General features: G+C 71.7%; 50 protein-coding genes and 2 pseudogenes. 18 read left to right on the top strand and 34 right to left on the bottom strand.

Translation table 11 applies throughout. From position 1 onward, the window contains the following. The 3 genes and pseudogenes from ACTWPW_RS25035 to ACTWPW_RS25045 form a co-directional block, all read left to right on the top strand. Window positions 1–737: beta-galactosidase small subunit (locus ACTWPW_RS25035; RefSeq protein ID WP_443170052.1), on the top strand; the 737-nt coding region annotated here is incomplete at its 5' end. Between the two features lie 270 nt (window positions 738–1,007). Then, window positions 1,008–1,085 (top strand): annotated as a pseudogene (locus ACTWPW_RS25040) (hypothetical protein); the annotation flags it as partial. 87 nt (window positions 1,086–1,172) lie between these two features. Further along, window positions 1,173–1,328: pseudogene (locus ACTWPW_RS25045) on the top strand (DapH/DapD/GlmU-related protein); the annotation flags it as partial. Window positions 1,329–2,455: 1,127 nt separating this feature from the next. Here ACTWPW_RS25045 and ACTWPW_RS25050 read toward each other — a convergent pair. Then, window positions 2,456–3,007 carry an alpha-L-rhamnosidase N-terminal domain-containing protein gene (locus tag ACTWPW_RS25050; protein WP_443170053.1) on the bottom strand — a complete coding sequence of 184 codons (552 nt, stop codon included), beginning with the start codon at window positions 3,005–3,007 and terminating at the stop codon, window positions 2,456–2,458. A gap of 65 nt (window positions 3,008–3,072) precedes the next feature. Here ACTWPW_RS25050 and ACTWPW_RS25055 point away from each other — a divergent pair, with 65 nt between their 5' ends. Continuing rightward, window positions 3,073–3,459, top strand: coding sequence for a hypothetical protein (locus tag ACTWPW_RS25055; protein ID WP_443170119.1), 387 nt, complete (start codon window positions 3,073–3,075; stop codon window positions 3,457–3,459). A gap of 22 nt (window positions 3,460–3,481) precedes the next feature. Here ACTWPW_RS25055 and ACTWPW_RS25060 read toward each other — a convergent pair whose 3' ends face one another. The 3 genes from ACTWPW_RS25060 to ACTWPW_RS25070 form a co-directional block, all read right to left on the bottom strand. Continuing rightward, the gene (locus ACTWPW_RS25060; RefSeq protein WP_443170054.1) at window positions 3,482–3,838 is read right to left on the bottom strand and encodes a VOC family protein; all 357 of its coding nucleotides are present in this window, start codon (window positions 3,836–3,838) and stop codon (window positions 3,482–3,484) included. A 17-nt stretch (window positions 3,839–3,855) separates the two neighbouring features. Further along, window positions 3,856–4,335, bottom strand: coding sequence for a hypothetical protein (locus ACTWPW_RS25065; RefSeq protein ID WP_443170055.1), 480 nt, complete (start codon window positions 4,333–4,335; stop codon window positions 3,856–3,858). Window positions 4,336–5,280: 945 nt separating this feature from the next. After that, complete coding sequence (locus tag ACTWPW_RS25070) at window positions 5,281–5,550, bottom strand: GntR family transcriptional regulator (RefSeq protein ID WP_443170056.1); 270 nt, start codon at window positions 5,548–5,550, stop codon at window positions 5,281–5,283. Between the two features lie 298 nt (window positions 5,551–5,848). Between ACTWPW_RS25070 and ACTWPW_RS25075 the strand changes: the two genes are divergently transcribed. Beyond that, window positions 5,849–6,007: a hypothetical protein gene (locus tag ACTWPW_RS25075; RefSeq protein WP_375111615.1), complete on the top strand. Its 159-nt coding sequence runs from the start codon at window positions 5,849–5,851 to the stop codon at window positions 6,005–6,007. Window positions 6,008–6,100: 93 nt separating this feature from the next. Continuing rightward, a complete protein-coding gene (locus ACTWPW_RS25080) occupies window positions 6,101–6,970 on the top strand; it encodes a hypothetical protein (protein ID WP_375111614.1) in 870 nt (289 codons plus the stop codon). 4 nt (window positions 6,971–6,974) lie between these two features. Here the strand turns inward: ACTWPW_RS25080 and ACTWPW_RS25085 are convergent, their stop codons facing one another. From ACTWPW_RS25085 to ACTWPW_RS25115, 7 genes are all read right to left on the bottom strand, one after another. Next, window positions 6,975–7,547 (bottom strand): hypothetical protein, encoded by a 573-nt coding sequence (locus ACTWPW_RS25085; protein WP_443170057.1) that lies wholly within the window; start codon window positions 7,545–7,547, stop codon window positions 6,975–6,977. A gap of 289 nt (window positions 7,548–7,836) precedes the next feature. Beyond that, window positions 7,837–9,606 carry a right-handed parallel beta-helix repeat-containing protein gene (locus ACTWPW_RS25090; RefSeq protein ID WP_443170058.1) on the bottom strand — a complete coding sequence of 590 codons (1,770 nt, stop codon included), beginning with the start codon at window positions 9,604–9,606 and terminating at the stop codon, window positions 7,837–7,839. 41 nt (window positions 9,607–9,647) lie between these two features. Next, on the bottom strand, window positions 9,648–10,415 hold the full coding sequence (locus ACTWPW_RS25095) for a hypothetical protein (protein ID WP_364122373.1): 768 nt from the start codon (window positions 10,413–10,415) through the stop codon (window positions 9,648–9,650). A gap of 84 nt (window positions 10,416–10,499) precedes the next feature. Further along, window positions 10,500–12,407 carry a hypothetical protein gene (locus ACTWPW_RS25100; RefSeq protein ID WP_443170059.1) on the bottom strand — a complete coding sequence of 636 codons (1,908 nt, stop codon included), beginning with the start codon at window positions 12,405–12,407 and terminating at the stop codon, window positions 10,500–10,502. A gap of 2 nt (window positions 12,408–12,409) precedes the next feature. Next, the gene (locus ACTWPW_RS25105; RefSeq protein WP_443170060.1) at window positions 12,410–13,219 is read right to left on the bottom strand and encodes a carbohydrate ABC transporter permease; all 810 of its coding nucleotides are present in this window, start codon (window positions 13,217–13,219) and stop codon (window positions 12,410–12,412) included. After that, window positions 13,216–14,148 (bottom strand): carbohydrate ABC transporter permease, encoded by a 933-nt coding sequence (locus tag ACTWPW_RS25110; RefSeq protein ID WP_443170061.1) that lies wholly within the window; start codon window positions 14,146–14,148, stop codon window positions 13,216–13,218. The genes ACTWPW_RS25105 and ACTWPW_RS25110 overlap by 4 nt, the downstream gene beginning before the upstream one ends. Continuing rightward, window positions 14,145–15,416, bottom strand: a complete 1,272-nt coding sequence (locus ACTWPW_RS25115) for an ABC transporter substrate-binding protein (protein WP_443170062.1) — start codon at window positions 15,414–15,416, stop codon at window positions 14,145–14,147. The genes ACTWPW_RS25110 and ACTWPW_RS25115 overlap by 4 nt, the downstream gene beginning before the upstream one ends. Before the next feature lie 161 nt (window positions 15,417–15,577). Between ACTWPW_RS25115 and ACTWPW_RS25120 the strand changes: the two genes are divergently transcribed. After that, the gene (locus tag ACTWPW_RS25120) at window positions 15,578–16,702 is read left to right on the top strand and encodes an FCD domain-containing protein (protein WP_443170063.1); all 1,125 of its coding nucleotides are present in this window, start codon (window positions 15,578–15,580) and stop codon (window positions 16,700–16,702) included. 223 nt (window positions 16,703–16,925) lie between these two features. On the opposite strand, the gene ACTWPW_RS25125 is transcribed toward ACTWPW_RS25120, so the two are convergent. Continuing rightward, window positions 16,926–19,340 carry a glycoside hydrolase family 95 protein gene (locus tag ACTWPW_RS25125; protein ID WP_443170064.1) on the bottom strand — a complete coding sequence of 805 codons (2,415 nt, stop codon included), beginning with the start codon at window positions 19,338–19,340 and terminating at the stop codon, window positions 16,926–16,928. A 52-nt stretch (window positions 19,341–19,392) separates the two neighbouring features. On the opposite strand from ACTWPW_RS25125, the gene ACTWPW_RS25130 reads away from it, so the two are divergent. Beyond that, window positions 19,393–20,232: an amidohydrolase family protein gene (locus ACTWPW_RS25130; RefSeq protein WP_443170065.1), complete on the top strand. Its 840-nt coding sequence runs from the start codon at window positions 19,393–19,395 to the stop codon at window positions 20,230–20,232. Here ACTWPW_RS25130 and ACTWPW_RS25135 read toward each other — a convergent pair. The 6 genes from ACTWPW_RS25135 to ACTWPW_RS25160 all read right to left on the bottom strand — a co-directional run bounded on the left by ACTWPW_RS25135 (window position 20,229) and on the right by ACTWPW_RS25160 (window position 25,705). Then, window positions 20,229–21,179: an aldose 1-epimerase family protein gene (locus ACTWPW_RS25135; RefSeq protein ID WP_443170120.1), complete on the bottom strand. Its 951-nt coding sequence runs from the start codon at window positions 21,177–21,179 to the stop codon at window positions 20,229–20,231. The two genes, ACTWPW_RS25130 and ACTWPW_RS25135, sit on opposite strands and share 4 nt — an antisense overlap. A gap of 96 nt (window positions 21,180–21,275) precedes the next feature. After that, window positions 21,276–21,980, bottom strand: coding sequence for an SDR family NAD(P)-dependent oxidoreductase (locus tag ACTWPW_RS25140; RefSeq protein ID WP_375111601.1), 705 nt, complete (start codon window positions 21,978–21,980; stop codon window positions 21,276–21,278). Continuing rightward, window positions 21,977–23,011 carry a hypothetical protein gene (locus ACTWPW_RS25145; RefSeq protein ID WP_443170066.1) on the bottom strand — a complete coding sequence of 345 codons (1,035 nt, stop codon included), beginning with the start codon at window positions 23,009–23,011 and terminating at the stop codon, window positions 21,977–21,979. Before ACTWPW_RS25145 ends, ACTWPW_RS25140 begins: the two co-directional genes overlap by 4 nt. Beyond that, a complete protein-coding gene (locus ACTWPW_RS25150) occupies window positions 22,999–24,189 on the bottom strand; it encodes a CaiB/BaiF CoA transferase family protein (protein WP_375111599.1) in 1,191 nt (396 codons plus the stop codon). Before ACTWPW_RS25150 ends, ACTWPW_RS25145 begins: the two co-directional genes overlap by 13 nt. A gap of 1 nt (window position 24,190) precedes the next feature. Further along, a complete protein-coding gene (locus tag ACTWPW_RS25155) occupies window positions 24,191–24,955 on the bottom strand; it encodes an enoyl-CoA hydratase/isomerase family protein (RefSeq protein ID WP_375111598.1) in 765 nt (254 codons plus the stop codon). A gap of 33 nt (window positions 24,956–24,988) precedes the next feature. After that, window positions 24,989–25,705: a FadR/GntR family transcriptional regulator gene (locus tag ACTWPW_RS25160; protein WP_375111597.1), complete on the bottom strand. Its 717-nt coding sequence runs from the start codon at window positions 25,703–25,705 to the stop codon at window positions 24,989–24,991. 122 nt (window positions 25,706–25,827) lie between these two features. Here ACTWPW_RS25160 and ACTWPW_RS25165 point away from each other — a divergent pair, with 122 nt between their 5' ends. The 5 genes from ACTWPW_RS25165 to ACTWPW_RS25185 all read left to right on the top strand — a co-directional run bounded on the left by ACTWPW_RS25165 (window position 25,828) and on the right by ACTWPW_RS25185 (window position 32,760). Next, window positions 25,828–26,808, top strand: coding sequence for a phosphotransferase family protein (locus ACTWPW_RS25165; protein ID WP_443170067.1), 981 nt, complete (start codon window positions 25,828–25,830; stop codon window positions 26,806–26,808). 355 nt (window positions 26,809–27,163) lie between these two features. Next, the gene (locus ACTWPW_RS25170; RefSeq protein ID WP_375111595.1) at window positions 27,164–28,141 is read left to right on the top strand and encodes an ABC transporter permease; all 978 of its coding nucleotides are present in this window, start codon (window positions 27,164–27,166) and stop codon (window positions 28,139–28,141) included. Between the two features lies 1 nt (window position 28,142). Next, window positions 28,143–28,982, top strand: coding sequence for an ABC transporter permease (locus ACTWPW_RS25175; RefSeq protein WP_364136263.1), 840 nt, complete (start codon window positions 28,143–28,145; stop codon window positions 28,980–28,982). Continuing rightward, a complete protein-coding gene (locus tag ACTWPW_RS25180) occupies window positions 28,979–31,048 on the top strand; it encodes an ABC transporter ATP-binding protein (RefSeq protein WP_443170068.1) in 2,070 nt (689 codons plus the stop codon). Before ACTWPW_RS25175 ends, ACTWPW_RS25180 begins: the two co-directional genes overlap by 4 nt. After that, on the top strand, window positions 31,045–32,760 hold the full coding sequence (locus tag ACTWPW_RS25185; protein ID WP_375111593.1) for an ABC transporter family substrate-binding protein: 1,716 nt from the start codon (window positions 31,045–31,047) through the stop codon (window positions 32,758–32,760). The genes ACTWPW_RS25180 and ACTWPW_RS25185 overlap by 4 nt, the downstream gene beginning before the upstream one ends. Window positions 32,761–32,807: 47 nt before the next feature. Here ACTWPW_RS25185 and ACTWPW_RS25190 read toward each other — a convergent pair whose 3' ends face one another. Next, window positions 32,808–33,647 carry an NAD(P)H-binding protein gene (locus tag ACTWPW_RS25190; RefSeq protein WP_443170069.1) on the bottom strand — a complete coding sequence of 280 codons (840 nt, stop codon included), beginning with the start codon at window positions 33,645–33,647 and terminating at the stop codon, window positions 32,808–32,810. Further along, window positions 33,644–34,669 carry a saccharopine dehydrogenase NADP-binding domain-containing protein gene (locus ACTWPW_RS25195; protein ID WP_443170070.1) on the bottom strand — a complete coding sequence of 342 codons (1,026 nt, stop codon included), beginning with the start codon at window positions 34,667–34,669 and terminating at the stop codon, window positions 33,644–33,646. The genes ACTWPW_RS25190 and ACTWPW_RS25195 overlap by 4 nt, the downstream gene beginning before the upstream one ends. Before the next feature lie 84 nt (window positions 34,670–34,753). Here ACTWPW_RS25195 and ACTWPW_RS25200 point away from each other — a divergent pair, with 84 nt between their 5' ends. Beyond that, entirely contained in the window at window positions 34,754–35,344 is a 591-nt protein-coding gene (locus tag ACTWPW_RS25200) for a TetR/AcrR family transcriptional regulator (protein ID WP_375111590.1), read from the top strand. A 7-nt stretch (window positions 35,345–35,351) separates the two neighbouring features. Here ACTWPW_RS25200 and ACTWPW_RS25205 read toward each other — a convergent pair whose 3' ends face one another. From ACTWPW_RS25205 to ACTWPW_RS25220, 4 genes are all read right to left on the bottom strand, one after another. Then, complete coding sequence (locus ACTWPW_RS25205) at window positions 35,352–36,734, bottom strand: glycosyltransferase family 2 protein (protein ID WP_443170071.1); 1,383 nt, start codon at window positions 36,732–36,734, stop codon at window positions 35,352–35,354. An 11-nt stretch (window positions 36,735–36,745) separates the two neighbouring features. Next, window positions 36,746–36,907: a hypothetical protein gene (locus ACTWPW_RS25210; RefSeq protein ID WP_443170072.1), complete on the bottom strand. Its 162-nt coding sequence runs from the start codon at window positions 36,905–36,907 to the stop codon at window positions 36,746–36,748. A 118-nt stretch (window positions 36,908–37,025) separates the two neighbouring features. Then, complete coding sequence (locus ACTWPW_RS25215; protein WP_443170073.1) at window positions 37,026–39,482, bottom strand: polysaccharide lyase 8 family protein; 2,457 nt, start codon at window positions 39,480–39,482, stop codon at window positions 37,026–37,028. A 116-nt stretch (window positions 39,483–39,598) separates the two neighbouring features. Further along, a complete protein-coding gene (locus ACTWPW_RS25220; protein WP_375111586.1) occupies window positions 39,599–40,549 on the bottom strand; it encodes a pectate lyase family protein in 951 nt (316 codons plus the stop codon). A gap of 250 nt (window positions 40,550–40,799) precedes the next feature. Between ACTWPW_RS25220 and ACTWPW_RS25225 the strand changes: the two genes are divergently transcribed. Beyond that, window positions 40,800–43,241, top strand: coding sequence for a glycoside hydrolase family 3 N-terminal domain-containing protein (locus ACTWPW_RS25225; protein ID WP_443170074.1), 2,442 nt, complete (start codon window positions 40,800–40,802; stop codon window positions 43,239–43,241). Window positions 43,242–43,431: 190 nt separating this feature from the next. Here the strand turns inward: ACTWPW_RS25225 and ACTWPW_RS25230 are convergent, their stop codons facing one another. From ACTWPW_RS25230 to ACTWPW_RS25240, 3 genes are all read right to left on the bottom strand, one after another. Next, window positions 43,432–43,953: a snapalysin family zinc-dependent metalloprotease gene (locus tag ACTWPW_RS25230; protein ID WP_364123638.1), complete on the bottom strand. Its 522-nt coding sequence runs from the start codon at window positions 43,951–43,953 to the stop codon at window positions 43,432–43,434. A gap of 96 nt (window positions 43,954–44,049) precedes the next feature. Beyond that, a complete protein-coding gene (locus tag ACTWPW_RS25235; protein ID WP_443170075.1) occupies window positions 44,050–45,270 on the bottom strand; it encodes a hypothetical protein in 1,221 nt (406 codons plus the stop codon). A 208-nt stretch (window positions 45,271–45,478) separates the two neighbouring features. Then, window positions 45,479–45,844 (bottom strand): hypothetical protein, encoded by a 366-nt coding sequence (locus ACTWPW_RS25240; protein WP_375111583.1) that lies wholly within the window; start codon window positions 45,842–45,844, stop codon window positions 45,479–45,481. A gap of 114 nt (window positions 45,845–45,958) precedes the next feature. Here ACTWPW_RS25240 and ACTWPW_RS25245 point away from each other — a divergent pair, with 114 nt between their 5' ends. Further along, a complete protein-coding gene (locus ACTWPW_RS25245) occupies window positions 45,959–46,492 on the top strand; it encodes a hypothetical protein (RefSeq protein ID WP_375111582.1) in 534 nt (177 codons plus the stop codon). Between the two features lie 59 nt (window positions 46,493–46,551). Continuing rightward, window positions 46,552–47,103, top strand: coding sequence for a hypothetical protein (locus ACTWPW_RS25250; RefSeq protein ID WP_443170076.1), 552 nt, complete (start codon window positions 46,552–46,554; stop codon window positions 47,101–47,103). A gap of 119 nt (window positions 47,104–47,222) precedes the next feature. Here the strand turns inward: ACTWPW_RS25250 and ACTWPW_RS25255 are convergent, their stop codons facing one another. The 5 genes from ACTWPW_RS25255 to ACTWPW_RS25275 all read right to left on the bottom strand — a co-directional run bounded on the left by ACTWPW_RS25255 (window position 47,223) and on the right by ACTWPW_RS25275 (window position 52,711). After that, window positions 47,223–47,909, bottom strand: coding sequence for a TetR/AcrR family transcriptional regulator (locus ACTWPW_RS25255; protein ID WP_375111580.1), 687 nt, complete (start codon window positions 47,907–47,909; stop codon window positions 47,223–47,225). A 9-nt stretch (window positions 47,910–47,918) separates the two neighbouring features. Beyond that, entirely contained in the window at window positions 47,919–50,450 is a 2,532-nt protein-coding gene (locus ACTWPW_RS25260) for a hypothetical protein (RefSeq protein ID WP_443170077.1), read from the bottom strand. A gap of 132 nt (window positions 50,451–50,582) precedes the next feature. Beyond that, window positions 50,583–51,221, bottom strand: coding sequence for an HNH endonuclease family protein (locus ACTWPW_RS25265; RefSeq protein WP_443170078.1), 639 nt, complete (start codon window positions 51,219–51,221; stop codon window positions 50,583–50,585). A 290-nt stretch (window positions 51,222–51,511) separates the two neighbouring features. Next, window positions 51,512–52,099, bottom strand: coding sequence for a dihydrofolate reductase family protein (locus ACTWPW_RS25270; RefSeq protein ID WP_443170079.1), 588 nt, complete (start codon window positions 52,097–52,099; stop codon window positions 51,512–51,514). Between the two features lie 3 nt (window positions 52,100–52,102). Then, complete coding sequence (locus ACTWPW_RS25275; RefSeq protein WP_443170080.1) at window positions 52,103–52,711, bottom strand: dihydrofolate reductase family protein; 609 nt, start codon at window positions 52,709–52,711, stop codon at window positions 52,103–52,105. A 208-nt stretch (window positions 52,712–52,919) separates the two neighbouring features. Between ACTWPW_RS25275 and ACTWPW_RS25280 the strand changes: the two genes are divergently transcribed. Further along, entirely contained in the window at window positions 52,920–53,942 is a 1,023-nt protein-coding gene (locus ACTWPW_RS25280; protein ID WP_443170081.1) for an RNA polymerase subunit sigma-70, read from the top strand. 12 nt (window positions 53,943–53,954) lie between these two features. On the opposite strand, the gene ACTWPW_RS25285 is transcribed toward ACTWPW_RS25280, so the two are convergent. After that, window positions 53,955–54,926, bottom strand: coding sequence for an NBR1-Ig-like domain-containing protein (locus tag ACTWPW_RS25285; protein ID WP_443170082.1), 972 nt, complete (start codon window positions 54,924–54,926; stop codon window positions 53,955–53,957). 227 nt (window positions 54,927–55,153) lie between these two features. After that, window positions 55,154–55,537, bottom strand: coding sequence for a hypothetical protein (locus tag ACTWPW_RS25290; protein ID WP_375111573.1), 384 nt, complete (start codon window positions 55,535–55,537; stop codon window positions 55,154–55,156). Between the last annotated feature and the right edge of the window lie 69 nt (window positions 55,538–55,606).

The following is a 55,606-nucleotide window of genomic DNA, read 5'->3' on the forward strand; positions in this document are numbered from 1 at the left end:
CCCCCACCGAGAACGACCGCGGCCAGGGCCCCAGGAACGCCCTGGCAGCCGACTGGGAGGCGGTCGGCCTCGACCGGTTCCTGCACCGCGGCGGCGGCATCGAGCGACCCGACGACGGCACGATCGTCGTCCGCGGCCGGAGCGGTCCCGCCACCCGTACCCTCGGCTTCCGCACCACCTGCACCTACCGCTGGCAGGACGGCGCGCTCCACCTCCGGATCGAGGCCGATCCCGTGGGCGACTGGCACGACACCGCCTACGGGCACCTCACCGTGAGCCCGCCCCGCGTGGGAGCCCGGTTCGCCCTGCCCGGCGGCTACACCGACGTGATGTGGTTCGGCCGGGGCCCGGGCGAGTCGTACGCCGACAGCCGGGCCGCCGCCCGGGTCGGCCGCTACGCCCGTTCGATCGACGCCCTCCAGACCCCGTACGTCGTCCCCCAGGAGAACGGCAACCACGTCGAGACCCGCTGGCTGGAGCTGTCGGGCCCCGGCCTGCCGATCCTGCGCGTGGACGGCGAGCCGTACCTGGACTTCACCGCCCGCCGCTGGACGAGCGAGGCGCTGACGGCCGCCCGCCGCCCGCACGACCTGACCGACTCCGGCCGCGTCTGGCTGAACCTCGACCACGGCCAGCAGGGCATCGGCAGCGCCTCCTGCGGCCCGGCGCTGCCCGGGCGGTACCGGCTTGCGGTCCGGCCCTACACCTGGTCGATGACGCTGTCCGTGGTGGATTGAGCCGTTCTCGATGGATCGAGCCGAGAGGATGCTGACGGCATGACAGAACCGTCCAAGTTCGACTTCTGCCCGTGGCTGTTCTGGGACCACGCGAGCGAGGAGGAGCGCCGCGCCCAGGAGAGTCACCTGGGCGGGCTGCGGGTGAAGGCCGGACTCGACACCGCGGGGAAGGCGTTCGTCTCCCCGCTGGCCGCCGTGCACACCGATCGCCTGCGGATGGGCGACTTCTGCTACATCGCGGCGCACGCGTACGTCACCGACGACATCACGATGGGCGACGACTGCACGATCAACCCGTACGCGGTGGTGCGGGGGGACGTGGTGCTCGGGACGGCGGTGCGGATCGGCGCGCACACGTCGCTGCTCGGCTTCAACCACGGGACCGCGCCGGACCGGCCGGTCTTCCGCCAGCCGATCACCTCGAAGGGCATCCGCGTCGGCGACGACGTGTGGATCGGTTCGAACGTCGTCGTGCTCGACGGCGTGACGATCGGCGACCACGCCGTCATCGGCGCGGGCTCGGTCGTCACCAAGGACGTGCCCGCGTGGGCCATGGTGGCGGGCAACCCGGCCCGCCCGATCCGCGACCGCCGCGGCGCGCGGCCCGCCGCGGGGGAGGACCTGGAGGGGCGGCTCACCGCGTTCGCCGACCGCGCCAGGGAGCAGGCCGAGGACGTGCTCGCCCGCTGCTGGACCGGCGAGCGGTACGTGGACCGCCCCGGCGCCGAGCCGACCGTGCGGGCGTGGTGCGACGCCGTGGAGATCGCCGACCTGCTGCTCGGCGGCCCGCCGCCGGCCCCGGCCCGCGAGGAGGTCGTCGCCTTCCTGCGCGACCGCCAGGACCCGGCCACCGGCCTGGTCCCGGAGATCGGCGCCCCGAGCTCACCGGAGGCGGCGGCCGCCGGGCGGGAGCAGGCGGATGCCGGGGGGAAGCAGGCGGACGACGCGTGGGAGCAGGCGGACGACGCGCGGGGGCGGGCGGACGGCGGGCGGCCCGAGCTGGAGGGCGTCGCCGCGTACCACATCCTGTCCGTCGGGTACGCGCTCGACCTGCTCGGCACCCGCTTCCGCCACCCGATCCGCGCGGTGTCCGACCTGGCGCCGAAGGACCTGATCAGCACCCTGGACGGCCTCGACTGGGCACGCCAGGCGTGGACGGCGGGGTCGTGGGTGGACGCGTTCGGCACGGGCCTCTACCGCAACCTCGCCGGCTTCGGCCTCGGCGGCGAGAACCTGGAGACCCTGTACGGCTGGCTGCTGACCCGGTGCCGCCAGGCCCACGGCATGTGGGGCGAGCCGGACGGGGACGCCGGCTGGCTCCAGGTGGTCAACGGCTTCTACCGGCTGACGAGGGGCACGTTCGCGCAGTTCGGGCTGCCGCTGCCGTACCCGGAGCGGGCTGTGGACACTGTGCTCGCCCAGGCCCGCGACCCCCGCTACTTCGGCCCGGACACCGGCAACGCCTGCAACGTCCTCGACGTCATCCACCCCCTGTGGCTGGCGGGCCGGCAGACCCGGCACCGCAGGGCGGAGGGCGAGGCATGGGCCAGGGAGAACCTGGCTCGCGCGCTGGGCGGCTGGCACGACGGCGCGGGCCTCAGCTTCGCCCTGACCCGGGGGAGCGGGGCGGCGCGCACGCCTGGCCTGCAGGGTACGGAGATGTGGCTGGCCATCATCTGGCTGCTGGCCGACTACCTGGGCATCTCCGACACCCTCGGCTACCGCCCCCGGGGCGTCCACCGCCCGGAGCCGGCGATCCACCACCCGGCCTGAGCGTCATCGATTGCACGCCGCGGTGAACGAATGCCGCCCGGACCCGGCCCGGCACACCACGGCCGACCCGCCGGTCCGGGCGATCCCGGCCACCGGTCCCCCGGACTCGCGGACCGACGCGGGGTCCATCGTTCGGCACATGGACGGTGGCCAGGGCGCCCGGCGGGGGGCTCGGCGGCGGACTGCACGATGACGGCGTGCCCGGTGTCCGCCACCCGCCCCGGGGCCCAGGAGGAGTCGTCGAAGCCGGGCAGGTCCCAGCCGAGGCTGCCCGACCACAGCCGTCGCCAGCACCGCCCCCACGCACAGCGGCCCGCCCCGACCAGGTCGATGACGTCGTAGACCTGGTAGGGGACGCGCTGCCGGTAGTCGGTCCACCCGGGGGTCAGCTCGCCGTTGCCCACGCGGTGGCCGTTGACGCGCAGCTCGTACAGGCCGCGGGGCCGGGCGGTCCCCTCGGGGCTGATGCCGATCACGTCGTCGCCGCGCCAGCGCACCCGGTACTCGCGGCCCGCCGCGACCTCGGTGCTCGTCGTCCTGGCAGCCGGGCGACCGGATCACCCTGGGCCTCGCCGTCCGCCCCCGCCTCACCACCGCCGAGCCGCGCCTCGACGTGGCCCGGGGCCCGGTGGCGGTCGAGCGCGGCCCCCTGGTCTACTGCCTGGAGCAGACCGACCCCCCCGGGGTACATCGTGGACGACCTGTGCGTGGCCTCCCCCGACCTGCGCGACGGCCCTCGGGTTCCCGGCCTGCCCGCCGAGGTGGTCCCGGTCCTGGCGCGGGGCCGGGCCCACGAGCACCGGCCGGACGACGACGGTTTCCCTACCGCACCGCGACCGGACCCCGGGAGCCGGAGCACGCGGGCCCGGTCGAGCTCACGTTCGTCCCGTACTACGCCTGGGCCAACCGTGGCGCGGGTCCGATGACGGTCTGGGCCCCGATGCACTGACTCCGGCCACCGCCGGCCGGGGTCAGGTCAGGCACAGGCAGAAGGGATGCCCCGCCGGGTCGAGGAACACCCGGAAGGTCGTACCGGGCTGGTGCTCGTGCTTGACCGCCCCGAGTTCGAGCACCGCCGCCTCTGCGACGTCGAGATCGTCGACGACGATGTCGTAGTGCATCTGCTGGGGCACGCCCTGGGTCGGCCACGTGGGCGCGACATAACCCTCCACCTGCTGGAAGCAGATGCAGTCGCCGTCATCCGACCGCAGCTCCACCCAGTCCGGGGCCGCCTTGACCTTCCAGCCCAGCACCGCGGCGTAGAAGGCGGCAAGGGCCCCTGGATCCGGACAATCTATGACGATGCCTGGGAAACGACCGATAGCCATGTCAGGCAACATATTCGCTATTCCGGATGATTTGCTGCCGGATTGTGGCCCGGTCCGGCGCCTTCCACCGTGACCCGCGCGACCGACAACCCCGCCACGTCGCCGGCCACGTCCGCCCGCAGCACCCGCGCGAACGAGCTGTCCCTGATCGTGATGTCCCGCAGCGGTTGCTCGGAATACCCCCGCAGCAGGTACGCGCTCCGCGTCCGGTCGCTGCGCACCCCGGCCACGTGGATGTTGCGCACCGGCGGGGGATCGTCGCCGGTGTGCCCGTCCCCGTGGTACAGGTCGATCGAGACGGCCTCCTTGGTCAGCTCGCTGATCTCCACGTCCTCGACGAAGACGTTCTCCACGAAGCCGCCGCGCACCGAGTTCGTCTTGATGTAGAGCCCGAAATAGCGGCCCAGCCCGCCCCAGCGGTAGCGGCGCATGAACACGTTCCCGAACCCGCCGGTCGTGTCCGTGCCGACGGCGACGGACCCGTACCGGTACCGCATGTCGCAGTCCTGGAACAGCACGTCCTCGCACGGCACCCCGATCCGCCGCCCGACCGACCAGCAGGTCGCGGAGCTTCTCCGAGGCGGTGGGATGGGCTGATTCGGCGAGGCCGCGACGCGCCCAGTGTTCGGCGTCGGAGGCGCACCCCGCTCCCGTGCAGCGCCGTCACGATCGTCACGAACTGGGTGGTGCTCCGCAGATCCTCCGCGAGCACGGCGACGTAGGAGTCGACGTCGTCACTGAGCTCGGCGAGTTGTTCGCGTAGGTCCCGGATGCCCCAAGTGGCCGTCCACGAATCGGGGTCGGTCGCGGAGCGGCGCTCGTCGACCAGGCGGGCGCACTCGGCCAGCCCGTCCGGGCCGAGTGCCGGGGCGAGGTCGCGAAGCCGTATCGCCGGCCAGCCGGGGCCGTCGAGCTTCATGTCCACGAGCCAGGCAGCCAGACGTGGCGCGGGCGGCGGGGCGGCCGTGCAGGTGCTCGCATACAAACTCATGAGCTCGGACAGGTCGTCGCCGACGATCCCGGAGGAGTCGTCCATACTCGTGAGCGCGTCGGTGACGCGTTCGACGGCGCGACGGAGATGGTCGCGTACGGCATCCGCGTGGCCGTCCTGCAGTGCGCGCCGGCCATAGTCGAGCACGTCCCGGATGTGGCGGGAGTATTCCCTGAGTCCGCGATAAGGGTGGGCCCGCCGGTCTCGCCGCAGCCCGTTGACGAGATCCCGCATGCCCTCGGTGCTGGACTCGCTGAGGTGCGCGACGAGGTCGGCCAAGCCTGCTTCGCCGTGTTCGGTCAACAACCTGGCCAGGTCGGAGGCCAGCTCCGGGTATTGCCGGCGCAGCGCGCGCCCGCGTTCGCCACTCACGGTGCAAGGCTAAGCGCTGTCCACGGCGACGGCGGACCGTACGATCGCGGGCCTGCAACTCCTCCGGTCTGTCTGGTTGTCACGTCGATGGAGTGGCGCCGTGGGCGACGAAGGTGCCGCGGCCGTGGACGACGATGAGCAGGTCGCGTTCGGCCAGTTCCTTGATGGCGCGGCGGATGGTGACCCGGGACACGCCGTACTGGCTCGCTATCTCGAGCTCGGCCGGCATCTTGGCGCCGGGGAGGAGCCTGCCGGAGGCGATCTCGGCTTCGACGTCCTCGGCGACCTGTTGCCACACCAGCTTCGGTCCATCATGGTCGATTCGGTCGCTTTTATCCTGCAGAGCCATGAGCCAGACCCTACGGGACCCATGACTTGCTGTAACGAACGGCTACCTCCCAAGACGCTTCCTGAAGTCTTAAGAGGTCTTAGGATGTCTTCTTGTAGCGAGACAACCACAAACGTTGTGGTGGAGCGCTTCCTTTCCGCAGCGTGATCGAACGATGACCTGGGAGGTTCGCATGGACATGGAGGGATTTCACGGCCCGCATCCGAAGCCGCCGAAGGAGGGATGCGTCGCGATCGACTGGTCGGAGCCGGCGCCCAGAGACTGCGCCATCAGGGTGCGGAGTCATACGTGCGAGTGCATGACCGAGGTGTACGCGCTGTGCACGGCGGACGGCAAGGGCTGCATTCGCCGGACGGAGAAGGTGGGCGGCGGTGATCGGATCAGTGAGAGCCCGTGGGCGGGGGCGGCGGAGGCGAAGCAGCTGTGGAACGACCTTCTTGAAGGGGATGCACGGTAGCCGAGCACGTTCGAGGAAACATCCGTCACACAACGTGACGTACGTGTAACAATGAGCGTCATGCCGTCCCCCCGACATGACGCTCTCGTTCAGATGTTCGCCGACTGCCCTCAATTGGCGGTGGACATTCTGCGTGACCAGCTGGGTGTGGAACTGCCCGACACTCCGCTGATCCGGCAGGAGGAACGCACGTTCAACACCCGTCCTTCCGACGACATCGAGGCCGATCTGGTCCTCACCCTGGGGCCACCGCAGAGCCCCGCGCACGCCGTCATCGTGGAGATCCAGCAGGGCACCTCCAAGGATCCCCGGCAGCTTGCCCGTTATGCCGCAGCGGTCTGGCTACTCCTCGATTGCAACGTCACCGTCCTGGTCGTCTGTCCCGACCGTGCGGCCGCCACCTATTACGCGCAGCCGATCGAGACGGGGGTGGACGGCTTTCGGCTGCGGGCCCGGGTGCTGGGGCCGGACGGTGTTCCTGCCATCACCGACCCGCAGGAGGCGGTCGCCCACATGGGGCTCGCGGTCATGTCTGTCATGGTGCACGGCCGCGAGCGCAAGGTGGTCGAATCGTTCGCGGCAGCGCTGCGCGACGCCCCTGATGAACACGCTACGAAGTACTATGAATACGCCTACAGCATGGCGGCGCCCGAGATCCGGTGTCTCCTGGAGGAGATCATGACGTCCACAGCCTGGCCGGTCTACAGTCCCTTCGCCCGTGAACACTATGGCCGTGGCCTCAAAGAAGGCGAGGCCAGAGGGGAAGCGAGAGGGGAAGCCAGAGGCGAGGCCAGGGGAGAGGCCAAGGTGGTTCTGCTTGTGCTGGCCACGCGTGGACTCGACGTGCCGGATGACATCCGCGACCGCATCGCCGGCTGCACCGACCTCGCTCAGCTTGAAGCCTGGGCCACTCGTGCGGTTACCGCGCGGACTGTTCAGGATCTGTTCGAAGAGCATCCTTAGCGGCTCAGGTCTGCACCTCGGCCTCCGCGTACGGCACCAGTCGTACCGGGCCGAGGAGGCCGTACGGTTGGCGTGACAGCACTCCGGCGAGGTCGATGACGGGGTGGATCTGGTCCACCGGGGCGAGGGGGCGCCCGTTGACGCGGACCCGGCAAGTGTCCGTGATCCCGCCCAGCTCCAGGTAGGCCGACGTGTCGGTCAGGTCGACGGTTGTGGTGTACGTCCCTACGCCTGACGCGTCGGCCAGTTCGGGGATCGCCGACCAGCGGACCAGGGGGTCGAGGGTCAGGGAGTGGGCGATCTTCGAGACCGGGCGCCAGTCCTCCACCGTGAGGTGCCATGAGGTCAGGGGGATGGGGGAGGGGACCGGGCCGATGGCGCTGGTGATCGAGCGGCCGTCGGAGAGAGTCGTGGTGCAGGCGGCGGCGTGCGTGGCGCGGATCGTCAGGTGGCGGCCGTCGAATCTCACCGCGTCCGCGTCTGTGGTCACCACGTGCGGGCGTGTGCCGGTTCTGTCGCCGAACAGGCTGGGGCGGCCGATGGCGATGATCCGGGCCTGGGCCGGTTGCAGGGTCACGCGTAGGCGGATTCGGCCGTGCTCGTTGGGGGCCGGGCGAACCAGTCGCCCGTGGGACCGGCCGCGGTGGCGGGGGAGGGGGCGAGGGCGAGTGTGACGGTGGTGGCGGTGCCGAGCGTGAGGAAGCCGAGGCGGGTCAGCGATAGGGGGCGAGGGCGGGGGGAAGGGGGGCCGTGGTGCGTCGGGTCGTTTACGGGCGCTCCAGGAAGCCCGTCCTGCGGGGGTGGCCGGATGGACGGGGCGCCGGGCCGGCCGGCCCGGCGCCCCGGTCAGTGGCCGGGTCGTCAGCTCACTTGCTCGGGATCGGGTACGGGAACGCGTCCGTCACGCCGATCTTGTCGTACTCCATCTTCGAGGCGTCGAAGCCCGCGGCCCAGTTCGCGTTGGTGACCTGGTTGCACTGGTAGCTCTGGTACTTGTCGTCGCTGACCTTGCCCACCTCGATGTTGTCGAAGGTGAAGCCGCAGCCGCCGGCGTCCATGTGCACGCCCCGGGTGCCGCTGTCCGGCATGGCGCCGGCCGGGTCGTTGATGACGTCCGTGATCACCATCTGCTTGACGTGGTTGTCCATGGGGTGCGGCTCGACGTTGCTGACGCCGTAGGTGTAGAAGGCCCCCATGTCACCGCTGTCCAGGCCGGTCTCCTCCAGCTTGATGTAGGAGAAGGAGTTGTTGCGGGCGTAGTTGTCCGCCGGCTTGATCTCGGGCCGGACCTCCAGGCTGATGCCGTACCTGGCGCTGTGCCTGACGTTGATGTTGCTGACCGTGTTGTTGCCCGTGCTCATCAGCTCGATGCCGGACGCGTCGCCGGGCACGAGCTCGCCGACGTGGTGGATGTAGTTGTTCGTGATCGTGTGGTGCCCGGAGATGTCGCCCTCGCCGGGATAGCCGCCCTCGACCTTGATGCCGTCGGCGCCGATGTTCTCCAGCAGGCTGTCCGAGACCTTGACCCGCTCGTTGGCGAAGAGCAGGTAGATGCCCATGTAGCCGCTGTCGGACAGGTTGAGCCCGGTCAGGTCGATGTCGCGGGTGTTCGTCAGCGTGATCATGCCGAACCGGTTGCGCGGCATCTCGATCTGCCGGTCGTAGACGGGGTACTTGTGCTCGTAGCCCGAGTCGCCCTCGCTGATCCAGCCGGCCCGATACCAGTCCACGAAGTCGCTGTACTGCAGGGCCAGGCCGTCGAAGGCCAGGTTCTGCACGCGCTGGTCGGGGGTGCTGCCCTTGAGCGAGAGGATCGTCCTCACCGTGGGGGCCACGACCTGGTCGATGGACCCGCGCGGCCAGTAGTAGACCTCGCTGTTGGCGAAGTCGAAGTAGTACTCACCGGGCTGGTCGAGGAAGCGCAGCGTGTTCTGCAGGAAGTAGCGCGAGCCGCTGCGGCTGTTGACGAACGCGTACCTGGCCCAGTGGTTGAGCGTGAAGAAGTTCTTGCGGAAGTCGGCGCCGCCCAGCGGCACGGTGTCGGTGAACCAGCTCCACGAGCCGCCCGACCACACCACGATCTGCGAGTTCCGGTCGAAGTCGGCGTCCCACTCCTTGGGCACGTCCTCCGGCTTGAAGTACAGCCACTGGCGCACCGCCTCCTTCTCCGGCTCGCCGAGCACCGAGAACAGGTACGGCGACCACAGGTCGTCGCTGGTCCGGTTCGGGTGGCGGGCGGTGGTGGCGCGCTTGCCGTCCTCGAACAGCGTGTAGAAGGTACGATCCATCTTGGTCTTGTAGATGTTGTCCTTGTACTTCTGCCATCCCGTCACCGGCTTGGCACCCAGCAGGCGGGCCTTGCCCGGGCCGTCCGCGCTGCGATAGGTGATCCTGTGGCCGTTCTGACCGGAGTCGGCCTCGGTGAACTCGATGGTCTTGTCCACCACGTAGTCGCCGGCCTTGACGTTGACGACGATGTCGCAGTTCTGGTGGTTCTTCTTGGCCCTGAGCGCGTCGCGGGCCTGCTCGATGGTCTTCCACGGGCTCCTGGCGCTGCCGTCGCCGCGGTCGGTGCCCGCGGTGGAGACGTAGTAGTCGCAGTTGGGCCGGGCCGCCGACGGCGTGGGGGTCGTCAAGCCGCCTACCAGTAAGACGACCGCGCCTACGGACCTGAGGATCACTGGCTCTCCTTAATGTCCCGCCACCGTTCGAAGTCGGCGCGGGTCTCGGGGGTGAGTGGGTAGTAGTCGGAAAGCGCCCCGCCCTCCTCGATGCGGGCGCGGCTGTAGCGCTCCCACTGCTCGTGGTCGGCGGCGGCGTCGAGCACCGTGCCGGCCCGGCGCAGCGGCACCACCACGGCGCCGTCGTCGTCGGCCACGCACAGGTCGCCGGGCAGCGCGAGCGCGCCGCCGACGGCCACCGGCACGTCGTACGCCCACGGGAAGAGCTCCGCCTGCGAGGCGTAGTGCGGGGTGGCGCCCGTGCACCAGATCGGCACCCCGAGCCCGCTCACCCGGGGCAGGTCCCTGATCCGGCCGTCCACGACGATGGCGGCGCCGCCCTTGCGCTTGAAGTAGCGCACCAGCATGTCGCCGAAGCAGCCGGTGTACGCGCTGCCGTACGCCTGCACGACGAGCACGTCGCCGGGCCGGATGTCCTCCAGCACGTGCCACAGGGCCGTGTGCCGCTCGACGTACTCCTGGCCGAGCCCGGAGGCGATGTCCTCGCGCTGCGGCATGAACTGCAGCGTGCGGACCCGGCCGGCGACCTTCTGCCCCGCCGCGATGGGACGCGGCCCCTCGACGAAGGTCCGCCGGATGCCCTGCGCGTGCAACTTGGCGCAGGCGGTGGCCGAGCTGATCCGGGACAGTCCCTCCACGAGGGCGGGATCGGGTTCGGCGGGCAGCTTCCCGCGAACGGGCAGATCCCAGATGGCGTCGTCCATGTAACTCCTCAGTAGTGCCGGCGCGGGTCGGTGGTGCTCGCGCGGGTCAGTGGTCCTGGTGCGGGTCGGTGGTGCTCGCGCGGGTCAGTAGTGCTGGTGCGACGGCGTGTGGACGCGCGCGGTCGTGTGCAGGTCGAGCCGGATGCGGCGGCCGGGGGGCAGCTCCACGAGCAGGCGCGGGCCGTCCACCGTCACCTCCTGCTCGGTCTCGGTGACGGAGGGCGCGGTGTAGGCGCGCGGGTCGCCGGGGTAGCCGTCGTCCGCGTGGGCGGTGACGGTCGCGCGGTCGATGCGGTGCTCGCCGAACTGGCCGGCCTGCACGATCACCCTGCGGGTCCGGCTGAGGCTCAGGTTGACCAGCTCCACGGCGGTGCCGTCGGGGCGTACGGAGCCGACCAGCGCGGCCACGTCCTCGGGCAGCCCCGGGCGGTGGCGGTCGGCGTCGAAGTAGGCCAGCCGGGCCGGCAGCAGCCCGCCGTTGTAGAGCACCTGCGGGGTGCCGGTGACGAGCTGCAGCAGCGCCTCGGTGACCACGGGGTTGAGCCGTTGCCAGTGGTGCACGTGGACGGTGGCCAGGTCCGCCTCGTCCGTCTCGATGAGCGCCATGCGGCGCTGCACCTGGCCGAGCGCGGTGGTGAGCATCCGCTCGGGGAAGGCGGGGTTGGCGCCGCGCAGGTATTCCAGCCAGGGCGCCTCGTGTCCGGCCTCCTCCTTGTTGCGGAACGGCCGCACCGTCGTCCAGTCGTAGCCCGAGCCCCGGCGTACCCGGTCGAGCCGGTCGGCGTCCCCCTGCGCGAGGGTCATGTGCCAGAGCCAGACCGGCAGGCCGAGCTGCGGGGGCTGGAAGTCGAACCAGCCGTGGTCGTCGTGCCGGTTGGGCACCAGCATCGTGGGCTTGCCGGCCTCGTCGCCCAGCTCCGCCAGCCAGCGGTCGCTGATGCTCATGTCCGTCTCGGTCACGGCGGCCCGGGTCGCGCGGCCGTACACGATCTCCAGGGGGTCGCGGCCGATGGCGAGCGCGTCGTCGTCGCCGGTCAGCAGGTGGGCGTTGACCGCCGCGATCGCGGCGGCGGCACCGACGCTGTAGAGGCCGTGCGGCCACTGCCAGCCGTAGTTGCCGCCGTACCAGCGGCCGCCGTGCAGCTCACCGACCACGCCGGACGGGCCCACGTTGTCGGGCAGGATCCCGCCGTTGGCCTCGGCCCTGCCCTGCCAGGCGCCGATGTAGCGCAGCGCCCAGTCGCGGTAGCGGTCGTCGCCGTCGTACAGCCAGGCGTTGACGGCCAGGCTGGTCGCGGCCAGGTTGACGGCCACGTCGCCGCGGCCGATGCGCTCGCTCATCGCCGCGCCCATCCGCGCGGCGTTGCTCGGGTCGGCCAGGTCCCGCCACTCCGTGATGCCCGGCAGGTCGCGCAGCGGCAGGCCGAACGGCCGCATGCTGACCAGGTCGGCGTGGTAGGAGGCCCACTCCCGCTGCAGGCCGTAGCGGGGGCCGCCGGCGCCGTTGTGCGGGGCGCGGATGATGTCGTGCTCGGGGTCGTAGTTGGCCGAGCCGGGCAGGTACAGGTCGGCGAAGCGGCGGGCCCGCTCGCGGAAGCGCTCGTCGCGCGGGTCGGCCGCGCAGATGCCGTAGAACAGCAGCATCGACTCGCCCTGGTGGAACCAGTCGTAGCCGCGCTCGTACTCGTCGACCAGGTAACCCAGCTCGGTGAGCTGCGCGGTGACGCCCTCCCAGTGGTGCTTGGCGGCGTCGAGCAGGTCGTCGGCGCCGCCGAGCTGGTAGAGCGTCGGCCAGTTGAAGAACGCCTCGTAGAAGTCGTCCGCCCCGTCGCGGTCCGCGGCCGGGCCGTGGTAGACGAGCCGCCCGTCGGGGCCGCAGTAGCGCGCGGCGAAGGCCCGCCACGCCTCGTCGAGGGCGTCGAACAGCCTGCGCTCCAGCACCGCCCAGGCCGGCGGCACACCGAGCGGCACCGTCGCTCTGATCTCGCGCATGATCACCCTTTCGTGGCTCCTGCCGTGAGGCCGCTGATGATGTGCCGTTGCATGAAGACGAAGAAGACGAGCAGGGGTGCGATGGCCAGCAGCAGCGTCGGGAAGACGACCGTGTAGTCGGTGGAGTACTGGCTGACCGCCGCGTAGACGCCGGTGGTGACGGTGTAGAGGCCGCTGCCGGGGCCCAGGATGATCTGCGGGTTCACGAAGTCGTTCCACACCGAGAAGGTGTTGAGGATGACCATCGTGGCGACCGCGGGCCGCATCAGCGGGAAGACGATCTGCCAGAACGTACGCAGCCGGCCCGCCCCGTCCACCGCCGCCGCCTGGTCGAGCACGGCCGGGATGGTGGCGATGTAGCCCGCGTACAGGAAGATCGAGAACGGGAGCGTGAGCGTGGTCTCGAACAGCACGAACCCGCGGATGGTGCCCATCAGGCCCAGGGTCTTGAGCACGTACACGACGGGGATGACCAGCACCTGGCCGGGGATGAACGTGCCGGCCAGGAAGAAGAGCATGAGCAGGCGGAAGCGGCGCTTGGGGCTGCGCGCGATCACGTACGCGGCCGGGGCGGCCAGCCCCACCGACAGCACGTTGACCGCCACCACGAACAGCAGCGTGATCGCGTACCCCTTGACCACGTTGAACTGCGGGTTCGTCAGCGCCCTGCCCAGGGGTTCGAGGGTCAGGCCGCCGAGGCCGAACGGGTTGGCCAGGATGTCCTGCTGGCCCTTGAACGCGTTGACGGTCAGCACGTACAGGGGGATGAGCATGAAGGCGACGGTCGCCCAGAGGAAGGTCTTTCTCGTCATTGGTGCACCGCCAGCTCGCCGCGCCTGCGCAGCCTCGTCACCACGAACGCCAGCGCCGCCGTCACCAGCATCAGGATCACCGACTGCGCGGAGCCGAAGCCGAGGCGGGCGTCGTGGAAGGAGTTCCACAGGATGAGGTAGGCGACGGTCTGCGTCTGCCCGGCCGGGCCGCCCGCCGTCAGCGAGACCACCAGGTCGTACGTCTTCAGCAGCGTCACCAGCGACAGCACGATGTTCACGGTCACGGACGGGCCCAGCGCGGGCAGCGTCACGTTCCTGAACACCTGCAGGCGCGTGGCCCCGTCGATCCGCGCCGCCTCGACGAGCGAGTGCGGCACCGCCTGGAGGCCCGCGAGGTAGAGGACCACGTTGACGCCGAACCCGGCCCACACCAGGACGGCGATCATGGTGACCGTGGCCCAGGTCGGGTCCGACAGGAACGGGATCACCTCGCCGCCCCAGGTGGTGACCAGATTGTTGACCGCGCCGGTGGTGCCGAGGATGGCCGACCAGAGGAAGCCGACCACCAGGGCGCTGAGCACGTGCGGGTAGAACAGCACGATCCGGAAGAACGTGTTCGCCTTCGAGGCGCCGTTGACCAGGAGGGCGAAGCCGAGGCCGAGGAGGTTCAGCCCGGCCGTGCCGGCCGCCGCGACCAGCAGGGTGACCAGCGAGGCGCGCCGCAGCTCGGGGTCGCTCAGCAGGTCGGCGTAGTTGGCGGCGCCGACGAAGGCGGGGTCGGCGCTGAAGCCGTCCCAGTCGGTCAGGCTCAGGTAGAGGGCCAGGACGACCGGGACGATCAGCATCACGACGTAGAGGATCGTGGCCGGGGCGACCATGAGGGTGTTGGCCAGCCCGTCGAACCCGCGCCTTCTGGGGGGCGCCGGCCGCGCCGTCGCGACGGTGGGTGCTTCCCGGGTGAGGGTCATGAGCGTCCGGCCAGCCAGCGGTCCACGCCCTCGGCCACTTCCTTGGGCGACTTGCCCACGTACAGGCCCTGGACCTCGGTGTTCCAGGCGGCGTTGAAGCCCTTGGGGAGGGTGGCGTCGCCGTACCCCTCGCCCTGGGGGACGCCTTGGGGAGCCTTGTCCAGGATCTCCTGCACCTGCTTCTCCAGCGGGGTGAACTCGCGCTCCACGCCGGTGCGGAAGTTGCCGTCCTGGGCCAGCTGGCTCTTGACCGCCGCCGGGTCGGTGACCAGCCACTGGACGAGCTTGAGCGCCGCGTCCTTCTGCGGGGTGGACTTGAGGATCATGTACGGGGCCGCGAGCGTGGCGCCCTGCGGGCCCGGGTACGTCTGGCCCTTGTCGACCGGGGCGGGGAAGACGCCGACCTCGAAGTCCTTCTCGGCCTTGGCCTCGGTGGCGGTGAACCAGCTGCCCATGACGTACATGGCCGACTTGCCCGACAGGAACGCGGTCTCGGCGTCGGCGTACTTCATGCCGAGGGCGTTCTTGTCGACGTACCCCTTGTCGATCCAGGTGCGGTAGCGCTCCAGGTACGGCAGCAGCGACTCGCCCGCCTTGAGCTTGCCCGCCTTGATGTCCTGCTGCCAGGCCGGGTGGGTCTGCGCCCGGCTCGGGTTGGACAGCTGCAGCAGTTGCAGGCCGGTGAGGAAGTCGCCGCCCGTCTGCAGCGGCAGGTAGCCGGCGTCCTTGAGCTTGCCCATGGCCGCGTCGAACTCGTCGAACGTGGTCGGCGGCGTCTTGATCCCGGCCTTGTCGAAGGCCGCCCTGTTGTAGAAGACCAGCGACTGCGCCTGGATGCCGACCCCGACCGAGTAGACCTTGCCGCCGAGCTTGGCCTGCTCGGCCAGCGGCGTGTCCTTCGTCCACGGCTGGTCGGTCAGGTCGAGCATCTGCTTGGCCAGCGTCTCGTCCGCCATCAGCGTCTCGACCACGTCGGGCGCGTTGCCGGCGGCGAGCTGCTGCGGCAGCGTGTCGGCCACGCCCTTGCCGGTCGGCGCCTCGATCTTGACGTCGATGCCGGGGTTGGCCTGCTCGAACGGCTTGACCAGGCCGTCCCAGTACGCCTGGGTGAGGTTCGGGCTGATGTTGACCAGCATCCGGACGGTGACCGGGCCGCCCTCGCTCTGCTGTGCCTGGGAGTCGCCGGCGAAGCCGCCCCCGCCGCAGCCGGTGAGCAGGAACAGGAAGCCGGCGGCGGACAGGGCGAGGGATGGACGGGGGGAACGCATCGCACCTCCAAGGGGGCGAGATCTGCGACGCCTTTTAATGGGTCGTTACTCGATTAGCGATTATTTAATACGTTGGTCACATGGGCCCGTCAAGGGGAAATGCGACGCTACAAATACGTGTACAGCGGGTTGCTGAGTCATAAATACGTTAAGGTGGGCGCGTGGCAGGACGTGAAGCCGACAACCGGCTGGTAATGGGCGCCGAGGAGCTGTCGACCCTGCGGGAGTGGGCCTCCCGGGAGTCCGGGGGAGGGCTGGCGCTGCGCAGCCGCATCGTGCTGGCGTGCGCCGACGGGCTGCCCCGCAAGGAGGTCGCCACGCGGCTGGCGGTGAGCCCGGCGACCGTGGCGAAATGGCGGGCCCGCTTCGTGGAGCGCGGCCTCGACGGCCTCTCGGACGCGCCCCGGCCGGGGCGGCCGCGCAGCGCGGAGCGGGAGGAGGCCGAGCGGGTGATCGCCGCCGCGGCCGGGGGCGCCGCCGTGCCCTCCACCCGGACCATGGCCGCCCAGCTCGGGCTGTCGCAGTCCACGGTGGCGCGCATCTGGCAGGAGCAGCAGATCGCGCCCCCCGCCGCCCGGCTGCTGCCCAGGGAGCTGCTGTCGGACCGGGTCTACGCGCTGCTGCGCGGCTGGATCGTCTCGGGCGAGCTGGTGGCGGGGCAGCGGCTGGTGGAGGCCGAGATCGCGCGCCGGGTCGGCACCAGCCAGGCTCCTGCGCGGGAGGCGATCAAGCGGTTGGCGCACGAGGGGCTGGTCATCTCCTATCCCAACCGGGGCAGCTACGTCGCGGAGATCTCCGACGAGCAGGCCCGGGAGGTTCGCGACATCAGGGTGTTGCTGGAGGAGTATGCTGCAAGGGGCGCCGCCGCCCGCATCCAGCCCGACACGTTGCGGCAGCTCTCGGCCGACGTGCTGGCCATGCGGAAGGCGGCCGGTGACGGCGACATCGGCGCCTTCCGCGACGCGGACCTGGCCTTCCACCGGCGGGTGTGCGCGGCCTGCGGCAACTCCTTCCTGCTGCGGCTGTGGCGGACGATCGAGTCGAACCTGTGGAGCCTGCACGTGGTGGGCAACCCGCTGTACGACGGGGACTGGTCGGCGATGGCGGGTCACCACGAGGACCTGGTGGCGGCCCTGGCCTCCGGCGACCCCGACGAGGCCGCCCGCCTCTTCGCCGCCCACGCCCGGGGAGAGGCCTCGCGCACCCGCCCCCGCCCCCGCCCGACCCCGGACCCGGGATCGGGCGCGGGATTGACCCCGGGATCCGGCGCGGCCCCGCCACCGTAGCCACCCGCCGTCGCCCCCTTCGCCGTCCCACGCCCACGCCTCCGCGCCCGCACGTGCGGCACCCTGCGTGCGCGCGCAGGCTTCGCGCCCACCGCGGGCTGGGAGCTGGGCTGGCTCCCCGCCTGCGGGGGCGTGCATGCTTCGCGCCGTGGCGTGGCGATCGGGCGGGGGATGGGGGGCAAGGTGGGCGTGAGTTGCGGTCTCCGGGGTGGCTGAGGTGCCGTCAGGCCGACGGGGTGACCTCGTACGTCGCCCCGCGGCGGGTTTCGAGCACCGCCACCCCCGCCTCCGGTCGTTCCACCTTGACCGGGCGGCCGTGTTCGGTGACCGTGACCGCCCCGGCCGTGCGGAGGGTGAGGCGGCGGCCGAGGGTGGAGCGGATGCGGGCCCGCCGGAGCGCACCGCCGGCCCACTCCACGTCCAGCTCGAAGCCGCCCCGCGCGAGCAGGCCACGGTACGACCCGGCGGGCCAGGCGGCCGGCAGGGCGGGGAGGAGGTGCACCTGGTCCCCGTGGCTCTGGAGGAGCATCTCCGTGATCCCCGAGGTGCCGCCGAAGTTGCCGTCGATCTGGAACGGCGGGTGCAGGTCGAACATGTTCGGCGCCGTACGGGCGGGCACCAGCAGGTTCCCCAGCCGCTTGTACGCCTCCGCCGCGTCCAGCAGCCGCGCCCAGAAGTTGATCTTCCAGGCCAGCGACCACCCCGCCCCCGCCTCCCCCCGGAGCTCCAGGGTGCGCCGCGCGGCGGCGGCGAGGGACGGGGACAGGCGGGGGTCGATCTGGTGTCCCGGGAACAGCCCCCACAGGTGCGAGATGTGCCGGCTGCGCGACAGGGCGGCGTCGCCCCGGTAGTCCTCCTGCCACTCCTGGATCTGCCCGAGGTGCCCCACCTGGTTGGGCACGAACCGCCCCCGCGCCTCCTTGACCCGGGCCCGCATGCCGGCCTCGACCCCGAGCACCTCCGACGCCTCCTCGAAGGCCCCGAACAGGTCCCGCAGGATCTGCATGTCCATGGTCGGGCCCGCGCAGATGCTGACGTTCTCGCCGCCGTCCTCGTGGTGGCCGACCTCGGGCGAGTGAGACGGGTTGGTCACCAGGTATCCGGTCCTGGGGTCGGTCTGCAGCGTGTCCAGGAAGAACTCCACCGAGCCCTTGATCAGCGGGAAGTGCTCGCGCAACCGCCGCTCGTCACCGGTGTAGAGGTAGTGCTCCCACAACGTCAGGCAGAGCCACGCGCCGCCGGTCGGCCAGACGCCGTAGAAGGCGAAGTCCACGGGCGCCGTCCCGCGCCAGCCGTCGGTGTTGTGGTGGGCCACCCAGCCCTTGGCCCCGTACTGCGTGCGCGCGGTCTGCGCGCCCGTCTCCGCCAGGTCCTTGATCAGGTCGAACAGCGGGTCCATGCACTCGATGAGGTTGCCGGGCGCGGCCGGCCAGTAGTTCATCTCGCAGTTGATGTTGATGGTGTACTTCGACTCCCACGCGGGCGTGAGCGAGTCGTTCCAGATGCCCTGGAGGTTGGCGGCGTACCCGGGGGAGCGGGAGGAGGAGATGAGCAGGTAGCGGCCGTACTGGAAGTACAGGGCGGCGAGCTGCGGGTCGGTGTCGAGCTGCCTGCGGGCGATGCGCTCGTCGGTCGGCAGCGCGACCGCCTCCGAGGTGCCCAGGTCGATCTCGACCCGCCCGAACAGCTCCTGGTAGTCGCGTACGTGCCTGCGCCGCAGCACCTCGTACGGCTGCCCGCTCGCCCGCACCAGATGCCGCCCGGCCACCTCCTCCGGGTCGCCGCCGACGTCCTTGAAGCTGCGGTAGCTGGAGCCCATGGAGATCAGCAGCGTGACCTCGTCCGCGCCCGCCACGTCCAGCGTGCCCCCGTCGGAGGTGACCGTGCCGCCCTTCGCCTCGGCCCTGGCCAGCGCGCGGAAGCGGACCTCGCCCTTCAGGCCCTGGGTGTCGCCGCTGATCCCGTCGATCGCGATCGTGGCGCGGCCGGTGGACGACGCGGTCGAGGTCTGCGGGCTGGAGAAGGCCGCCCGGAACGTCACCGAGCCGGGCTTGTCGGCCGTGTGCCGGACGACGATGACCTGGTCGGGGTTGCTGGCGAAGACCTCGCGGGTGTGCCGCACGCCGTCACGGAGGAACGTCACGGTCGTGACGGCCCTGGTGAGGTCGAGCTCGCGGCGGTAGTCGGTGAACTCGGCCGGCCCGGGGAAGGTCAGCGTGAGGTCGCCCAGCACCTGGTACGGCGCCTGCTCGCTGGGCCTGCCCAGGAACTTCTGGTCGGCCAGGTTCTGCGCCGCCTGCCACCTGTCCTCCCACACCCACTGCCTGATCTGCGGGAGGGCGGCCAGCGCCTCGGGGTTGTCGTAGGTGTGCGGCCCGCCGGCCCAGATGCTGTCCTCGTTGAGCTGCAGCCGCTCGCTCTCCACGCCGCCGAACACCATCGCGCCGAGCCGCCCGCAGCCGACCGGCAGGGCCTCCAGCCACTGCGCGGCCGGGCGGGTGTACCAGAGGGTGAGCGGGTTGCCCTGCGTGCCCGCCCGGGCCGGGCCGGCGGCGACGCCGCTCACGAGCAGGGATCCGGCCGCGGCGCTTAACCCGGTGGTGAGTACGCCTCGCCGTGTGTAGCCGTCGTTGGTCACGGTTGCTCCTGTTCCTGGGGGAATACATGGGATGTCTGCTAACTTGCGTGCTGTGAGTCGCATCGATGCCCACCACCACGTCTGGGACCTGTCCGTCCGCCCGCACGCCTGGCTGGACTCCGCGAAGTTGGCGCCCGTACGCCGCACGTTCACGCTCGACGACCTGGCTGGCCCCGCCGCTGCCGCGGGCGTGGAGGCGACCGTGCTGGTGCAGGTGCTGCCCGACCTCGGCGAGACCCGCGAGTTCCTGGCCCTGGCGGCCGGGTCCGAGCTGGTCGCCGGAGTGGTCGGATGGATCGACCTGACCGCGCCCGACGTCGCCGGCACGCTGGCCGCCCTGCCGCCGGGGCTGGTGGGCGTGCGCCACGGGGTGCAGTCCGAGCCCGACCCCGCCTGGCTCAACCGGTCCGACGTGCGCCGCGGGCTGGCCGCCGTGGCCGCCGCCGGGCTCGCGTACGACCTGCTCACCCTGCCGCACCAGCTCCCGGCCGCCATCGACACGGTGACCGCCCTGCCCGAGCTGACGTTCGTGCTCGACCACCTGTCCAAGCCGCCGATCGCGGCCGGCGAGCTGGAGCCGTGGCGCGGCCGGATCCGCGAGCTGGCCGCCCGGCCGAACGTCTACTGCAAGCTGTCCGGCATGGTCACCGAGGCCGACTGGGAGGGCTGGCAGGTGGCGGACCTGCGGCCGTTCGCGGAGGTGGTGCTGGAGGAGTTCGGTCCCGATCGGGTGATGTTCGGCTCCGACTGGCCCGTCTGCCTGCTCGCGGCCGGGTACGAGCGGGTCGCCGGGGCCGCGGACGAGCTGTGCGCCGGGCTGTCGGAGAGCGAGCGGGCCGACGTCTTCGCCGGGACGGCGCGCCGGGCGTACCGGCTCCAGAGCCGGCTCTAGGACGCGGACTCGACACGGAACGTCGTGTGGTACGTGCGTGACTCCTGCGCTCCGAGCCAGATCATGCTGCCGTCCTGCCGGGCCGCCGCGTCGCCCGACACGTGGTGCGTGGACGGCTCCAGCCCGACCGCGTAGTTGCCGGAGCGCAGGTTCAGCCACTCGAAGAAGTACGGGAACTCGGAGGCCTGCCACTCCACGGCCACCCGCATGCCCAGCCGCTCGTTGACCACGGCCACGCGGTGCAGCCCGTCGGGCCGGGGGACGAGCGCGTGCTCGTACACCTGCTCCACGAACCCCGGCACCGGCCCGGGGAAGGTGACGTGGTCGGCCTTCTGCTCGGCCACGCTGTCGCTCTGCCAGAGCGTCTCGCGGATGTCGGCCTCCAACCGGGCGCCCTCGTCGAGCAGTGGCCAGCCCAGGTTGATGTGGTACAGGTACATGTGCGGCGCCGGCTCGAACCCGGCGTTGGTGACCGTGTCCACCAGCCGGATCTCGTCGCCGCCGAGGTCGGCCTCGATCCGGCGGACCAGGCGCAGGTTCTCGGCGAACACCGCGGCCTGGCGCACCTCGCCCTCGGCCCAGAGCACGCAGCGCTCGCCGTCCCACCGCTCGCCGTAGCCGCTCAGCCGGGCGGGCAGGTTGCCGGCGCGGCCGTGCAGCCCGTGACGTACGGACTCGCGCGGCGGGTACCGGTAGCCGTCGGCGGGCACCTCGCCCCCGAACAGCGTGTGGTCCAGCCCCGCCGTGACGATCAGCCCGGAGAACGAGCGCAGCCACGACAGCCCGTCCTCGTCGCCGTTCTCGTGCAGCCCCGGGTGCCGGAAGCCGGTGGGGGAGCGCCAGCCGAACGACCGCCCGGCGTGCTCGGCGTGCCCGATGTCCATGCACCTGTCCACCAGCACGTCGAACGCCAGCCCGGTGCCGGTCCTGAACTCCAGCGTCCTGATCCCCGCGCTCGACCCCGTCGCCCAGCGTCACCAGCCGGACGCCGCCGGCCGCGCTCAGGTCGCCCGTCAGCTCGGCCAGCCGCCTGCGGTTCGGCCTCATGCCATCACCCACCCTCCGTTGACTTCGATGCTCTGCCCGGTGACGAACGAGGCGTCCGGCCCGGTCAGGAACGACACCACGGCCGCCAGCTCCTCCGGCGTGCCGCGCCGCTGGAGCGACTGCCGCTCCAGGACCATCCGGTTGTACGCCTCGGGGTCCTCGTGGATCTCCTCGGCCGCCGTCGGGAAGGCGCCGGGGGAGACGCAGTTGACCCGGATCTCGCGCGGGCCCAGCTCCCGGGCCAGCGCTCTGGTGAGGGCGGCCGCCGCGCCCTTCGTGGACACGTACGCGGCCAGGTCCGACCAGCCGCCGTGCATGGTGATCGAGGCGATGTTGACGATGGCGCCGCCGCCCAGCCCGGTCATGTGCCGGGCCGCGTGCTGGGCGCAGAGCCAGTAGGCGCGCTGGTTGACCGCCACGACGTCGTCGTACTCGGCCGGCGGCACCTCCAGGAACGGCCGGGCCGGGTAGACGGCCGCGTTGTTGACCAGGATGCCGACGTCGCCGAGCCGCGCGGCCGTCTCGGCGAACGCGGCCTCGATGGCCGCCGGGTCACGCAGGTCGGACTTGAGGTTGAGCGCGCCTTCGAGGCCGCCCGCGTCCACGTCGAGCGCGGCGACCTGGTGGCCGTCGGCGGTCAGGCGGCGGACGATCGCGCGGCCGAGCGCGCCGGCGGCGCCGGTGACGAGCGCCGTGGTCATGTGTTCCTCCATTCCTCGTGCAGCTCCGTGAGCAGGTCGCGGGCGGGCTTCTTCGCGAGCAGCCCGTCGCGGATCAGCGCCGACGACCGCTCCTGCAGGGCGATGTAGCCGGGGAAGCGCGGCCTGATCCAGGCGGCGTCCATGGTGGCCCGGGTGGCGCGGTAGAAGCCGCCGCTCGCCCAGGCCGCGGCCGCGGCGGGCTGTCCGCCGGTGGCCGGGAACAGCCCGGTCTGCACCGGCTCCGACACCAGGCGGCGCAGGTGGGCGCGGACGGCCTCGCGGATCTCCCCGGCCCGCCGCCGCGAGACCACCAGTCCCGTGCCGCCGAGCACGCTTCCCGGCGCCTGTCCGGGCCAGGCGGGCGCGTCGGAGAAGGCCAGCGGGTAGCCGACGTAGCCGTAGAGCAGGGGGCAGCAGTCCACGGCCCCCGCCGCCATCGCGTCCAGCACGCCGATCGGGTTGAGCAGCGACACGTCCCGGTCGGACGAGGCGAGCAGCTCCGCCATCAGCTCCAGCGCCCGCTCGCCCGCCTGCCGGTCGAGGAAGTCGCCCGAGCACAGCGCGCAGAACATCAGGAACGCGTGCGGCCCGCCCAGGCACAGCGCCATCCGCGTCCCGCGCGCCGGCTCCGCCACCTCCGGCCACGTCCCCGCCACGGTCACGCCGTGCCGGGCCGCGGCCACCTGGGTGGCGGCGTCGAGGGGCAGCGCCCACTGGCGGCCGTCCAGGTGGTAGCTCTCGTAGGAGCGGCCCGCGAACCGCAGCCCGGCCAGCTCCTCCGGCGCGAACAGCTCCTCCATCGGCACCAGCGCGTCCACCGCCGCGCCCAGCCCCGGATGGTCGATCACCAGCACGTCGTACGTCTCGCACAGCTTCGCGATCGGCTCCGACTCGAAGCCTTCGAGCGGCTGGCGGTCCCACTCGATCGGCTCCGGGACCGGCCCGTACGGGTTTTCCCCGGCCAGGTCGAGCCGGGTCAGCTCGTCCAGCGGGGCGTAGCCGCGCGGGTGGTCCCAGGTCAGCCCTCGCATGCCAGCACGCCCTCCGCCACCAGCTCGGCCGTGCGCTCCCCGGAGTAGCCGAGCTCCGCCAGCAGCTCCCTGGTGTGCTCGCCCACGAGCGGGGCACCCCTGCGCACCTGGGGCGGGGAGGCGCTGAGGCCGTACGGGAAGCCGGGCGTGGTGACCGTGCCCTCGGTGGGGTGCTCGTAGGTGACGAACGAGCCGTTGTGCTTGACCTGGGGGTCGTTCACCAGGTCGGCGTAGCCGTACACGGGGCCGGCCCACAGGTCGTGGCGGGCGCAGATCTCCAGCCACTCGGCCGTCGTGCGCTCGGGCAGGCGGGCGGCCACGAGCGCGGTGATCTCGTCGCGCCGCGTGTGGCCGTCGGCGTCCCCGTCCATCGCGGCCAGTTCGGGCAGGTCCAGTGCCACGGCCAGGCCGTCCAGCCGCGGCATGCCGAGCGCGATGAAGCCGTCCTTGGTGGCGAACACGCCGTAGGGGGCGCGGATGTAGGTGTGGCCGTGCGGCTCGCGCCCGCGCCGCTGCGGCACCCCGCCGACCGTGTAGATCGACAGCTCCTGCATCTGCACGGCGACGGCCGCGTCCAGCATGTTGACGCTCACCCGCTGGCCCTCGCCGGTGCGCTCGCGGTGCAGCAGCGCGGCCAGCGCGCCCTCGAAGGCGCTGTAGGCGGTGATGGCGTCGATCGCGTACGAGCCGGCGGGCGCGGGCGGGTCGCCCTCGCGGCCCGTGCTCAGCATCGCGCCGCTCATGGCCTGCAGCAGCAGGTCCTGGCCGGGGCGCGAGATGTACGGGCCGGTCTCGCCGTAGCCGGACATGGAGACGTACACGATGGACGGGTTGAGCGCGCTGATCGTGTCGTAGTCCATGCCGAGCCGCTCGGCCACGCCGGGCCGGTAGTTCTGCAGGAAGACGTCCGCCGTCGCGGCCAGCCGGTGCACGATCTCGCGGCCCTCGTCGGACTTGAGGTTGACGGCGAGGCTGCGCTTGTTGCGGTTGAGCGACAGGAACGAGGCGTTGACCCGGTTGCCGGCGGCGCCGCCCGCGGGGGCGTGCCGCTGCCACTCGCCGGTCACCGGCTCCACCTTGACCACGTCCGCGCCCAGGTCGCCCAGCCGCATGGCGGCCAGCGGGCCGGCCATCGCGATGGACAGGTCGATCACGCGGTAGCCGTCGAGCACGCCCATGTCAGCGCCCCTCGAAGACGGGCTCGCGGCGCTCGGCGAAGGCGGCCCTGCCCTCGGCCGCGTCGGCGGTGGCGAAACAGACGGTCTGCAGGTCGCGCTCGTACTGGATGGCCTGGTCGAGCGGCATCGAGTAGGCCGCCCTGAGGTTGGCCTTGGCGGTCTGGGCGGCGATCGGCGGGCGCCTGGCGATGGTGCCGGCCAGCGTCCTGGCCGCCTTCATGAGCTCGGCCTGCGGGTGCACGTCCGTGACCAGCCCCCACGCCTGCGCGCGGGCGGCGTCGACCGGGTCGCCGGTGAGCAGCATGGTGGCCGCGTTGGTCGGGCCGACGGCGTGCGCCAGCAGGGCGGACTGGCCGCTGCCGCCGATCCAGCCCAGCTTGATCTCCGGCGCCGCGAACGTGGCGGTCTCGGCGGCCAGCCGGATGTCGCAGGCCATGGCCAGCTCCAGGCCGCCGCCGTAGGCGTAGCCGTTGACGGCCGCGATGATCGGCTTGCGCAGGGCGCGTACGGCGTCGCCGTAGTCGCCCCGGTTGCGGAACTCCCACGGGGTGGCGTACTCGTCGAGCTCGCGGATGTCGCTGCCGACGCAGAAGGAGCGCTCGCCCGCGCCGGTGAGCACGACCACCCGGAGGTCCGGGTCGGCGTCCACCCGGGCGAGGCACGCGCGCAGCGCGGCGGCCATGTCGGGGGTGATGGCGTTGAGCTTGGCGGGTCTGTTGAGGGTGACGACGGCGACCGGGCCGTCGACGTCGAGGAGGACGTCCAAGTGGAGCTCTTTTCTCACAGCTGGTGACAGCTTCTAGCAGCAGAGACGTACGTGCTGCTCGGCGTCGGCGCGGGCGACCTCGACCACCGTGCGCATGGCCTCCTCGGCCTTGCGGTGGTGGCGGCGCCTGATCGCCTGGGCCACGCGCTCGTGACCGGGCAGCGTTTCCTTGTTGTGCGCCACCGAGCGGGTGTGCACCTGGCGCACGGACCGCAGGGCGATGCTGATCATTTCGTAGACGTAGAGCAGCAGGTCGTTGTCGGCGGCGGCGAAGACCGCCTGGTGGAAGGCCAGGTCGGCCTCGATGAACGGCTCGGGGTCGTCGGCCGTGGCGTAGAGCGCGGCCAGCGCCTCGTCGATGCGCCGCACGGCCGCCGCGTCCGCCCGCTCGGCCGCCACCCTGGCGGCGCCGGGCTCCAGCGCGACCCGCAGGTCGGCCAGCACCCGGATGTCCTCGGGCCGGGGCTCCGGCTCGAACCGCCAGCTCAGCACGTCGGCGTCGAGCAGGCTCCAGGACTCGCGGGGGCGCACGATCGTGCCCGCGCTCCTCCTGGTCTCCAGCAGGCCCTTGCCGGCCAGGACCTTCACGCCCTCCCGCACGGCGGAGCGGCCCACACCGAGCTCGCCGACCAGCTCCTCCTCGATGGGGATGGCCGTGCCGGGAGCGAGCGAGCCGCCGACGATGCGGGCGCCGAGGGCCTGGACGACCTGGACGTGCCGGGCCGAGTCCCGCTGAGGATCAGTTGCCACGGCTCCGCACGCTATCCCGGGCGCGCCGGTTTTCATAGCCTTTCATCGGATGAAGTTAGATTTTCATCTGATGAAGCGATCGGGGGCGACTTATTCCTCCGCGCCTCGGGCATGATGGCGCGATGGACTTCCAGCCGATAGAGCGCCCCGGCGAGGCGTTCCAGCAGCCCGTGACCGCCCGCCACCTCCAGGAGATCAGCCGCCGCGTCTTCGGCCGGGACGCCCTTTCCGCCGTCGAGCTGGGCCTCGGCATGTACAACAACACCTACAAGGTCACCGTCGCCGGGCAGGACCGCCCGGTGGTCATGCGGTTCGCGCCGGAGCCGGCCCGCCAGTTCGCCTCGGAGCGGCAGCTCATGCGCAACGAGTACGCCACCGTGCCGTACCTCTCGGTGATCGCCCCGCTCATGCCGCGCATCGTGGCGGCCGACTGGTCGCACGACCTGATCGGCCGCGACTACCTGGTCCAGACGCTCCTCGACGGGGTCCCCGCCCCGGAGCGCCTGCCCGGCTACCCGCGCCCGCTCTGGACGGGCTTCTACCGCCGCCTGGGGGAGATCACCCGATCCGTGCACGACGTACGGGGCCCGCGGTTCGGCCCGGTCGCCGACCCCCGGTACGACACCTGGAGCCAGGCCGTCACGGGCTCCCTGACCGAGATCGCGGCCGACCTGGAGAACGCCGGCCTCGACGGCGCCGACCTGCGCAAGGCCGCCGACCTGGCGGCCGACCGGCACGACGTGCTGGACGAGATCACCGAGCCCCGCCTGCTCACCGGAGACCTGTGGACGGTCAACGTCATGATCGCCGCCGAGGCCCCCGAGCCCACGGTCACCGGGGTGCTCGACCTGGACCGCACCTGGTGGGGCGACCCCGCCGCCGACTGGACCATCCGGATGGCCGCCGCCAGGCAGGACGAGCGCCTGGCGTTCTGGGAGGCTTACGGCGAGCCGGACCGCGCTCCGGCGGCGGCGTGGCGCTCGTCGATCTACGAGATCCGCCATCTCGGCGCCGTCCGGCTGGAGCGGCACCGCCACGGACACGCCGAGCGGGTCAGGGAGTCCTATGACGCCGTGGCCGCCGTGCTCGCCGAGATCGATTGACGCTCACACTCACGCGCCACCGAATATGATGTGGATCACCCGGGCCGGCCGTCAATTTATGTCCGGATCCTGTGACACAGGCGCTTCTGCGGGTGGCGTTCGCGGCCATGTGGTAGGGGGAGTTTCCGCAGGTAGAGCCGCTGTTTGCCGGGGGCTGACAGGGGTCGGCGATCTTTTGTGAGTGACCTGACTGTTATATTCCCCAGTTTCTGACTGTTATATCTTTGCTTATATTCTGCGCGTTGATCGCCATCCCGCCGACAAGTGAATTTCACGAGGCGGGATGGGTTTTCGTTGAGGGGGCGCTTCTCTCCATCCGGAAGCTCGCGCCCTCGGTCAGCGCGAACGGAGAGTAATGGGCAAGTACCTGCTCCGCAGGTTGGCAATAAACGTGATCCTGGTCGCCATCGCGGCCAGTCTGGCGTACATGCTCGCGGCCACCACCATGAACCCGCGAGCCGCGTACGAGGGCCGCCAGCCCCCGGTCGCCGAGTCCGTCATCGACGCCACACTCGATGCCTACAACCTGAACGACAAGACCCCCGTGCTGGTTCGCTACGGGACCTGGGCGAAGGGCGTCGTCACCGGAGACTTCGGCAGGACCTGGAACGGCGGCTCGGTCAACGGCGAGATGGGCCGTCGGATCATGGTCAGCCTCCGGCTCCTGCTCATCGGCACGATCGTGGGCTTCGCCCTGGGTGTGGCGCTGGGCGCGCTCTCCGCGGTGAAGCAGTACAAGCCCAGCGACCGGTTAATAGGTGTCAGCTCCTTCGTGATCATGGCGATCCCCGTGTTCGTGCTGGCGACGCTGCTCGCGATCGCCACGTACAACCTGAACAGAGGGCTCGGGTTCACGCTGATCGAGTACACCGGCGAGTACAACCCGCGCCTGTCCGGCTGGGACCAGTTCGTCAACCGGTTGAACCACCTGATCCTGCCGACGATCTCGCTCAGCCTCGGCTCGATCGCCTTCTACAGCCGGATCCAGCGCAACATGATGCTCGACGTGCTCGGCCAGGACTTCGTCCGCACGGCCATGGCCAAGGGCCTGCGCCGCAGGACGGCGCTGACGAAGCACGCGCTGCGCACCGCGCTGATCCCCTCGGCCACGTACTTCGCCTTCGCGTTCGGGACGATGTTCACCGGGGCGACCTTCACCGAGAAGATCTTCGCCTGGCACGGCATGGGCGCCTGGCTGGTCGACTCGATCAACCAGAACGACGTCAACTCCGTCGCCGCGGTCACCTTCTTCGCGGCCGTGTGCATCCTGGCCGCCGCCTTCCTCTCGGACCTCCTGGTCGCGGCCCTCGATCCTCGGGTGCGGGTGAGCTGACATGCGCTCGAAAGTCGTCCTCAGGCGCCTGCTGCGCAACAAGCAGGCCCGCTACGGGTTCATCGCGCTGGTCCTGCTGGTGGGGCTGGCGTACGTCGGGCCGTATTTCGGCTCGTACGAGTGGACCGACAAGGACTTCCTGTCCTTCCTGTCGCCGCCGGACGGCGACCACTGGTGGGGCACCACGTCGATCGGCCAGGACATGTACGCGGTCACGCTCCGCGGCATGCAGAAGTCCATCGTCATCGGCCTGCTGGTGGCGCTGATCTCGACCGGCCTGGCGGCCATCGTGGGCGCGTTCGCCGGATATTTCGGTGGCTGGGTGGACAAGGTGCTCATGTGGGGTGTGGACCTGCTCCTGGTCCTCCCGAGCTTCCTGGTCATCGCGATCATCTCGCCGCGGCTGCGGGACGGCTCCTGGATCTGGTTCGTGGTGCTGCTCGCCGCGTTCTCCTGGATGATCACCTCCAGGGTGGTGCGCAGCATGACGCTCTCGCTCCGCGAGCGGGAGTACGTCCAGGCCGCCGTCTACATGGGCATCCCGCGCTGGAAGATCATCTTCCGGCACATCGTGCCCAACCTGTCCTCGCTGCTGATCATCGACGCCACGCTCAACGTCAGTGGCGCGGTCATCGGCGAGGCGGCGCTGTCCTTCTTCGGCTTCGGCATCCAGCCGCCCGACGTCTCGCTGGGCACGCTCATCGCGCAGGGCTCCGGCAACGCCACCGGCTACCCATGGCTGTTCGCCTTCCCCGCCGGCCTGCTGGTCGCCCTGGTGCTCAGCGTGAACCTGATCGGCGACGGCCTGCGTGACGCACTCGACCCGGGGAGCAACTCATGAGCATCTTGGAGGTCAGGGACCTCACCGTCACCTTCCCCGGCGGCATCGAGGCCGTGCGCGGCGTCAGCTACGAGGTCGAGCGCGGTGAGGTGCTCGGCATCGTGGGCGAGTCCGGCTCCGGCAAGTCCGTGACCTCGCTGGCCGTCATGGGCCTGCTGCCGCGCAACGCAGCGGTCAGCGGGTCGGTCAAGCTGCACGGCCAGGAGCTGCTCGGGCTGAAGGAAGACGAGCTGATCAAGGTGCGCGGCAAGGCGATCAGCATGATCTTCCAGGATCCGCTGTCGGCCTTCACGCCCGTGTTCACCATCGGCGACCAGATCGCCGAGGCCGTGCGCGTCCACCAGAAGATGGGCAAGGACAAGGCCGCCAAGCGGGCCGTGGAGCTGCTCGACCTCGTCGGCATCCCGAACCCGAACCTGCGGGCCAAGGCGTTCCCGCACGAGTTCTCCGGCGGCATGCGGCAGCGCGCGATGATCGCCATGGCCATCGCCAACGACCCCGACCTGCTGATCTGCGACGAGCCGACCACCGCGCTCGACGTCACCATCCAGGCGCAGGTCCTGGAGGTGCTCAAGACCGCGCAGCAGGAGACGGGCGCCGGCATCGTGATGATCACCCATGACCTGGGCGTCATCGCGGGCATGGCGGACCGGGTGCTGGTCATGTATGCGGGCCGGCCGGTCGAGCAGGGGCCCGTGGACGACATCTACTACCGGCCGCGGATGCCGTACACGATGGGGTTGCTCGCCTCGATCCCCAGGATCGACGGCGAGGAGGGGGCGCTCGTCCCCATCGAGGGCAACCCGCCGTCGCCGGCGTCGCTGCCGCCGGGCTGCCCGTTCGCGCCGCGCTGCCCGATGAAGGTGGAGATGTGCGACGACGAGGAGCCGCCGCTGACCCCCTTCGGCGGCGGGCGCCACGTGGCCTGCATCCGCTCGCACGAGATCGAGCACAAGGGCCTGACCGGGGCCGACGTGTTCCCGGTGCCGGTCATCCCGCCGAGCGACGTGGTCCGCGTGCCGCGCACCGAGCGCGCCACCGTCCTGGAGCTCGACCAGCTGATCCGGCACTACCCGCTGATGAAGGGCGCGGTCTTCAAGCGCCGCGTCGGCACGGTGTTCGCCGTGGACGGCATCAGCCTCGACATCGCCGAGGGCGAGACGCTGGCCCTGGTGGGCGAGTCCGGCTGTGGCAAGACCACCACGCTGCAGCAGATCATGCAGCTCCAGCCGCCGCAGGGCGGCCGGGTCGTCGTGCTCGGCAGGGACAGCGCCACGCTGGACAAGGCGGGGCGCAAGGCGCTCCGCGGCGACCTGCAGATCGTCTTCCAGGACCCGATGGCCGCCCTCGACCCCCGCATGCCGATCGGCGACATCATCGCCGAGCCGCTGCGGGCGCACGGCAAGAAGGACGTGTCCGCCAAGGTGGCCGAGCTGCTGCAGCTCGTCGGGCTCGCGCCCGAGCACGCGGAGCGCTACCCGCAGCAGTTCTCCGGCGGTCAGCGCCAGCGCATCGGCATCGCCCGCGCGCTCGCGCTGGAGCCGAAGCTGCTGGTGCTGGACGAGCCGGTGTCGGCGCTCGACGTGTCCATCCAGGCGGGCGTGATCAACCTGCTGGAGGAGCTGAAGAACAGGCTGGGCCTGTCCTACCTGTTCGTGGCGCACGACCTGGCCGTGGTCCGGCACCTGGCCGACCGGGTGGCCGTCATGTACCTGGGCAGGATCGCCGAGATCGGGACGGTCGAGAACGTCTACGACCACCCCGCCCACCCCTACACGCAGGCACTGCTCTCGGCGATCCCGCTGCCCGACCCCGAGATGGAGCGCACCCGCAAGCGGATCCTGCTCGAAGGCGACCTGCCGAGCCCGGCGGACCCCCCGTCCGGGTGCAGATTCCGCACCCGTTGCCCCAAGTTCGCCCAGCTCAGTGAGGCGGAACGGCGGCGTTGTGTGGACGAGGAGCCCTCGGTTGCCCGGCTGGCGAACGCCGTGGACCACGGCGCAGCCTGCCACTACGCGGAGGAGATCGAGGTCATCACGGCCTCGGACAATCAGGAGGAAGAGTGAAGGTTCGTTACCGTGCGGCCGCTGGGCTGGCGGTCCTGGCCATGGCCGTGGCGGCCTGTGGCGGAGGCGGCGGCACCGAGAACAAGCAGCCGAGCACCGAGCAGTCGAAGCAGGCTCAGCAGCAGATGGCGGAAACCCCGTCCATCAGCATCAACCCCGTCCCGTACGAGCAGGTCAAGGACGGCGGCACGCTCACCCTGTCCATCGGGCAGTGGCCGACGCAGTGGAACGGCAACCACGTCGACGGCAACCAGGCCGACACGGCGACGATGCTGGACCCGATCATGCCCCAGCTGATGATGGCGGACGAGAACGCCACCTTCACGCCGAACCCCGACTACCTGACCGACGTGAAGAACGACATGTCGTCGGGCAAGCAGGTCGTCACCTACACGATCAACGAGAAGGCCACGTGGTCGGACGGCACGCCGATGACGTGGAAGGACCTCGAGGCGGCGTGGAAGGCCAACAACGGCGAGAACAAGAAGTTCAAGCCGGCCTCCACGGACGGCTGGGACAAGATCGAGTCGGTCGAGAAGGGTGACTCCGACAAGGTCGCCGTCATCACCTTCAAGAAGCCGTACTCGGAGTGGCAGGGCCTGTTCAACCGGGGCACCTCGCACCTGTTCCCGGCCGAGCACATCTCGTCGCCCGACGCGTACGACAACGACTACAACCAGAAGATCCCGGCGACCGCGGGTCCCTTCAAGGTGGAGTCCCTCGACGAGGGCACCAAGACGCTCACCCTCGTGCGTGACGACAAGTGGTGGGGCAAGAAGGCCAAGCTCGACAAGCTCATCTACCGGGCGATCCCCGACCCGGCCGCCGAGGTGAACGCGTTCGCCAACGGTGAGATCGACGCCGTGGAGATCGCCGCCGGTGCCCCGGCCGACCTGAAGCGCGCCAAGGAGGTGCCGAACGCCGAGATCCGCAAGGCGCTCAGCCCGAACTGGCGGCACATCACGGTCAACAACCAGAGCGAGTTCCTGAAGGAGAAGACGGTCCGCCAGGCCGTCCAGTACGCGATCAACCGTGACGTGATCACCCAGTCCGACCTGAAGGACATGGAGTGGCCGCTGCAGACGCTCGGCAACCACGTCTTCATGAACAACCACAAGGGCTACGTCGACAACTCCGGCGACCTCGGCAAGTACAACCTGGAGAAGGCCAAGCAGCTGCTCGACGCGGCCGGCTGGAAGCAGGAGGGTGAATACCGCAAGAAGGACGGCAAGGAGCTCGCGCTGAGCTTCGTCATCCCGACGGCGACCCCGGTCTCGCAGACCGAGGGTGAGCTCACCCAGGCCATGCTGAAGGAGGCCGGGATCAAGGTCACGATCCGCCCGGTCCCCGTCGACAAGTTCTTCAACGACTTCATCATCAAGGGTGACTTCGACCTGGTGCCGTTCTCCTGGATCGGCACGCCGCTGCCGCTGGGCTCGATGCCGCAGATCTACAAGACCGGCTCCGAGAGCAACTTCCCGAAGGCCAGTGACCCGGCCGTGGACGCCGCCATCCAGGCGGCCGTGGACGAGATGGACCCGGCCAAGGCCATCGAGCTGGCCAACGCCGCGGACAAGCTGATCTGGGACATGGTGCACACCATCCCGCTGTACCAGCGTCCTGACATCTGGGCGGCCAAGAAGACGCTCGCCAACTTCGGCGCTCGCGGTTACAAGTATTACGACTGGACGGCCGTCGGCTTCACCGGCTGATCCCGTCCTGGCATGACCCCCGGCCGTCTCCGGCCGGGGGTCTTCGCTTATCCGGTGAACTCGCGCAGGGTCATCGGCGGCCGGCCGCCGTAGCGCTCGATGCTCTCCGTGACCCGGTAGAGCGGGTGGTCGCCGTGGCCGATGAAGCGGAAGAGCGCCCACAGGTGGGACAGGTGCTCGACGGCGACCTCGTCGCCGTACACCTCCATCGCCCGCGCCGCCCACGCCTCCGGCGGCACGTCGGCGTACTCCACCCCGAACGCCTCCGCCGCCTCGCCCACCGTCGCCATCTGCCCGTTGACCAGGCACACCGGATCGGACGGAGCGGGATCGAGCAGGAGCCCCGCGCCCACCCGGGCCACGTCCTGGCCCGCGACCAGCGGGATCCACGTGTCCGGAGCGCCCAGCGGCAGCGCCAGCCGCCCGGCGGCGGCCACCACGACGGCCAGGTTCTCGAAGAACACCCCGGCCCGCAGGTGCACCGCGCCCACCCCGGCCCAGTCGAAGACCTGCTCGGCCACCCAGTGCCGGCGCATCCGGGGCGTGGCCGCCTCGGGCGAGGCGTCGAGCTGCGACACCTCGACGACGCGTGCCACGCCTTCCTCCCTGGCCGCCGCGGCGAACGCGGCGGCGGCGTCCAGCAGGCCGGCCGTCACCGGATAGGTGAAGAACGCCCGCGTGACCCCGCGCATGGCCGGCCGCACCGAGGAGATCTCGCGCAGGTCGCCCACCACCACCTCCGCGCCGAGCTTGCGCAGCTCCGCGGCCCGCTGGTCGTCGGAGCGCACGAACGCCCGCACCGCCTCGCCGCGCTCCAGCAGCAGGTCGACGACGTGCCGCCCGGTCGATCCCTGCAGCCCTCCGGCCGCGCCCGTCACCAGGATCATTTCTCCTCCGGAAGGTTGAGGGTGAACAGGCCGAGCCGCTCCAGGTCACGCAGGAACGCCTCGGCGGGGAACGCCTCGGCCGGGCCGAACACGCCGGGGCCGGGGCCCTGGCCGCCGGCCAGCCGGACCGCGGCCTCGACGGAGGTCAGGGCGCTCATGCGCCACAGGTCGTGCCCGCGCGCCTGCCCGGCCCGGCCGCCGCCCGCCGCGATCACCTGCGCGGCGACCGTGAAGGCGGAGCCCGCCCGGGTGGCCGCGTCCACGTGCTCGCTGGAGAACGCCTGCTCCTCCTCGAACGTGTGCGCCGTGAGCTGCGCCTCCACCCGCGGCGTGGCCACGTGCCTGGGCACGGTGACGACCTCGGAGAACGGCACGGGGGCGATCATCGTGCGCGGCCCGAGCGGCGGCGGGAACGGGAAGACGGCATTGCGCGGCTCGACGTAGCCGACGTGCTGGGCGCCGTCGGTGTACGTGATCCGCTGGGTGTCGGCGAACAGCAGCTCGGCGGTCTTCCTCGCCCCCGTCGTCAGGCGCCAGCCGCTCACCGCGTACGCGGTGATCACCCGCTCGATCCCGGTCATGCCGGCGGCCACCGCGCCGGCGAGCAGGTCGCCCAGCCCGCCGTAGAAGCTGGTCGCCGTGAGCATGGTGACGCCCGCCCGCCGCGCGGGCTCCCGCATGGCGTCGAACATCCATTTCGTGTGGTGCTGCTCCAGGGCGTGGTCCACGTAGTGGCAGCCGGCCTCGGCCGCGGCGGTGGCCAGGGGCCGGCCGGTGTGCGTGAACGGGCCGGCGCAGTGGATCAGCACGGCCGCCCGGCCGGCGAGCTCCCGTAACGCGCCGGGGTCGTCGATCGCGGCCTGGTGCGTGGGGGCCCCGCCGAGCTCGTCGGACAGGACCTTGAGCGCGCCGCCGTCGCGGCCGGCCAGGATGACCTCCCGGCCGCGGGCCAGCAGCTCGGCCGCCACCAGGCGCCCGGTGTGGCCCGTGGCGCCGTAGACGGCGAAGTGCGGTGAGGACATGACTCACCTCCATGTTGCATACTCGGCGTACGTAACTAGTCTCGAAGTTACGTACCGCGAGTATGTAAGTCAATGGGGAGCACGATGATCCGCCGTACCCAGGCAGAACGTTCGGACGAGACCACGGGGCGGCTGGTGCTGGCCGCGCGTGAGCTGTTCGGGACCCACGGATACGCGCCCACCTCGATCGACGCGGTCGCGGCCGCGGCCGGGGTCACCAAGGGGGCCGCCTACCACCACTTCGGCGGGAAGGCGGAGCTGTTCCTGGCCACGTTCGTGGCGGAGCTGGAGGCGGTCGACGCCCGGCTCCTGCGGGTCGCCGCGGAGGAGAGCGACCCGTGGGCGGCGCTGCGGCGCGGCTGCCGCACGTTCCTGGAGCACTGCCTCGACCCCCGGTTCCGGCGGATCGTGCTGCTGGACGCGTCCTCGGTGCTGGGCTGGGAGCGGGTCCGCGAGATCGAGCACGACCACATGCTGCGCGTCCTGCTCGACGGGCTGCGCGTGGCCGTGGCGGCCGGGCAGGCCCCCGACGGCGACCTGGCCGCCCGCGCGCAGCTCGTCTTCGGCGCGCTGTGCGAGGGCGGCATGTTGCTGGCCCGGTCCGAGGACCCGGCGGCCGACCTGCCGCGGATCGCCGCGGAGGCCGACCGGTTCCTGGCCGCGCTGAGGGTGTGACCGGGCGCTACACCGAGGCGGCGAGCGAGACCTCCACGCCGCCGCGGGTGCCCCAGCGGTTGACCCGCCAGCAGGTCAGGACCGCGTAGAGGTACAGCGGGCGCAGCACCAGCAGCCGCCAGACCGAGGCCAGCGGCGCGAGCGCGAACAGCAGCAGCCGCGCCCCCGTGCTCTCGTCGCTCCGGCGCACGGTGAACAGCCGCAGCGCCATCAGGTAGTTCATGGCCAGCCCGATCTGCGCCGCCGCCACCGAGAGCTCACCCAGGTGCGCCCGGCAGGCCGGGTCGGCGACCAGCACGATCGGGATGGCCAGGGCGAGCAGGAGGTGCAGGTACTCCGCCACCGTGGTCCAGAAGACCACGCCGGTCAGCGGCAGGTACCGCAACCACCACAGGTGCCGCACCGTGATGCCGCGCATCCAGCGCAGCTGCTGCTTCGCGTAGTGGTCCAGCCGCTCGGGCGCCAGCGTGAAGACCAGCGACGACGGCTGGTGCACGGTGCGGCCGGCGAGCAGCGAGTAGAGGGTGAGCATGGAGTCGTCGTTCATCTGCATGGGACGCCCGCGGAAGCGCTCGTTCTCGTAGGCGCCGGCGGCCCGGCGGACCACGTCCGCGCGGTAGAAGGCCAGCGCGCCGGAGTTCATCGTGACGCTCCGCAGCACCGACTGGGCGCTGCGCAGGCCGTGGGTGAAGGGCAGGTACACCAGGCAGGTCATCCGGGTGAGCAGGTTGGCCGCGCGGTTCAGCACCAGCACGTGCCCGGCCACCGACCGCACCCGCGGGTCGGCGAACGGCGCCAGCCCCTCCCGCACCGCGTGCCGGTCGAGCACGGAGTCACTGTCCAGGGTGAGGAAGATGTCCCCGTCGTCCTCGGCCAGCGCGCGCATCTGGGCGAAGCGCTTGCCCCGGTTCTCCGTACGGTCCCAGGTCGTCTCGATGCCCCGCACCGCGGCCTGGGCCTCGAACTCGCGGCGCACCGCGTCGTACGTGATGGGCTCCCCGGTCACCCGGTCGGCGGAGCCGTCGTCCACCACCCGCACCCGGTTCACCCGCCGGCTCTGCGCCAGCACCGAGCGCAGGCACGCGCGCAGCGCCTCGGGGTCCTCGTTGTAGACGGGGACCTGGACGGTCACCCGCAGCGCGGCGAGCGGCCCCCGCCGCCCGGGCGGGACCCGGACCGGCCGCTCGAACCAGGCCAGCGGCAGCCACCACAACAGCAGGAAGGAGGTCAGCCAGGCGACCGACACGTCGTGGGGGTGCCCGTCGGCGGCCCCCGCCAGCGCGGCCAGATGGGCGATGCCCCAGGCGGCGTATCCGGCGACCGGAAGCGCCCCCAGGACCAGCAGTTTCCGGTGACCGGCGTACCGGGCGGTGATTCCCGCGGCGGTCACGGGCCCAGCGGTCAGGGGCACAGTGGTCCCCGCCCGCGCCGGAACCTGGAGCGCACCAGGAAGGCGCCGGCCAGCATGAGCGTGACGCACAGCCCGACCAGCCAGGGATGCCCGCCCGCCAGCGCGGCCACGGCGACGCCACTGCCGAAGCCCGCCAGGGACCCGTATGCCATATGGCCTCCTTGGGTGACATGAATAAACGCAGTGAATTTCGCCGGAGGGACTTTCTGGTAATCCCCACGCCACTTAAAGGCATTTGCAAGCGCTCAATTTCCCCGAAAACCCGGCATGTCATTCAATTCCTGGTGGAGCAAGGGCAACGGTGATCGACTGGGTGGCGCCGGCCGTACCCCGGAGGTCGGCGAACGTCAGGCCCAGGGACCGGCCCGTGGTGGTGGCGGTGACGACCGGCGGCGCGGAGACCACGGCGCGCACCGGGTGCTCCCAGGTGACGGCGAGCGCGGCCGCCTGACGCGGCGGGTCGGAGACGCACAGCAGGGCGGTGCCGTCGGACCGCTCGCGGACCAGCACGCACGCGGGAGCGCTCACCGAGATCCCGCCGGCCCGGCCGGGGGCCCAGAAGTTCGCCGCGGTCAGGCCCAGCTCCGGGACCCTGATCGCCTGCACGGCCGCCGTGTTGGCCAGGACCTCCACCCGGCCGTCCACCGCGCGGGCGCGGGTGGTCTCCACGTTGGCGCCGGGCATCAGCGCGTACGCGTAGGAGGCGCCGGCCGGGTCGGGGCCGTGGTCGAGCCACATGGTCAGGTACCGGCGGGTGATCGGGGCGGGGGAGCCGCCGGCGTTGACGTCGCGCCAGGAGCCGGTCCGCTCCTCGAGCAGGAAGTTCAGGTCGGCGGGGGAGAGGAAGACGTACCCGGCGTGCCCCATGACGTGGGCCCAGGAGACGCCGGGCCGCCGCGCCGGCCGTCCCGGGGCGGCGCCCGCCGGCTCGCCGTCCACGCGGACGAAGGCGCTGCCGCGCGCGCCCAGGTTGCGGTTGTCCACGACCGTCTCCACCGGCACCCCGTCCGCGCACGTGATGCCCGCGCCCAGGCACACCACGCAGTCGTCCAGGAAGAACCACGCCTTCCTGGCCGCCAGCGTGCCGCCCAGCCCCCGCAGGTCCTGCCCCACCGCGGCGAACTCCCCGTCCGTCGCGCCACCTGCCCACGCCGCGTCCGGCCGGGGCAACGTCCACTCGCCGCCCTCCCCGTCCGCCAGGCGTTTGGTGGAGACCGTGACCCCGGGCAGCCGGTACGGGTCCGCGGTCGCCCAGAACGCGTCCGCGTACTGCTCCTCCCCGAACCCGTCCCCCCACCACGACAACCAGCCGGCCCCCGTGTGCCAGCCGCGCGCGTTCTCCCCGTTGCCGTACTCGTAGTGCGCCACCTGCCGCGACGCCATGCTCACCGAGGCCGCCCAGCCCGGCCGCCGGTGGGTGGCCCGGTCCATGCCGGGGAACAGCCGGTGCTCCACCGGCTCGGCCGCCGCCTGGACCTTCGCGGCGGCCACGGCCCGGAGCCGCGCCACGCGGGCGATGCCCAGGGACCGGTTGTCGGCCACCGGCCGGCCGCGCTCCAGCCAGCCCTTGACCATGGCCCGCCAGCGCTCCGCGCGCTCCTTGCCCCCGGCATCACCCGCGGCATCACCCGAGGCATCACCCGAGGCATCGTCCATGGCGTCGGCCAGCAGCGCCATCGAGGCGAGCAGGCCGTGCGCGCGCCGGTGGTCGTCCGGCCGGCCCGGCGACCCGCCGCGGCTGATGCCGCGCCCGGCCACGTTGTCCATGACCAGCCCGTTGTACACGAACGGCGGCACCGCCCGCTCCACCACGCCGAGGAACGCCCGCAGCTCCGGCCCGTTCAGGTCCCAGTCCGAGCCGCGCAGCAGCGCGGCCAGCATCCCCAGCCCGCCGAGCAGCACCGCGCCGTAGCCGCCGACGTGCGGCACGCAGGAGTGCTGGAGGAAGGAGCCGTCGGCGTGGAAGCCGTCGCCCGAGGTGACCGGGACGAACACCGGGGCCAGCGCGTTCCTGGCCAGCTGGATCCGCGCGCCCTCGCCCCCGAGGACCCCGCGCAGCGCCAGCACGCGGCACAGGTCGACCCGGTTGGCGCCCGTGCTGTTGCCCTCGTATCGGGCCACCGCCGACTCCGGGACGAACGCGTCCACCGCCGCGCAGCAGGCGTCCGCCCGGCGTTCCGTCAGCCGCCCGGACATCAGCACCGCCGTGTCCAGCAGCGCCTGCGGGCCGCCGATCCGCCAGTGCCACCAGTTCCCGTACGCGGTGGTGCCCGGGTGGTACACGTCGGCGAGCAGGTGGTCCAGGCCCGCGAGCACGGCCCGGCCCAGCTCGGTCTGGCCGGTCACGCCGGTGCCGGGCTGCGCGTACGCCTCGGCCATGACGCGCAGCCTGGTGAAGCTCTCGTACAGGTGCCCCGACGACACGTGCGGCAGCTCGTCCGAGCCCGCGTATCCCAGGCCGCGCCAGAGCGCGCCCCGCTCGGGGGTCATCCGCGCGCGGTGGCCCGCAGCCGCCCGGCCCAGCTCGGTCAGCCGGCTCCGGTACGGCTCCGCCTTCCGGTCGAAGCCGTCCCCGAGCAGCAGCGTCCGCCACCTCGCCCGCAGCTCCGCGTACTTCGGGGCGCCCGCTTCCGTGGCCTTCGCCGTGGCCTGGGCGGGCAGCCCCGGGACCAGCGCCGCCCCGCCCGCGGCACGCAGGAGCGCGCGCCGCGTCCATCCACCCGCCATGAGGACCCCCGAGGCCGATCGTGCTTACTTGCGGACATCGGGGACGATATAGAGCGATCACCCCGCAAGCGGGGCCGACGTCAAGGGCATTGATCGACTACTGACCGATTCATGCCCTATAGGCGGGCTCCGGCGCCCGCTCGCACCGCCGCTGGGACGTTCTGCGGCGGATCGACGGTGTATCCGTAGTACGTGCGCGGCTCGACCACGGTTCCGGCCACCTCGGGGGTGCCGGAGTTGACGAAGATGTTGTTGCGCTGCACGGCCCGGCCGGGGCCGCTGTCGGCGTACCCGCCGGCCGAGTAGAGCGGGTGCGGCACGTTCTCGAAGTAGTTGCCCTCGACCACGGCCCCGGCGTTCTCCGTGGAGGCCACGCCGTACAGCTCGTTGCCGAGGAAGTAGTTGTTGTAGACGTGCACCGGCTCGCCGAACCTGATGCGCGGGTGCCGCTGGCGGCTGTGGTCGAAGAAGTTGTGGTGGATCGTCACCTTGAGGTGACCCACGTCGGTGCCGGCGGCGCCGTCGGAGTGGCTGATCAGCATCGCCTTGTCGGCGTGGTCGAAGTGGTTCCACGAGACCGTGACGTAGTCGGCGCCCCGCACGATGTCCACCGATCCGTCCACCGCGCCGGAGAAGGTGTTGTGGTCGATCCAGATGTGGTGCGACTGCTGGCCGATGTTGACCGCGTCGTCCTCGGCGTCCGTGAAGCGGAGGTTGCGGACGATCACGTTGTACGACCGGTAGAAGTCCAGGCCGCCGCCGGTGATGTGCCCGGTGTTCCCGACGCCCTCGATGGTCTTGTTGGGGCGCACCCCCTGCTTGCTGGTGATCGCGATCGTGCCGGAGACCTGGATGACCAGGGGTTCGAGGCTGTCGATGTACTCCAGGAACTGCTCGGCGTTCGTGGCGGTCACGGTCCGGCCGCCGGCGCCGCCGGTGGTGCCGTTCTGGCCGAGCGCGTTGACGGCCGCGAACCCGGTCGGCGCGTCGGCCGCCGCCTCCGCGCCGAGGGGGTGCAGGACGAGGGCGGCGGCCACTGCCAGGGCGGCCATCCATCTCGAGGGCATGGTGCTCTCCGCTCGCTGGGGAACTGTCGGTCGGTCCTTCGGAAAGCGCTTTCCTGAGCGCATTATCGACATCGTCTCGAAAGCGGTAAAGCGGCGATGAAAGTTTCACCGGCTCGCGGCTCGTTTCCGCTGGTGCGGGAGGTCGTCCGGAAGGGGGCGGACGGCGGGGCCGGGAAAGTCGCGGGATGGCGCCTAGAGTGCTTGTGGGAGCGCTCCCAAACCCCTTCGAGCCGAGCCGGAGCAGCCTGCGATGAGCAACCCCAGCAGAAGATGGACGAGCAGGGCGGCGGCGCTGGCGCTCGTCGCGGCGAGCCTGGTCGCGCCCCCGGCGACCGCCATGGCCGCCTTCCCCTACCAGGACCCCGCCCTACCCGTCCCGACCCGGGTCGCCGACCTCATGTCCCGGATGTCGCAGGACGAGAAGCTGGGGCAGATGACGCAGGCCGAGCGCGGCTCGGTCAGCGACTCCGACATCACCGCCTACCGGCTCGGCTCCGTGCTGTCCGGCGGCGGCTCGGCGCCGTCGCCCAACACCGCGACCGGCTGGGCGGACATGTACGACAGGTTCCAGAACGCGGCCCTGGCCACGCCGCTGGGCATCCCTCTCGTCTACGGCGTGGACGCCGTGCACGGGCACAACAACGTCGTCGGCGCCACGATCTTCCCGCACAACATCGGCCTCGGCGCCACCCGCGACCCCGCCCTGGCCCAGCGGATCGGGCGGGCCGTGGCCGAGGAGGTGGCCGGCACCGGGATCGACTGGAACTTCGCGCCCTGCCTGTGCGTGGCGCGCAACGACCGCTGGGGCCGTACGTACGAGTCCTTCGGCGAGACGCCGGACCTGCCCTCGTCGATGGCCTCGATCGTGACCGGCCTGCAGGGCACGGCGCTGAACGGGCCCGCCTCCGTGCTGGCCACCGCCAAGCACTACCTCGGCGACGGCGGCACCACCGGCGGCACCGACCAGGGCGACACGCAACTCTCCGAGGCGGAGCTGCGGGCCGTCCACCTGCCGCCGTTCGAGGTCGCCGTGGAGCGCGGCGTGGGCTCGGTCATGATCTCGTTCAGCAGCTGGAACGGCACCAAGCTGCACGGCCACCAGTACCTGATCACCACGGTGCTCAAGGGCGAGCTGGGCTTCGACGGTTTCGTGGTCTCCGACTGGAACGGCATCGACCAGATCGACGGCGCCCCGGGCCTGTCCGCCCTCGACGTGCGCACCGCCGTGAACGCCGGCATCGACATGGCCATGGTGCCCACCGACTGGCGGCGCTTCATCGACCTCCTGCGCGCCGAGGTGCAGGCCGGACGGGTCAGCACGGCGCGGGTGGACGACGCGGTGCGGCGCGTGCTGACCAAGAAGTTCGAGCTCGGGCTGTTCGAGAAGCCGCTCACCGACCGGTCGTACACGGCGGGCGTGGGCAGCTCCGCGCACCGGGCGCTGGCCCGCGAGGCGGTGGCCAGGTCGCAGGTCGTGCTGAAGAACGCCGGCGGCCTGCTGCCCCTCGCCAGGACCGGCGGCAAGATCTTCGTGGCGGGCAAGAGCGCGGACGACATCGGCAACCAGAGCGGCGGCTGGACGGTCTCCTGGCAGGGCTCGTCCGGGAACATCACCCCCGGCACCACGATCCTCCAGGGCATCAGGAACACCGTCGGGTCCGGCGCGACCGTCACCTACAGCCGGGACGGCAGCGGGATCGACGGCTCCTACCGCGTGGCGATCGCGGTCGTCGGCGAGACCCCGTACGCCGAGGGCGAGGGCGACCGCCCCGGCGGCCTGGGCCTGGACACCACCGACCTGAACACCATCGCCACCCTGCGCGCCGCCGGCGTGCCGGTCGTCGTGGTGCTCGTCTCCGGCCGGCCCCTGGACATCGCCTCCCAGCTGTCCGGCTGGAACGCCCTGGTCGCCGCCTGGCTGCCGGGCACCGAGGGGCAGGGCGTCGCCGACGTGCTGTTCGGGGCCGTGCAGCCGACCGGCAAGCTGCCCATGACCTGGATGAGCGCCGCCTCCCAGCAGCCGATCAACGCGGGCGACGGCAAGACGCCGCTGTTCGCGCAGGGGTACGGGCTGGCGTACGAGCCCTCGGGCGACGACACCAGCCCGCCCACCGCCCCCGGCACGCCGGTCGCCTCCGCCGTCACCTCCTCCTCGGCCACCCTCACCTGGGCCGCCGCCACCGACGACGTGGGCGTGACCGGCTACGACGTGGTGCGCGTCCAGGGGACGGCCGAGACGGCGGCGGCCTCGTCCGCGACCGCCTCGGCCGCGCTCACGGGCCTGGCGGTGAACACGTCCTACACCTTCGCCGTGTACGCCAAGGACGCGGCCGGCAACCGCTCGCCCCGCTCGGGCACGGTGACGTTGACGACCGGCGGGGGCGGCACGGGCGGCTGCACCGTCGCCCCGTCCGCGCAGAGCCAGTGGGGCAACGGGTACGTCATCCAGGCGACCGTGACCAACACCGGCACGTCGGCGCGGAACGGCTGGACGGTCACGTTCACCCTGCCCGCCGGCCACACGCTCACCGGCCACTGGAACGCCACCCTGACGGTGACCGGCCAGACCGTCACGGCCCGCAACGCCCCGCACAACGGCTCCCTGAGCGCCGGCGCCACCACCTCCTTCGGCTTCCAGGCCAGCCGCCCGAACACCAGCACCGCCCTGCCTTCCGGCTACACCTGCACGTAGTCGGCGACGGGGCGGCGCCGTGAGGGGCGGCGGGGCGGCCCCGCGCTGCCCGCGCGGTTGGGGGCGGCGCTGTGAGGGGTGGCGGGCGGGCCGGGGTGGCCGGTCGCCCGCCACCCCTGAACCCACCCGCCGCTCTTGCACCGCAGCCGGGCGCGTGCGGTGGGTGGGTCGCTTCGGGGCGGGGCCCGGGTCAGCGGTTCACGTGCAGGCGGCCGAAGTCGACCTGTGGGGTGCCGCCGGCGAAGTTGGCGTCCACCTCGGCCCGTTCGGCGGCGCTGGGGGTCGCGTTGGTGCAGCTCACCGGGGCGCTCGAGCCGGACATCAGGTCGGAGCAGCGCCCGGTGCGCCGGTCGGGCAGGCCCAGGATGTGGCCGATCTCGTGGGTGGCGATCCGTAACCGGTCGTAGCCCTGGTTGACGGCCTGCCGGCCCATCCAGATCGTGCCGCGGCCCAGGCTGGTGGGCAGGGCCCGGGGCCAGCCGTTGTCGGCGTACACGACGAAGTGGGCCGGGGTGCCCCGGACGAGCCGGACGTTGACCACGCTGGAGTTCCAGACCTGGGCGGCCTGGTCCACCGTGGTGACGAACTCGGCCGCTCTGGAGGCGTCGTACCTGAGCACCGTGACCAGGGCGGTGGCCTGCGCGGGCGCGGTGACGCACAGGAACGCCAGGCTGAGGGCGACGGAGAGGATGAAGCGAAGGGGTCTTGACACGGATCCTCCTCCGGGAGTTAGGGGGTGCTGTGACGGTATGCGCACCCCGTGACTCCCGGAGAGGTGTCAGATTGCCCCTATCACGGTGATATGGCCTCAGCAGACGGTCTGCCGGCTGTTGACGAGCGTGTTGTTCCTGAAGGTCGTGTTGACGCCGCACGGGTTCTCCGTGATGGCGGAGTTGGTCACCGTCAGGTTCTGGATGACGATGTCCGAGGTGTTCGGGAACTCCGAGCGGGCCGCCAGCCGGATGTCGCCGGGGCCTGTCACGGTGCCGCTCTGGGCGGCGATGTTCACGTTGTAGCAGTTCTCGATGAGGATGGCGTTGTTGCCGGTCTGCGCGATGTCCACGCGGTTGATGACCGCCCCGCCGCTCTCCGAGACGCAGAAGACGCCGCGTCCACCGCCGCGCGCGATCACCTGGTTGACACGGATGTTGGTGGGGTAGCCGCTGCCGATCCGGCCGTTCCTGTTGGCCATGCGGAAGGCGGCGTAGCCGGTGCCGGTGCCTGCGCCCTGGGCGTCCACCGTGTTCACCGTGGCGTTGACGGTGTCGTTCAGCAGCAGGCCGGAGTGGCCGGTGCTGCGGGCGGTGACGGTGCCGACGGTGAGGCCGTCCACGCCGTACGTCTCCACGCCGTGGGTGCCGGTGCCCGAGACGTAGACGTTGTCGACGCGTACGTTCCTGGTGCGGACGCTGCGGTCGCCGTGGTTGTCGATCCGGATCCCCAGGCCGCCCGACAGGCGCATGTCGATCTGGCCGAGCGTGATGTTGACGCCGTTGCGCACGAAGATGCCGTACAGCGGGGCGCCGGTGACGTTCAGGTGCTGGACCTCGACGTCCGTCACGCCCCTGGCGTACACGACGGCCTGGTCGCCGGAGCCGGAGCCGGTCACGTTGACGGTGCCGCAGACGTCCAGGACCGTGTAGCTCGGCAGGGACAGCCGCGAGCCGGCGCTCATCGAGCCCGAGCCGCGCACCACGACCCGCTGCTTGGCGGTGCGGCCCGCGGTGAGGCTGCCCACAGCGGCCTGCATGGCCGAGAGCATGCTGGTGCCGGTGTAGACGGTCCTGCCGCCGTTGCGGGCGGTCCAGGTGCTGCCGCTGAGCACCGCCTCCGCGTTGTACGAGCCGTCGCCGCACGCCAGCGTCCGCGCGCCCGTCGCACCGGTCCCCGAGCTCCCCGTGCCTGAGCTTCCGGTCCCGGAGCCGCCGGTACGGCCCTGCGCCGCGGCGCCGGACAGACCGGCCGTCATGAGCGCCATCGCGGTGAGCCCGGCCGTGAGGGCGATCCGGCGCTTGCTGCTGCTTCGCATACTCCGCTCCTGTGGTGGGGGTGGGCCACCTGTCCCCGGCCGCTGAATCGATTCATTAAGCGTCAAGCGTCTGACCTGGGATGACGTGCGCGAGTGGGATGGCGAACCGGGGCAATGCGGCGGCTGATTCGTGCGGAGTATTGCAACGTTCAAATCGGGTCGTCAACAAGCCGTGAAACTTACATGACAGCCCCTTGTCGACCGGGGTTCACGTGCTGCGGCGGTTGCGTACGTACAGGAACAGGCCGAACAGCACGCCCGCCACCACGCCCACCGCCGCCGAGTGGATCAGCGTGTAGCCCGGGAACAGCGAGAACACCAGGAAGAAGGCCACGGTGTACATCGCCGCGCCGATCAGGGGGCGGCGGGCGGCCCAGGCGTTGGCGTGCGCGGTGGACACGACGGAGGGCAGCGTCATCGCGCCGATCGCCGCCCCGGCCACGATCCCCGGCACGAGGCCGCGCTGCTGCGTCATGAGCGCGGCCATCAGCGTGGTGGCCAGCACGCACAGGACGCCGTACCCCCAGGGGAACTCCTTCTTGAGCTCCCGTCGCGGTTCGTCCGTCGACGACATGTGTGACTCCTTCCGGGGTCGAACGCCTCGCCTTGGAGGCGTTCCATCTCGTTCCACCGGATCCGCCCCCTCGCGCCACTCAAAACTCTCGGTATCCGCGCGCACACTCAGTGCATGCAGAACGAGCCGCTGGAACTCGGCGAGATCTCCGTCCCCGACTGGTACGCCCACACCGACAAGATGGCGGAGGTGGGCTTCCTGGCCATCGCCAGGAGGCTGCCCTCGCTCGTCTCCCAGGCGCTGCGGATGGCCTGGCAGGCGAGCCCGCGCGACGCGGTGGCCACGGTCGTGCTCAACCTGCTCGGCGGTGTGTTCACCGCGTTCGGCCTGCTGGCCACCACCGGCGTGCTGACCGCCCTGTTCAGCGAGGGCCCGACGCCCGACCGCGTGGTGGCGGCGCTGCCCAGCCTGGCGCTGGTCGGCGCGGCGGCGGTGCTGCGCACGGCGACGCAGGCCGGGGCCGGCTGGGCGCAGTCCCGCCTCACCCCGCAGATCGCCCGCCTCAGCGAGGAGCGCCTCTACGGCCTGACCAGCCGGGTGGAGCTGGTCGCCTACGACGACCCCGACTTCCACGACTCCCTCGAACGCGCCAGCGCCCGCGACGGCTCCGGCGGTCAACTACTTGCACATTGTTCAAGTACGGCCTAGGGTCGGGACTTGCTTGAACAAAGTTCAAGTCAGATGTCGTCGCCCAGGAGGCTGTTCACATGCCGGTTCCCGTCGTCGTCGCCGCGACGTTGCAGTTTCTGCTCGCGGCGACCTTTCTCGCCGTCCCGCTCGCCGTCCACACCCACGGGGACCGCGTACAGCGCGCCGCCGAAGGGGTCCTGGCCAGGCACGGAGTCCCGGCCGAGGCTCTGGCGAAGCATCGGATCAAGTTCGCGGAGAGCGTGCTGGAGTTGATGTTCCCGGTGTCCATCGCGGTGGTGCTGCTCGCGCTGGGCGGGCTCGTCCTGGGCGGTGTCAGTGCTGGACGGATCCTGTCGTGGGGTGCCGCCGGGCTGCTGCTCACCGGCGGGGGGCTGGTAACCGGCAGCCAGGTGTTCGCCCGCCGGGTCGTCGTGGCCGTTCTCCGGCGGTCGGCCGATCCGGCCGTACGGGGTCTCGACGGCGGGGCCGTGGCGGACGCGGCCGCGCAGGCGTTCCCCGCCTGGCTCCGGCCCGTGATCCTGATCCGTTTCGCGCTCACGACCCTGGGCTCGCTGCTGGTGATCGTCCTGCTGGCCACCCCCGCCGCCGGCGTGTACTTCGGCGGTTAGCGCGTGCTCCGGGCCGCCGACCGATGGTTCGCGTCCCCGCATGAGGCGCTCGATCGCGAGCCGGCCGGCGAGCGGGGATGGGAGAACGGACTGGGGGCGGCTGCCTTGGCCGTCGGCCGTCAGGGCGTGCCGCCGGCGGCCAGCCGGGCTTCCAGGCCGTCGAGGATGGCGTTCAGGCCGAACGCGAACGTGTCCTCGTCCGGGAGCGCCGCGGCCTCGTACACCGACGGCATGGTGCGGGCGCGCAGGTGGGGGAACTGCTGCGCTATCTCCTCGATCCGCGCGACGGTGTCGCGCAACTGCTGCTCCTCGTCCGCCCCGGTCCGGCGCAACCGGGCGCGCCAGGCCAGCTCACCGGCCTCGCCGTGGGCGGCGCCGACCACGAACATGAGCACCGTGGCCGCCGCCTGGTCGGCGTCGGCGGGGGCGAACCCGGCGGTTTCGTAGACGGCCAGGCAGTGGTCGTCGTAGCGGGCCTTGCCGGGGCCGTACACGAGGTGGGTGCTCATGGCGGGCACGATCCAGAAGTGCCGGCTGATCATGCCGTGGGCGCCGGCGGCCAGCGCGGCCGCGGCCGCCCGCCAGCCGATCGCGGCGGGATCCGGCAGCTCGATCTCGCCCCACACGTGGTCGGCGGCCAGCACGACCAGCTCGTCCTTGCTCTTGACGTGCCAGTACATCGCCGTGGCCGCCGCCCCGAGCTGGGTGCCCAGGCGTCGCATGTTCAGGCCGTGGACGCCCTCCGCGTCCAGCACCGCCACCGCGGCCCGGACGATCTGCTCCCGGGTCAGCGTGTCGCGCGGCATGAGGACAACCTAGCGGGTGCCGGACGGTCGGCGGTGACGGCGGGTCGGGGCGGTGGCGGCGAGGTGGTCGTGCAGGTCGGCGTGGCGGAACTGGTAGACCGGGCCCACCGTGCGCAGCAGGCCGAGCCGGTGCACGTCGTCGAGGAAGCGCATGACGCGCCAGGGCAGCCGCCCCGTGACGGCCAGGCGGACCATGGCCACGAGGCACGCCAGCCAGGCATGGTGCCGGCCGGCGACGAGCCCGTACACCAGCCCGAACTGCAGGCCGCCCTCGATCACCACTTCCGTCATCACCGCGACGGAGGTGGTGGTCCCCTCCCGCAGCCAGAGCCCCGCGGTCAGGGCCATCACCAGCCCGAACATCAGCGAGATCGCCACCCCGCGGAAGAGCGTGAGCGTCCTGTCGGCGCGCCAGGTGCTGCGGGGCGTGCTGAAGGAGACGAGCTTCGGCTGCTCCGCCCACTTGATCAGGCCGACGGCGACCCCGAAGACCAGCCCGAAGACCAGGCCGCCCCTGAGCGCGAACGGCAGCCCGTGGGTGAGCGGGTCCGTCATCCCGATCAGCACGCCGATCGCCACGAAGAGCACCAGCCCGAACGCCATCCCGGCTGTCAGCCCGAACACCAGGCCGTGCGCGAGCCCCCGGCCCAGAGCGGTGATGGCCCCTCGCCGGCGCAGGCGGAGGTCCGCGTGGCCGGGCGTCTCGTCCAGCCACGAACCGTGGATCGCCAGCGCCACCGCGAAGCCGGTGCTGATCCCGAGGAGCAGCCCGGTGAGCAACGAGTCGACCAGGGTGATGATCGCCCCGAACACCAGCCCGAACGTGGCCCCGGCCGCGAGCCGCACCCCGACATGACGCGCGAGCGAGCGCAGGCGGGCACCCCGGCTCGTCCGGCCGCTCCCGACCGTTCGGCCGCCGCTCCCGGCCCGCCGGTCGCGTGCCGTCCCGAGCAGGGCCGCCACGCCGATCGCGAGACCGAACCCCAGGCCGATGACCGACCCGTCGATCAGTCCGGTGAACATCCCGAACAGCGGCCCGGTCCCCGGCCCCGGAACCACGCCGGCCGCCACCCCGGACACGAGCGCGCACAGCGCCATGCACACGATCACGGTCGAGACCCAGATCACCGGCCAGGCCACGAGCGGGAACCGGGGCGCGGTGCGGGCGATGCGCCACCAGGCGATGTCCCGGGTGGCGTGGAAGTGGCGGGCGAGGTGTCCCAGGTGGCGGCGTACGTCGTCCGGGTCGAGGCGGCGGCGGGGCCGGAAGTGGTCGGCGGGGTCGGCGCTGGGCGGACGGGTCTCGATCAGCGCGGGGATGAGGCGGTCCAGCAGGTGGGTACGGAGCGTGCCGAGGTCGGCCCCCACGTGGCCGGTCAGCGGCGAGGGGTCGGCGCCGGGCGCGACGTAGACGGTGCGGATCAGCCACAGGCCCAGGGGAGTGCCGGCCAGCGCGGTCAGGCCCGGCGCGGCACGGGCGGACAGCGCGGCCAGCACCTTCTGCCAGGGCTCCGTGGGCCTGGCGGGCAGGCAGTCTCGCAGGTAGCCCGCGGCCGTCTCGGGGCTCAGGCGCTTGGGCGCGATGACCGCGGCGCCCGTCAGCGGGCGGCCCGCCTGGCGGACGGCGGTGCCGAACTCGACGCTCCGGCTGGTCAGGATGAGCTGGTCGCGGGAGGTGAGCGAGGCGTTGAGCGCACTGATCACCTTGGCGCGGGCGCTCTCGCCGATCTCGTCCAGGCCGTCCAGGACGGGCAGGATGTGGCCGTCGTACGCGAGCGTGGCCGCGGTCCCGAGGCGGCGGCGGACCCGGACGCCCAGGGGGCCCGTCCGCACGCCCGCCGGTATGGAGCGCGCTCGCGCGCCCGCCAGCGACGGGTAATCCTGGGCCAGCCGCACCGCCAGCCAGTCGTGCAGGCGGGGGTACGCGTCGACGTCCCACCCGCTGACCGGCAGCAGCACCGGCACGGGCACGATCTCGCCGGGCTCCGCCCCGGCGAGGTCGGCCGCGCGGGTGGCCAGGAGTTGCAGCAGCAGTTGCACGGCCAGGGTGGTCTTGCCCATGCCGGGGCCGCCGGTGATGACCAGGCAGTGCCGGGGCAGCGCCTGGAAGGCGCGGGCGAGGGCGGCGATGTCGGTCGCGCTGCCGGTGAAGGTCGCCGGCTCCGCCGTGCCGGTGACCAGCCGGGCCGGGCTCATCACCTTCTCGTCGGCGGTGAGCCGCCAGAGGACCGGGATCGGCTCGGGGTCGTGGAGGAGGCGGTGGCGCGCTTCCGCCCGCCACTGGCGATCGACCAGCTCGGCCAGTTCCTGGGCGGCGGCGTCCGCCTCGGCGCGGGTCGGGGCGGTCGTGGCCGAGCGGTGGCTCCAGACGGCCGTCGCGACCACGGCCGTGGCGGCGGCCACCAGGACGGCGACGGCGTCGGCGAGGCTGACCTCGGCCTCGGGCCGCACCGCGGTGACGACCAGGACGACCAGGGAGGCCAGCGCCACGCCGACCATTACGACGGTGACGGTCTGCCATCGGGGCTTTCGGAAGGGCACGGCGACATCTTTACCGCTTGGTCGCTCTCTGTCGTTGGATGTGTGCAAATTGTGATCCAGCGACGGGGGCCGCCGGAACCTCGTCGTAACGGGACCCGGCCGGACCTGCCGGCCGGGTCCCGGTGGCGGGTATCAGCAGGTCGAGAGCATGCTGTTCAGAGCCGACTTCTCGGCGCTGTCGGTGGTCAGGCCCCAGTACCACTTGACCTGGATCCAGGCGCGGGCGTACCGGCAGCGCTCGGCCGTGCGCGGCGGCTGCCACTGCGCCGGGTCCTGGTCCGACTTCGACTGGTTGACGTTGTCCGTCACGGCCCACAGCTGCGGCCCGCCCAGGTCGTTGGCGAACTGCTGGCGGCGGGAGGTGGTCCAGGACCACGCGCCCGAGGCCCACGCCTCGGCCAGGGGGACCATGTGGTCGATGTCCACGTCGCTCGCGGCGGTCCAGGTGGCGCCGTCGTGCGGGCTGTACCAGGAGCCGGAGGTGGCCGCGCAGGAGGAGTCCGTCACGACGCCGGTGCCGTCCCGCTTGAGCACCTCCTCGCGGGTGTTGCAGGTGCCGCTGACGGTGGTCCAGTGCGGGAACAGGTCCCGGTTGTACGTGCTGCCGTGCGACTCGGCGGACACCGTCAGCGCGGCCAGGCGGGAGGCGGCGGTGGAGGCGGAGGGGATGTTCGGGGGGATGGCGGCGGCGGGCTGGGTGCTGATCGTCAGGGTCAGGGCGGCGGTGCAGGCGAGCGTCAGGGCAGCGGGTAACGCGCGGTCGCGATGCATGGGGGATCGGCCCTTCTGCCGCCGTCCTCGGACAGGCGCAACTGCCGGTCAGGGAGCGAGGAGGGCGGGCATCTCGACGGTGCCAGCGTCCGCTTGGTCCATATATGGCCAGGTTTGCCGAGCTGCCGGGAAGGTGTTGATCGATTCCTGACATTGGTCGTCATGGCGCTACCGGCGAGTCCGTCAAGGTTGGGACGGCGTTCACCGGCGGGTCAGAAGGGCGGTGCGACAGGGTGGTGCCGTCGCACGACGGGAGGCGACGGGCGGCGACGGGCGGCGACGGCACGGGGTCACGGGTGGCGGACGCGGTAGCGCAGGTGCGTGACGCGCTGCGCGGGCGCCTCGGTCTCGGGCGTGCTCAACCGGCGGACCAGGTCGAGCTCCACGCGCTCCGCCGGCAGGTTGTCGAACAGCCGCCGCCCCTGCCCGAGCAGGACCGGTACGACGTGCAGCTCCAGCTCGTCGAGCTGCCCGGCGCGCAGCAGCGCCTGGGCCGCTCCGGCGCCGTGCACCATCACGTCGCCGTCCCCGGCGGCCGCGCGCGCCTGCTCGGCGCACTCGACCACGTCGGTGACGTAGCGGACGCCGCCGGGCGGCGGGTCGTCCGGGACGTCGTGGGTCAGGACGAAGATCGGCACGCCGTCGTGGTGGTCGCCCTGCCAGCGGCCGGCCAGCTCGTACGTACGGCGGCCCGAGACGACGGCACGGGTGGACATCGCCTCGTTGAACACCTGGCCGCTCGGCCCCGGCTCGGCGCGCCGGTCGAGCCAGTCGAACAGGCGGAACCCGCCGATGCCCAGCGGCGCGTCCGCGCTGTCGTCCGGCCCGGCGACGTAGCCGTCCAGGGACATGGTCATGTACAGCCGGATGATCGCCATCGGTCAGGCCTCCGATCGCACGCGGTAGCGCAGGTGCAGGGCGTCCGGCCCGTCCAGGGCGCGGAGCGGTTCGAGCTCGATGTGGTCGGGCGGCATGTCCTCGAACAGCCGGCGGCCCTGCCCGAGCAGCACGGGGATCAGCCGCAGCTCCATCTCGTCCAGCAGCCCGGCGCGAAGGCACGCCCGTGCGGTCGCGGCGCCGTGCAGCAGGATGTCCCGGCCACCGGCCGCGACCCTGGCCTGCGCGACGCAGGACGCGATGCCGTCGGTGACGTATCGCGCGTGCCCCGGCGCGGGCTCGCCGGGCGCGGCACGGGTCAGCACGAAGATCGGGACCCCGTCGTGGTGGTCACCGGCCCAGCCGCCCGCGAGCTCGAAGGTACGCCGACCGGTGATCACCGCGCCCGTGGCCATCAGCTCGTCGAACACGGTGGCGCCGGCCCCGTCGGCGGGCCGGCGCGAACGCGGGTCCCCGCCGCTCGCGGGCACCCAGTCGTGCAGCCGCTCGCCGCCTGTCCCGAGTCCTCGACCCACTTTGTCGTCCGGGCCGGCGATGAAGCCGTCCAGGGACATGGACATGTAGAGGACGACCTTGCTGTCGCTGATCGGCATGTTCCGGCTCCTTCGTCAGAGGTGGCCGCCGCGCCGGACGGGCGGCCACGGTGGGGCGGGTGTCGTCGGTACTGACGTGCCGTCCGGAAGAACTCATCGGTCCGCGGAGAAAATAGCCAGGGATCGTGAAATGTCCGGTTAATGTGCGCCTTGTGGTGGCGGCGCGCACGGTACGGTGGTGATCCCTTGGCCGGGTGTGAGGAGAACGGTGGGCGCGAGCGAGCAGGCCGGGAGCGCCGCGGACCTGGAGGTCCCGTCGTCGGGACCGGAGGCCGACGACTTCGCCGAGCTGGTCCGCCGCCATCGCCGCGAGCTGCACGTGCTCTGCTACCGCCTGCTCGGCTCCTTCGAGGAGGCCGAGGACCATGTCCAGGACGTGCTGCTGCGGGCCTGGCGGTCCCGGGAGGACTTCGAGGGCCGGTCGAGCGTACGCACCTGGCTGTATCGCATCGCCACCAACGCGTGCCTGGACACGCTGCGCAGGGACGCCCGCCGGGCCGTGCCCGCATCGCCGGGGCCGTCGGCCGGCCTCGGCCCGTCGGTCGCCGGGATGCCCTGGTTGCAGCCCTATCCGGACCACCTGCTGGACGAGCTGGCCGACGACCAGCCGGGCCCTGAGGCGGTCGCGGTGAACAGGGAGACGATGTCGCTGGCCTTCCTGGCGACGATCCAGCTGCTGCCGCCGCGCCAGCGGGCCGTGGTGATCCTGCGCGACGTGGGCGGCTGGTCGGCCGCGGAGACCGCCGGCCTGCTCGACATGACCGTCCCCGCGATCAACAGCGCGCTGCAACGCGCCCGCGCCACGCTGCGCGACCAGTGGCCGGGCGGGCGGCTGGAGTGGGCGCCGGCCGCCCGGTCCGACCCGGGGCAACGCCGGCTGCTGCAGACCTACATCGAGGCCCACGAGCAGGCCGATCCGGAGATGCTGATCGCGGTGCTCCGCCACGACATCCGGCTGGCCATCTCCCGGGTCGGCGAATGGCGCGGCCGCGACGACGTGGCCGCCGCGCTGCGCCGCGGCATGAACTCCCTCGGCCGCTGGCGGCTGCTGCCGATCCCGGCCAACGGGCAGCCCGGCGTCGCCGGTTACGTACGCCGTCCGGGCGAAAGCGTGTTCGTGCCGTTCGTGCTCACGCTGCTGCGCTTCGACCAGGGCGCGCTGGTCGACGTCGCCGCCTTCGAGCAGCCGTCGTTGTTCGCCCGGTTCGGGCTGCCGGCCGTCCTGACCTGATGAGGGAAGCGGTCAGGCGACGGTGACGTCGAGGAAGATGGGTTTCTTCGCGGCGAGCAGCGGGGTGCCGTCCTCGTCGGTCATCTTCCAGAAGATCTTGCACCGGCCGGGGGTCTCGGAGGCGCGCACGCGTACGGTGATGTCGACGGACTCGCCCGGCAGGACCGGGCCGATCCCGACCCGTTTGGGAGCCTTGCACGGGGTGTCGTTCATGCGGGTGAGATAGCGCCCCTGCCACGGGACGTTGCCCGCGTTGCGCAGGCGCCAGGTCTTGTCGAAGGACGTGCCGCCCTTGACCACGGTCCCGTCCGGGTATGTCACGTCGCCCTCGAAGGCGGAGTCGTCGTGCGGCGAGGCGGACGGGGACGGGACGGCCGGGGGGTCGGGCTCGCTCTTCGCGCTCTCCATGATCATCGGCAGGACCCAGCCGACGAGGACGGCGGCGATGCCGACCACGCCGGTGACCGTCGCCAGCACGGCCGTCCTCCTGCCGGACGGCCGGCGGCCGGGGTGCGGGCCACCGTGCGGGCCACCGTGTGGGCCGCCGCGCGGGCCACCTCTGGGGCCGACGTCCCCGGCCGGTGGACGGCTGTCAGGGGAGGATGGGTGGGATTCGGGCATGGGGGCCTCATTCTCCGCGTACGCGGTGTTCGCGGCCTGCTCCCAGTACGCCCGCCACTCGCGCCGGACCTCCGCCGGATCCCGGCCCAGCCGGTCGACGGCCAGCACCCGGACGAACTCCCACGTCGTCTCCCAGCTCGGCAGCGCGCTGCCCCGGGCCGCCGCGGCCAGCGACGACTTCGAGGCCGCCGCCCCGAGGCGGGAGGCCATGTCCGCGAAGGACGGGTCACCCGCCTGCTCCTTGAGCTCCCAGAGACGGTGCGCGAGCAGCGCGACGGGGCCGGACTCAGGATCCGGCCGGATCGGCCGGCGCCCCCGCCGTGCCCCCGTGCCCTCGTCCTGCGATCCGGGCGACTCCGCCATCCCACCTCTGCTTCGGTCGACCGCTTCGTACGGCCTGCGCCGCACCACGCCAAGACCAAAGGAGGTTACCAAAGCCATCTCCGGTGAACGATCCGTCAAGGGGCGACAACCACGTCATAAGTGGAGAGCGGGACCCCGGAGCCCCAGGCGACGCGGATGCCACCGCAAAACCGCCTCACCTGAGACCCCAGGGCGCCCCGAGCGGCGGACGCCTGGGCGATCAGGCGTCAGCCGCAGTGGGAGACTTCCTTGATGGACTGGACGGTCGGGTGCGCGCCCTTGAACTTCTTCTTGTCGAAGTCGCCGCCACGCACCCAGATGCAGGCGTCCTTGGCCTGCGCGACGCGGATCTTGATGCCCCGGGAGTGCTTGCACCGGTTGTGGAAGTAGACGGTGACGCTCGTGGTGCCGTCGTCGCCGTACGAGTAGCTGAAGCACCGCGTCTTTCCCCGGACGACGTCGAGCGCGCTCAGCTGCGTCTGCGCGGAGACGGCCGGGGCTGCTGTGACGGGCGCCGCTGTGACAGGCGCCGCCGTGGCCGCCGCCGAGCAGGTGAGCATCGTGGCAGCCATGGAAGCCATGGCGAACGTGGCCTTCGTACGAATTCTCATGGGACTTCCCCCCATTTCGTTGGGCTTGCCGTTCTTTCTGCCCAACACTTTTGCCTGCCGCCGGACACG

The organism is Nonomuraea sp. KM90 (assembly GCF_052246675.1).
Classification (GTDB): domain Bacteria; phylum Actinomycetota; class Actinomycetes; order Streptosporangiales; family Streptosporangiaceae; genus Nonomuraea.

What these genes read in the sequence shown, in the direction of transcription:
- ACTWPW_RS25200 (WP_375111590.1), top strand. Translation starts at nt 34,754, where the DNA reads ATGATCCGCCGTACCCAGGCAGAACGTTCGGACGAGACCACGGGGCGG.
- ACTWPW_RS25285 (WP_443170082.1), bottom strand. Translation starts at nt 54,926, where the DNA reads ATGGCGGAGTCGCCCGGATCGCAGGACGAGGGCACGGGGGCACGGCGG.
- ACTWPW_RS25265 (WP_443170078.1), bottom strand. Translation starts at nt 51,221, where the DNA reads ATGCATCGCGACCGCGCGTTACCCGCTGCCCTGACGCTCGCCTGCACC.
- ACTWPW_RS25145 (WP_443170066.1), bottom strand. Translation starts at nt 23,011, where the DNA reads ATGCGAGGGCTGACCTGGGACCACCCGCGCGGCTACGCCCCGCTGGAC.
- ACTWPW_RS25270 (WP_443170079.1), bottom strand. Translation starts at nt 52,099, where the DNA reads ATGGCGATCATCCGGCTGTACATGACCATGTCCCTGGACGGCTACGTC.
- ACTWPW_RS25100 (WP_443170059.1), bottom strand. Translation starts at nt 12,407, where the DNA reads ATGCGCGAGATCAGAGCGACGGTGCCGCTCGGTGTGCCGCCGGCCTGG.
- ACTWPW_RS25220 (WP_375111586.1), bottom strand. Translation starts at nt 40,549, where the DNA reads ATGCCCTCGAGATGGATGGCCGCCCTGGCAGTGGCCGCCGCCCTCGTC.
- ACTWPW_RS25070 (WP_443170056.1), bottom strand. Translation starts at nt 5,550, where the DNA reads ATGGCTCTGCAGGATAAAAGCGACCGAATCGACCATGATGGACCGAAG.
- ACTWPW_RS25110 (WP_443170061.1), bottom strand. Translation starts at nt 14,148, where the DNA reads ATGACCCTCACCCGGGAAGCACCCACCGTCGCGACGGCGCGGCCGGCG.
- ACTWPW_RS25210 (WP_443170072.1), bottom strand. Translation starts at nt 36,907, where the DNA reads ATGGCATACGGGTCCCTGGCGGGCTTCGGCAGTGGCGTCGCCGTGGCC.
- ACTWPW_RS25140 (WP_375111601.1), bottom strand. Translation starts at nt 21,980, where the DNA reads ATGACCACGGCGCTCGTCACCGGCGCCGCCGGCGCGCTCGGCCGCGCG.
- ACTWPW_RS25225 (WP_443170074.1), top strand. Translation starts at nt 40,800, where the DNA reads ATGAGCAACCCCAGCAGAAGATGGACGAGCAGGGCGGCGGCGCTGGCG.
- ACTWPW_RS25105 (WP_443170060.1), bottom strand. Translation starts at nt 13,219, where the DNA reads ATGACGAGAAAGACCTTCCTCTGGGCGACCGTCGCCTTCATGCTCATC.
- ACTWPW_RS25065 (WP_443170055.1), bottom strand. Translation starts at nt 4,335, where the DNA reads ATGCGGTACCGGTACGGGTCCGTCGCCGTCGGCACGGACACGACCGGC.
- ACTWPW_RS25080 (WP_375111614.1), top strand. Translation starts at nt 6,101, where the DNA reads ATGTTCGCCGACTGCCCTCAATTGGCGGTGGACATTCTGCGTGACCAG.
- ACTWPW_RS25180 (WP_443170068.1), top strand. Translation starts at nt 28,979, where the DNA reads ATGAGCATCTTGGAGGTCAGGGACCTCACCGTCACCTTCCCCGGCGGC.
- ACTWPW_RS25060 (WP_443170054.1), bottom strand. Translation starts at nt 3,838, where the DNA reads ATGGCTATCGGTCGTTTCCCAGGCATCGTCATAGATTGTCCGGATCCA.
- ACTWPW_RS25170 (WP_375111595.1), top strand. Translation starts at nt 27,164, where the DNA reads ATGGGCAAGTACCTGCTCCGCAGGTTGGCAATAAACGTGATCCTGGTC.
- ACTWPW_RS25235 (WP_443170075.1), bottom strand. Translation starts at nt 45,270, where the DNA reads ATGCGAAGCAGCAGCAAGCGCCGGATCGCCCTCACGGCCGGGCTCACC.
- ACTWPW_RS25175 (WP_364136263.1), top strand. Translation starts at nt 28,143, where the DNA reads ATGCGCTCGAAAGTCGTCCTCAGGCGCCTGCTGCGCAACAAGCAGGCC.
- ACTWPW_RS25115 (WP_443170062.1), bottom strand. Translation starts at nt 15,416, where the DNA reads ATGCGTTCCCCCCGTCCATCCCTCGCCCTGTCCGCCGCCGGCTTCCTG.
- ACTWPW_RS25215 (WP_443170073.1), bottom strand. Translation starts at nt 39,482, where the DNA reads ATGGCGGGTGGATGGACGCGGCGCGCGCTCCTGCGTGCCGCGGGCGGG.
- ACTWPW_RS25190 (WP_443170069.1), bottom strand. Translation starts at nt 33,647, where the DNA reads ATGATCCTGGTGACGGGCGCGGCCGGAGGGCTGCAGGGATCGACCGGG.
- ACTWPW_RS25275 (WP_443170080.1), bottom strand. Translation starts at nt 52,711, where the DNA reads ATGCCGATCAGCGACAGCAAGGTCGTCCTCTACATGTCCATGTCCCTG.
- ACTWPW_RS25075 (WP_375111615.1), top strand. Translation starts at nt 5,849, where the DNA reads ATGACCGAGGTGTACGCGCTGTGCACGGCGGACGGCAAGGGCTGCATT.
- ACTWPW_RS25165 (WP_443170067.1), top strand. Translation starts at nt 25,828, where the DNA reads ATGGACTTCCAGCCGATAGAGCGCCCCGGCGAGGCGTTCCAGCAGCCC.
- ACTWPW_RS25195 (WP_443170070.1), bottom strand. Translation starts at nt 34,669, where the DNA reads ATGTCCTCACCGCACTTCGCCGTCTACGGCGCCACGGGCCACACCGGG.
- ACTWPW_RS25095 (WP_364122373.1), bottom strand. Translation starts at nt 10,415, where the DNA reads ATGGACGACGCCATCTGGGATCTGCCCGTTCGCGGGAAGCTGCCCGCC.
- ACTWPW_RS25290 (WP_375111573.1), bottom strand. Translation starts at nt 55,537, where the DNA reads ATGAGAATTCGTACGAAGGCCACGTTCGCCATGGCTTCCATGGCTGCC.
- ACTWPW_RS25255 (WP_375111580.1), bottom strand. Translation starts at nt 47,909, where the DNA reads ATGCCGCGCGACACGCTGACCCGGGAGCAGATCGTCCGGGCCGCGGTG.
- ACTWPW_RS25150 (WP_375111599.1), bottom strand. Translation starts at nt 24,189, where the DNA reads ATGGGCGTGCTCGACGGCTACCGCGTGATCGACCTGTCCATCGCGATG.
- ACTWPW_RS25250 (WP_443170076.1), top strand. Translation starts at nt 46,552, where the DNA reads ATGCCGGTTCCCGTCGTCGTCGCCGCGACGTTGCAGTTTCTGCTCGCG.
- ACTWPW_RS25245 (WP_375111582.1), top strand. Translation starts at nt 45,959, where the DNA reads ATGCAGAACGAGCCGCTGGAACTCGGCGAGATCTCCGTCCCCGACTGG.
- ACTWPW_RS25240 (WP_375111583.1), bottom strand. Translation starts at nt 45,844, where the DNA reads ATGTCGTCGACGGACGAACCGCGACGGGAGCTCAAGAAGGAGTTCCCC.